Here is a 57,671-nt window from a genome sequence, read left to right on the forward strand (position 1 = left end):
TATAATCACGCTGATACACAGGAAGAGTGGTTCAATAAGATAAGAGAAATTGCAACTACCCTAGGATATGCTGCAAAGCCTAAGGACTATAAAAAGAATCCAGAGGATTTCAAAGGACACGTAGGACACGTAAGCACAGTTATCAGGCTAGCTCTCGTTGGTCGTACACAGTCGCCTGACGTATGGGCAATCCAGCAGATTATGGGTGAAGATATGGTCAGATCCAGAATCAACCGAATGATAGAAGAGGAGAAATAAAATGGAACCAATTCTAGTAATCATGGCTGCCGGAATGGGGAGTCGCTACGGAGGTCCTAAGCAGATCGACCCAATTACGTCTGAGGGTGATATCATCATGGATTTCTCCCTCTACGACGCATATCAGGCAGGCTTTAGAAGAGTTGCTTTTATCATCAAGAAGGATTTCGAAGAAGCTTTTAAGGCTCACATCGAGGGGAGAGCTGGAAAGCTGTTTGAAACTCACTATGCGATTCAGGACATTCATGATCTGCCAGAAAACTATTCTGTTCCAGAAGGCAGAATTAAGCCTTGGGGTACTGGTCACGCTGTCCTTGCATCAAGAGATTATATCGATGCACCTTTCGCTGTTATTAACGCAGATGACTACTATGGTCAGGAAGCATTTGAGAAGATATATAAATTCCTCAGCGAATCCGCTGATGCTACTCATCACTGCATGGTCGGCTTCAAGATTGAGAATACACTCTCTGCAAATGGTTCAGTTGCTCGCGGACTCTGTGAGGTTACAGATGGATATTTATCAGATATCGAAGAGCATTCGGATGTTATGCGTGAGGCAGACGGTGTAATACGAGCTACTAACTCCAAAGGGGTGCGCCATGATGTACCTGATGGTCACTCAGTGTCCATGAATCTATGGGGATTTGGCGCAGAATTCCTTGGAGTTATGAAGGATGGTTTCCCTGCTGCACTCGATAGAATTATGGAGGAAAATCCGCTAAAAGGAGAGTATTTCCTTCCTTACTGCATCGACAGAGAGGTTAAAGCTGACAGGGCCACTGTTAAAGTTCTTCAGTCAAGCGATAAGTGGTTTGGGGTTACCTATAAAGAGGATAAAGATGAGGTTGCTGCAAAGTTTGCTGAGATGAAGACCGACGGAAAGTATCCAAAAATTCTCTGGTAATTATGCACTACTATTATCATCCTATAATGCTATTTCTAATGGATATATGACCCTAATGAACCTTTAAATTCATAGAGTTTCCGATGATTTTACCAAATACTTTTGTCCTATAACCCTTGATTCGCCTCGTTTTCACCCGGTGAATCCACTGCTAAAACCAGGCCCTAAAATTTACCCCTAAAAAACTTTGATGACCCGACCCTTAAAAGAGTTGGTTGTTACATTCAAAATGTGGTGCAATACGCAAGTTTCGCACCACATTTTTTTCTTACCACCGATATTGGCAAAACGTCATTTCCGCTTGAACACCGAAAAAGTTATAGGCCCGTTATAGGCTCAAAAGTTTATAGGCCCAATATAACCGCAAAAGAGGGAATCCGATTAACGAATTCCCTCCTTTTGCTAAAGGATAATCAATCTAAAATTAATCATCTTCATTAGACACTAATGTCTTTTTCTCCTGATAGTAACAGTACCTCCAAGACCTCCAAGAGATGCAAGTAGAAGAATTGCGAATGGAATGATGTTATTATCATCACCAGTTTTAGGCTTACGAGTGCCTGGAACTGTTTTCTTAGGTGTCGGATTCTTGACAACGTTAGTGTCAGAATCGTTAAAACCATCTCTAACGGTGGCTTTATTAATTACCATCACTTCATATGCATCTTTGTTCACTTGTACAGTAAATGTTACCTTATAGGTTTTTCCAGCCGCTACCTTTTTCGTCCATGTTACCTTTCCATCAGCAAATACACCATCATTATCCGCAGATACGAATGTTGTGTATGTCGGTATATTATCTGTAATGGTTACATCACGTTCCGATCCGGTTGTATTCTTATAAGTAATCGAATAGGTCAATTTCTGCCCTGGTTCAACTGTTTTACCATCAATATTGGTCGTTGTACCATACTTGAATACTTCCTTCTTTGGTTCGGTTGGTGTTGGGTTATGAGTTTCATTTGTTTTGTACTCATTTACTCCATCATTAACCTTAGCTACGTTGTCGATAGGTGCTCCGTTAACATCCTTATCAACCTTTACAGTGAATTTAACTTTTACACTCTGATCTTTTGCTACGGCAACATTCCACTTAACAGTTCCGCCGGATTCTGTTCCACCATTTTCTGCTGATACAAACTTGGTGTGTGCAGGAATCTTATCTGTAATTGTAGCGTTTACATCCTCGCCGGTTGTGTTCTTGTAAGTAATCTCATATGTGAGTTCTTCCCCACCTTTTACAGGCTTTCCATCAATATTAGTTGTTGTTCCGCCTTTGAACACTTCCTTCTTTGGTTCAGTTGGTGTTGGATTATGAGTTTCATTAGTTTTGTACTCATTAGTTCCGTCGTTAACTTTAGCTACGTTATCAATAGGTGCTCCGTTAACATCCTTATCTACCTTTACAGTAAATTTTACTGTTACGCTCTTATCCTTTGCTACAGCAACGTTCCACTTAACAGTTCCACCGGATTCTGTTCCGCCGTTTTCTGCTGATACAAACTTGGTGTGTGCAGGTATCTTATCTGTGATTGTAGCATTTACATCTTTACCGGTCGTGTTCTTGTAGGTAATTGCATATGTTAGTTCCTGTTCAGGTTCTACACGTTTGCCATCTATCTTGGTTGTTGTACCACCCTTGAACACTTCCTTCTTTGGCTCGGTTGGTGTTGGATTATGAGTCTCATTAGTTTTGTACTCATTTGTTCCGTCATTAACCTTAGCTACGTTATCGATAGGTGCTCCGTTAACATCCTTATCTACCTTTACAGTAAACTTAACTGTTACACTCTTGCCTTTCTCAACATTAGCTGTCCAAGTTACTACACCGCCAGACTCTGTTCCGCCATTCTCTGCTGATACAAACTTGGTGTGTTCAGGAATCTTATCTGTAATTGTAGCGTTTACATCCTTTCCGGTCGTGTTCTTATAGGTAATTGCATATGTGAGTTCCTGTTCAGGTTCTACACGCTTACCATCAATATTGGTTGTTGTACCACCCTTGAACACTTCCTTCTTTGGCTCGGTGCCGGTAGGGTTGTGAGTTTCATTAGTATCTGACTCGTTTACTCCATCCTTTACATGAGAGATGTTGTCAACAGGGTTACCGTTTACGTCGTCATTTACTTTCACCCTAAAGCTTACTGTCAAAGACTTTCCATTTTCCACTTCCTTGACCCATGTTATGGTGCCATTTGATTCTGCTCCGGAATTATCTGCCGATACAAATGTTGTGTACTTTGGAATCTTGTCCGTGATAGTTACCGTCTGTTTAATTCCAGTAGTATTCTTGTAGGTAATCTCGTAACGCAGTTCTTGTCCTGCCTTTACAAGCTTGCCATTGATACTGGTTGTATCAGAACCCTTAAATACATCTTTCTTTGGCTCGGTTGGTGTTTGGTTATGAGTCTCATTTGTTTTGTACTCATTTGTTCCATCATTAACCTTAGCTACGTTATCAATAGGTGCTCCGTTAACATCCTTATCTACCTTTACGGTAAACTTAACTGTTTTGCTTTCACCCTTTGGTACAGCAACATTCCATGTAACAGTTCCGCCAGATTCTGTTCCGCCATTCTCTGCCGATACAAACTTGGTGTGTTTAGGCAGCTTATCTGTGATTGTAGCGTTTACATCCTTACCGGTCGTGTTCTTGTAAGTGATCTCGTATGTGAGTTCTTCTTCTGGCTGTACTACCTTGCCATCTATCTTGGTTGTTGTACCACCCTTGAACACTTCCTTCTTTGGCTCGGTTGGTGTTTGGTTATGAGTCTCATTAGTTTTGTACTCATTTACTCCATCATTAACCTTAGCTACGTTATCAATTGGCGCTCCGTTAACATCCTTATCTACCTTTACAGTGAATTTTACTGTTTTGCTTTCACCCTTTGGTACAGCAACATTCCATGTAACAGTTCCGCCGGATTCTGTTCCGCCATTCTCTGCCGATACAAACTTGGTGTGAGCAGGGATCTTATCTGTAATTGTAGCATTTACATCCTTACCAGTCGTGTTCTTATAGGTAATTGCATATGTTAGTTCCTGTTCAGGTTCTACACGCTTACCATCTATATTAGTTGTTGTTCCGCCTTTGAACACTTCTTTCTTTGGTTCGGTGCCGGTAGGGTTATGAGTTTCATTTGTTTTGTACTCATTTACTCCGTCATTAACCTTAGCTACGTTATCGATAGGTGCTCCGTTAACATCCTTATCCACCTTTACAGTGAATTTAACTGTTGCGCTCTTATCCTTTGGTACAGCAACATTCCATGTAACAGTTCCGCCAGATTCTGTTCCGCCATTCTCTGCCGATACAAACTTGGTGTGTTTAGGCAGCTTATCTGTGATTGTAGCGTTTACATCCTTACCGGTCGTGTTCTTGTAAGTGATCTCGTATGTGAGTTCTTCTTCAGGCTGTACTAACTTACCATCTATCTTGGTTGTTGTTCCGCCTTTGAACACTTCCTTCTTTGGTTCAGTTGGTGTTGGATTATGAGTTTCATTAGTTTTGTACTCATTTACTCCGTCGTTAACCTTAGCTACGTTATCGATAGGTGCTCCGTTAACATCCTTATCTACCTTTACGGTAAACTTAACTGTTACGCTCTTATCCTTTGCTACAGCAACATTCCACTTAACAGTTCCGCCGGACTCTGTTCCACCATTTTCTGCTGATACAAATGTGGTGTGTGCAGGTATCTTATCTGTGATTGTAGCGTTTACATCCTTGCCAGTTGTGTTCTTGTAAGTAATCTCATATGTGAGTTCTTCTTCTGGCTGTACTACCTTACCGTCTATCTTGGTTGTTGTTCCGCCTTTGAACACTTCTTTCTTCGGTTCGGTGCCGGTAGGGTTATGAGTTTCATTAGTTTTGTACTCATTAGTTCCGTCGTTAACCTTAGCTACGTTATCGATAGGTGCTCCGTTAACATTCTTATCTACCTTTACAGTAAACTTAACTGTTACGCTCTGATCTTTTGCTACAGTAACATTCCACTTAACAGTTCCACCGGACTCTGTTCCACCATTCTCTGCTGATACAAATGTGGTGTGTTCAGGTATCTTATCTGTGATTGTAGCGTTTACGTCCTTACCTGTTGTGTTCTTGTAAGTGATCTCGTATGTGAGTTCTTCTTCTGGCTGTACTACCTTACCATCTATCTTAGTTGTTGTACCGCCCTTGAATACTTCTTTCTTTGGCTCGGTTGGGGTATGTACCTTTACCGGTTTTGACTTAACCGAATACTCATTATTGATAGTTAATTTGAAATCGTTTTTATAAGTTGTTCCTTCCTTTGTAACCGTTCCAGTTATTACAGGTGCAGAGATATTCACTTCAGCATTCAAATCTGCATTTATCGTGTTTAGATAATCTGATTTTGCACTAAATTTGATCTCATTAGCATCTTTATCATAAGCAACATCATAATTAGGACTCGCTTGCTTTGTTCCCGCTAGATCCAGCTTATATCCTTCCGGTAGCTTATCGGTAAACACAAGTGAATCAATTTTCTCATGACCTGCAGGCAAATCAGCCACACTCAAAATAAATTTCACAACAGAGTCTTTAAGAACTGTATTGTTATTTATATCAGAATTATTATCATCAGTTACTTTTTTCTCAACAGCAGGCTGGTAATATAATATATCATAATGATAATTCGCCTGTATGTTAGGGCACTGTGGTTCTTCAGGTGGTGTAGGCTTTACAGGTTCCACCGGCTTATTTGGAACACCAATTGCCCTAATATCCGAGTTAAGCGCAAACCAAACAACACCTCTTTTGCTTGCACCTATATTTAGCTCTACATTTGCACTTTTTGCTTTTCCAACTATAGCACCATACCATGTAGGTTTGCCGCCTTCACTTTTAGTATCGTCCCATTCACTAACTGAAAATCTTGAACCGTTAGCTTTGTGTTCATTGTCAGTACTTGAATAAGCTCCGCCATCACGTTGAACTTTTATAGATGAGCCGGAAATATAGATATATTCGCCATTAAAGCTTAAAACTTTTTCCACCATAAGCTTTCCAACAGCCGAAGGTGCATTATAGATTGTACCTTTACCGTTATTCAAGGATGAAAAACTTAGTAAGGCACCTGTCATATCTATTTTCTGACCTTTTTCATCATAGAAGTTTGCCTTCAAATTGATACTTGATTCTCCATAGAAATTAATATACCAGATTGTGACAGTTGGATCTTTTTGAATCAATACCGGCATATAATCAACTCCATATATCCCAGTATATTTTAGTGTATATGTATATTCTACTTTAGAAATCTTCTTTCCGTTGAAATAAGAGTTTTTCAAATTTGTATATTCTACTTTAAGAGGTTCTCCTTTAAAAAGAACAGTTCTTACTTCATTAGAATTTGCACTTCTATTAATATAGCTAAAATCATTAGTACCTTGCGTTTCGTCAGTACCTAGTCTCCTTCTAATATTCGAATTGTAGAAGCTTTGCCACTCATATTGTGAATAAACTTTCCCTCCACTAACAAAACGCATACTTGCATTAGGTTCACTTTTAAATTGAAGGAGTTGAGCTGCCGGCTCACTTAAATATCCATCCGTTTGTTTCTTTTTTTCAAGTTCTTCCATTGCCTTGTTGTATTTGATCATATCATCATCATACTTTTTCTTAGCAATGTTGTATTCTTCTATTTTTTTATCATACTCTTTCTTAGCAATCTCATAAGCCTTCTTTTGCTCATTACATTTAGCGATTGCTTCCTTAGCTTTTTCCAACTCCCTTATCTGCTGCTGATAATCCGCCTTGATTTCATCTATCTTAGCGTCAACTTCAGCCTTGGATTTGGCTACGCCTTTATCAACGTCCTGTGTTTTCTTCACAGGTACTCCGGCGTCCTTTGCTGATTGTACGGCATTATCCAATTCCGTCCTATCCACTTTAGTTTCAATCCCCTTTGTGGAATCTGCAGCAAAAGCCTGCAGCGTAGGTGCCATCGTGTTAAACATCAGTAAACCCGACAACCCAACTGTAAACAGTTTTCGGATTACCGCTTTCAGTTTCGCTTTCATAATTGTTCTCCCTTCTGTGTTTTATTTCGTTCATCATTATAGTTTGAAGTTTTATATTTGATTAAAAACGCAAACTATAGATAAATGCCTTTTTATAGACTTGAAAGCAAAGCATGTAATAAAACTATATCATTGTGACCATATCATAAACAGCAACATAATACTACCTTAATTTTATAAACAACTACATAATAAAACTATATACTGATTGATGCATTTAATATGTCACCGATTTTTTGTATATCTGCTAAATGCCAAGTTCTTGTGTGCGACTCTTTCGTTATAAAGCTTTATTAATATTTTTCACAGATAACTTCCTTGCGTATGATAAAGTCTGCTTGAGAGCACTATCCTTTGGAATCCCTGCAAGCCTTAGTTTATGTGCATAGTCGAGAATTTCTTTGAAATTTTCTCCTGGCTCTATTCCATTATCAATCAAATCTTTTCCGGTGACATATGGTTTAGACATTGTCTCCTTATATACCTGAAGCCTGTCAAAAAGGAAGTTTACACGTTTCTGTTCTTTCTCCTTTTCCATCTCTTTGTATGATTCTGATAGTTCCTTGTCTGTTTCATCAAGAGTCATATTATATAATAGTTTCGGTTTATCACATATGGCAAAGTAGATAAGATCGACTGGAGCTAAAACATCATCAAACATGTGATTTGTTTTCTTTATAGACGACCTTGCTTCAGCTACTATATTAGGTCTCATATGATTCGGAATCATGTTCCTAATGTACCTTTTCATATAACTATCATGACTAATGCGGTCCAGAAATCGCTCCGCGATTTCTGCTCCTTGTATCTCGTGACCGTACGCGTGAATTGCACCATTTACGAATTCAGTCGTCGTAATCTTACCGAAATCATGAGTGAGAGCCAGCAGCATAAACGCGTATGGGTCACTCACGCAAGATCGGAAATGGGCAGCTCTATCCAGCACCATCATAGAGTGAGTCCAGACATCACCTTCGGGATGGAATTTCGGATTCTGCTCCAGTCCAATCAGCTGCTCGAGTTCCTGGAACCAGTATCTGAGCTGTCCCATTTCCCTCAGGCATTCAAAAAATTCGGATGGACGGTGGGATTCCAGGAGCGCCTTCTTCATCTCCATCTCGACGCGCTCGGCCGACAGCTCTCTGAGGTCGAGCGCCCTGCAGATTGAAATCGTGGAAGGCGCAATCTGGAATCCGAATCTGGATCTGAATTGGGCAGCACGGAGGGCGCGGAGTGGATCCTCACCGAATGTCTTATCATCGATATGGCGGATAATTCGGTTTCTGATATCCTCCACGCCACCATAAGGATCAGTGATTTCACCGCTCAGAATATCCTTCAGTAACGCATTCATTGTAAAATCACGCCTCCGTGCTGCCTCTTTGATTCCGATAAACGGATTGATTTCAATCTCAAAGTCACGATGACCAGCTCCAGATTTTCGTTCTGAGCGTGGAAGAGCAACATCTATCTGATGACCAGCAAGCGAGTATACACCAAAAGCTGAACCAAATCGTAACGGTTTTCCAAGTTCCTTTAGCACCTCTTCCAAAACTGTCTCATAGATTCCATGCACTTCAACATCTACGTCCTTAATCGGACGCCTCATAACCTCGTCACGAACTGCTCCACCTACTAAGTATGCACGTCCTCCCAGTTCTGCTACCCTGACGGCTAACTTTTCAATTATTTCTTTATCTATCTTATTCATCTGTCAATTTCTTATACGTAGCTCTGACTCTCAACGTCAAACACACCGCGTGTAGTAAGTCTCAACTTTGGAATAACAGGCAGGCTCATGAAGGATAGTGTCATAAAAGGATCTATCAGCTTACTAACCCCAAGTTCAAAAGCCTTCACCTTTGCATCCTCAAGATTCTTATTCACATCAACTAACGGAGCCTCGCTCATAAGACCGGCAATTTCCAGCTTTACGTCTCCGATGCATTTACCGCCGTCAAATACCGTGATTCCTCCGTTATTCTCCGCAATATGATTAACTGCGGCAGCCATATCCTCATCATTGGTTCCGACAACAATTATGTTATGTGAATCGTGCGATATGCTAGTAGCAACTGCACCGCTTCTCAGCCCGTATCCTTTTATATATCCGATTCCGATATGTCCCGTATAGTTATGTCTCTCTACTACAGCGATTTTGAGGATGTCTTCGGCAACATTCACACCAGTTGCATATCCCTCGTCTGTAGTCATTAGTTCACCTACAACGATGCCAAGCACACCCCTTGGTCTGTCTATCTTGAATGCTTCAGGTGTGAGCCTGTCAACCTTAAATGTACTATGTGCCCTCTGCGCAAGGAACTCATCTACAGAAGGAGCTATGAATTCCTTAAGTTTTCCCTCGCTGAACATCAGCTTGCCCTTTTTATAAACTTGCTCAATTGTAAATTCTTCAAAATCATTAATTATTACGAAATCAGCAAGATATCCGAGCGCAATCGCGCCACGATTATTCAATCTGAAATACCTGGCTGCGTTGGTGCTTGCAACCTTAATTGCCAGTATCGGATCTGCTCCCATCGAAATAGCTTTCTTAATTATATAGTCTATGTGTCCTTTCTCCAGTAGGTCAGACGGATGCTTATCATCCGTGCAGAACATACATCTATCTGCGTATTTATCTGTCAAAAGCGGCATCAGAGCCTCCAGGTTATGAGCTGCTGTACCCTCTCTAATCATAATCACCTGTCCAAGTTCGAGCTTATCTATAGCCTCACAAGCCGTAGCACACTCATGGTCGGAATAAACTCCAGCAGCGACATATGCATTTAGCTCCTTCCCCTTCACCCCTGGTGCATGTCCATCTATCTTCTTGTGGTGTGCCTGTGCAGCAACGATCTTCTCCACAGCCTGTTCATCTGCAGAGACTGTACCGACGTAATTCATCATCTCTGCGAGTCCCTGCACTCTAGGATGTTCGTAGAAACTATCAATCGCCCTGTAATCGAGCATTGCACCAGACTCGTCAAGAGGAGTCGCAGGAACGCATGACGGGAGCATAAAACGCACATCAATCGGCAGCCCTTCGGTAGCCTGGAGCATGTATTCGATTCCGTCTGTACCCATTACATTTGCAATCTCATGCGGGTCAGTAACCACAGTAGTCGTGCCATGTGGGAGTACTGCTCTCACAAATTCAGCAGGTGTAACCAGAGAGCTCTCGAGATGGATATGGGCATCGAGAAATCCCGGGCATACTATCTTACCCGTCACATCCACTTCCTTTTCTCCATCATATTCGCCTATTCCAACAATTAATCCATTCGTAACTGCAATGTCAGCATTTCGTAGTTCACCTGAGAATACGCTCACATATGTTGCATTCTTAAGAACCAAATCCGCTTTACATTTTCCTGCAGCAGCTCTTATAACTTTCTGTTTACGCTGCAATTTGCGATTGATTTTACCTGTGTAGCTTTCAGACATTTGAGAACCCCTTTACCTGCACCACTATAAATTAATATATTGTATCATATTTTAATGAATCTCTACTGCAAGAAGAGATATAAATATTATACGAGTTGCAATAGTGCTACTTTTACAACTCGCTTAAATTCATATTTCTATATGATGACTTATTGAAATTAACTTTTCTTATGAGGTTTTATTTACAATCAGTCAACTAAATTTTAAATTTCGTGCATACAAAAAGAGCCCAGTCGGGCTCTTTTCTCTAAGCGTATATGTGCTCTCAAATTTTCTCTTATTAACCTAACAGCTTCTCTTCCCAGTCCTTCTCTCTGAAGCCACCGAGCACGAAGTCATCACCAACGACTAGCGGTCTCTTTACAAGCATCCCATTAGATGCTAGAACCTCGAGCTGCTCATCTTCGCTCATCGCATCTAGCTTATCCTTGAGTTCCATTTCTCTATAGAGCATTCCGCTTGTGTTAAAGAACTTTCTCACCGGCTTGTCACTTCTAGACAGCCAGTCCCTTAGCTCTTCTTTAGTCGGATTATTTTCAACTATATGTCTGTCATCGTAAGCGACACCATTGTCATCAAGCCACTTCTTAGCCTTCTTGCATGTGCTGCATTTTGGATACTCATTAAATAGAACTTTCATAGTCATCCTCCTTCTTACTTTACAAGTTCAATCAGGTCGCCATAACCTGCCTCTAGCATGTCTTCAACTGGTATAAATTTTAGAGCTACTGAATTGATGCAGTATCTCATGCCGCCATCTTCTGTTGGTCCATCCTGAAATACGTGTCCCAGATGAGAATTTGCACCCTTACTTCTAACTTCTACGCGCTCCATACCGAATGTAGTGTCTCGCAGATAGACAACATGTTCCTCACTTATAGGTCTTGTAAATGCAGGCCATCCACAGCCAGAGTTGAATTTATCCGTTGATACGAACAGCGGTTCACCTCTCACGACGTCTACATAGATGCCCTTTTCAAAGAAGTCATCGTATTCACCAGAAAATGCTCTCTCTGTCCCTGACTTTCTAACGACGTTATACGCCTGTGGTCCGATGCGGTAGAATAGTTCCTCCTCAGTCTCATCTGATGGATAGAGATCATCCTTTATTTCCTGACCAGCCTCTCTAGCTTCTGCAGCAAATAGAGCTCTAACTTCTTCGATCTCATAGTTTGTAATGTGACAGTATCCACCTGGGTTCTTATCGAGATAGTCCTGATGGTAATCCTCGGCAGCATAGAATGAACCAAGTGACTCTAGTTCTACGTAGAACTCTTCATTAATATCTCTCTGCTGTCCGAATACCTTCTCTAATATCGGCAAATCCTGCTCATCCTCGTAATATACTCCAGTCTGGTATTGTGTTCCGATATCCGGTCCTTGTCTATTCTGAACAGTTGGATCGATGACCATAAAGAAAGCATGCGTTAACTTCTCGAGCGATAGTCTCTCAGGATTATATGCGACTTTAACAGTCTCCCTATGGCCAGTATCACCTCTGCAAACCTGCTCATACGAAGGGTTCTCAACTCTTCCATTCGCATACCCAACAGTCGTCTCTATAACTCCTGGTATCTCCTTGAAAACCCTCTCTGTGCCCCAGAAGCAACCACCAGCAAAATATATATTCTTACTCATTGTTATTCTCCTTATCGGCGAAAGCACATAATCTATTCCATATAGCTGAATCCATCATACAGCTTGTGTACAATTTAATTATATACATTACAGCCATTTTTTCAATGCTTTATTTAAAGAAAAAAGGCAGCCCTCGGGCTGCCCTCTAATGGGTTATTATCAATCACATGCTTTTAGTCTATCTAACGCAATTTTAGTTCTGTTCCCAAACTTCTTCTGCTACTTCCTTGACGAGTCTTAACTTAGCCCACTGCTCTTCTTCAGTTAGCTTGTTCCCTATCTCACAAGATGCAAATCCGCACTGAGGGCTGAGGCAAAGTCTCTCAAGTGGTACGTATTTACTTGCTTCCTTAATTCTTGCAATAACTGTTTCTTTATCTTCTAACTTCGGTGACTTGGTCGTGATAAGACCGAGAACCACCTTCTTGTCAGGAGAAACCTTTGCAAGTGCCTCAAAACTTCCTGAACGCTCATCATCATACTCGAGTAACAGCGCATCTACGTTCTCCTTTGCAAATACGTAATCTGCAACCGAGTCATATGCTCCACTTGAGAAGTATGTCGAATTATAATTTCCTCTGCAGATGTGCGAAGTGATAACTAGATTTTCAGGCTTTCCTTCAAGCGCGAGGTTGTTCACCTCAAGCAGCTGTGCCTTAACTGTTTCTAAATCAATACCTAATGCTTTATATCTGAGCTTTGCAGCATCCCCCACAACTGCACCCCATGTGCAGTCATCGAACTGCAGGTTTCGGCAACCGGCATCGTAGAACTGTTTAATTACCTCACGATAAGCCTTAGCGATATCATGAATCAGTTCTTCATTTGTCTCATAGAACTTTCTCGTGCTCTCAAGGTTATCTGGAATGATGAACTGCTGGAATGTCTGCGCAGGTGCAGGAATAGTATACTTAGCGACAGTTTGCTCATCTTCGAACTGCTTTAAGAATTTAAAATACTCTACAAATGGGTGAGGCTTAGCTTTTAGCTTACCTACTAGGTATGTATCATCTAGCAATGCGAGCTCGCCATGGAACTGAATTCCGCCACCTGTATTCTCATGTTCAACGCCCTCAAACCCCCACATGAAGTCGAGATGCCAGAAAGTTCTTCTGAACTCTCCATCTGTAATTACATGGCAACCGAGTTCCTTCTGCTTAGCTACAAGCTTTGCAACCTCTTCATCAACAATCTTGTCGTAATCTTCCTTGCTAATCTCATTCTTTCTTAACTGTGCCTTTGCATCCTTAAGTGCCTGTGGTCTAAGAAAGCTTCCTACATAGTCATATCTAAATGGTGTCTTTAATTCATTGCTCATATATACATACCCCCTCTTGTTTTCTAAACATAGATTACCATCAAGTCAAATTTTATGGAAATACTTATTATCCATAGCAAGATATAGGTTAATTTTATATCTTGTACATTGATTGCCTACATTTAAGCATAAAAAACAGGGTCCTTTACGGGAGCCCTGTCATAATCATAATCTTGTGATATTAGTATAGCTTCGCACCTGCTGGAATCGAATCATCTAGCATTAATAGATTTAGAATTTCCTCTCCGTCATAATCGCAGATTGCTGACAGCAGCATTCCGCATGATTCAAGGCCCATCATCTTGCGTGGTGGAAGATTTGTAATTGCAACGAGAGTCTTTCCAACTAACTCCTCTGCAGAGTATGTCTCCTTGATACCGGACAATATTGTTCTAGCCTGGCCCGAACCGTCATTAAGGGTGAACTTAAGAAGCTTCTTGCTCTTAGGTACTTCCTCACAAGCCAGAACCTTAACTACTCTGAAATCAGACTTGCTAAATGTATCGAAGTCTACGAATTCTTCGAACAATGGTTCAACTTTAATCTTTGATAGGTCAAGTTTTCTATCAATCTTTTCTTCGGAGCTGCTGCCTTTTCCAAGCGGTTTCATAACAGGGAATAGCTGTACGTCCCTGATAGTCGAAGAATCTGTAAGCAGCATCACCAGTCTGTCAACACCGATTCCAAGTCCACCAGTTGGCGGCATTCCTACTTCTAGCGCATTTACGAAATCCATATCCATCGGATGAGCTTCATCGTCAATACCAAGATCAAGTTCACGCTGCTGCTCTGCGAATCTCTCGTACTGATCAAGTGGATCGTTGAGCTCTGAGAAAGCATTTGATAGCTCCCATCCGTTGATGTAAGCTTCAAATCTACGAGTGATGCGAGGATCTTTAGGGTCCTTCTTAGCAAGCGGTGATACCTCAACAGGATGTCCGGTGAGGAACACTGGCCCATCTAGCAGTCCTGGGATATCCTCGCAGTACTCATCAAACATCTCTGCGATAATCTTTCCACGAGTCCACTTATTAACCTCTTCGGCATCCATTCCATAGGTGATTGCACGCTCGCGAGCTTCTGCATCATCATCGATCTTATCAAAAGGGATTCCTGTAACCTTAATTACAGATTCTGTCATATCAATCTTATTCCATGGAGGTGTAACATCAAAGGTTTTACCCTCGTAGGATATTATAGGCGAACCATTTACTTCCATAGCGCACTTGTATACGATCTGCTCCATGAGGTCCATCATATCTTCCTGATTTCCATATGCCATGTAGCATTCCATAGAAGTGAACTCAGGACTGTGATTCTTATCCATTCCCTCATTACGGAATACCTTACCTAGCTCATACACTCTATCGAGTCCACCGACAATCAGCCTCTTGAGCGGTAACTCAAGCGAAATCCTGAGGTGAAGATCAAAGTCTAGCGCGTTGTGATGTGTATTGAACGGTCTAGCATTAGCACCGCCAGCTATCGTCTGTAGCACCGGAGTCTCAACCTCAAGGAAACCATAGTCATCCTCGAGCACTCTGCGGATAGTACTAACTACCTTTGCACGCTTTAAAAAAGTATCCCTAACGTCTGAGTTGACGATTAAATCGACATAGCGTTGTCTATATCTTAGGTCTGTATCTACTAAGCCACTCCATTTGTCAGGAAGTACCTGCAGAGACTTTGCCTGAAGTGTAAGTTCCTGCACGTGAATAGATATCTCATCTGTCTTGGTTTTAAATACAATTCCCTTAAGTCCTACAAGATCTCCAATATCATATGTCTTGAAAACTTTGTACTCTTCAGCTCCAATATCATCGCGCTTAACATAGCACTGGATTCTGCCTTGCTTATCCTGAACGTCAAAGAATGCGGCCTTACCCATGATTCTCTTGCTCATGATACGACCTGCAATCGCTACCTCTTGATCTTCAAGTGCATCATAATTGTCCTTTATATCCTTACTGTGAGCAGTTACGTTATATGTCTCCTGCACAAATGGGTCTCTGCCCATCTCACGAAGTTCTTGCAGCTTATCTCTTCTAATCTGTCGCTGCTCGCTTATTTCTTCTGCAGTAAGCCCCAGCTGTTCCTGCTCAGGAGTCTTTACGTTGTCATTACTCATTGTGGTTCATAATCCTTTCTCGCGAATTATATAAATATATTGTCGTACATCGCAGAAAGTATCTTCGATGCACTTCTTGAACGGATTTTTACTTTCTAACGTCAAGAACTTTGTAATTAGCAGTTCCGTCTATTACCGGAAACTCTAGCACATCTCCTGCTCTAGCACCTAACAGGTGCTGTCCCACCGCAGACGCATTTGAAAGTTTTCCGTTAAATGGATCTGCCTCTGTATTTCCTACAATCTTGTAAGTAACTTCTTCATCATATATCAGATCGTAAAGTGTTACTGTACGACCAGTAGCGATTACCCCTTCATCAGGTATCTCATCCTCATCTGCAATCTTAGCTGTACGAAGCATCGCTTCAATAGTGGTAATTCTTTCCTCTGTCTCTGCCTGTGCATCCTTTGCCGCATCGTACTCCGAGTTCTCAGAGATATCTCCGTATGAGATGGCCTCCTTAAGTCTCTCGGCATTTTCCTTTCTAGTTACAGTAACCAGATGATCGAGCTCTTTTTGGAGGGCTTCATATCCTTCTCTCGTCATTTCATTATCATGTGTTGCCATTGGTCTCTTACTCCTTTCAACCTTCTGTTATTAAATCTCGTATTTCTTTACATTTTCGCTTTCTGCTAGGTTAAGCAGTGCGGAATACTTCAGTCTAAATGTCATGATATCTCCGATTTTAACGTTGCCCTTTACATCCTCGACATCGACGATAGTGTGATCGCCTGATGCACCGATTACCGATGTCCCATCCATCTCAGGAATCAAATCGTCTATATCACCATAGTCAGCTCTACCTATTGCTAAAAGCGCTCTCATACGCATGCCTCTATCAACATACTCTCTCTTCTTACCAGCAGCATCTACCCCGAGCTCTCCCTGCGGATAGCTGGCCTTTACCTTAAGCTCTATAACCTCCGCTTTGAGCACGAAAGGGCACTCTAATTTATCCATAGCCTCAAGATTATAACATAATCTGACATCCTCTAGTGGACCAATTAAAGGACCAGCCCCAAGTCTCAGCATATTAATCTTCTTTGGCATGTATCCATGGTATACTCCGAGCAAGCTCGTTGTAGCCCCACCAGATACGTATTCTAGTTTTCTCCCAATCTCAGTTTCAACCCTCTCCGCTAATTTGGCGAGGGCGACCATCTTATCCTCTGTAGGAATTACAGAGCCATAGCACCCAAGATTAGTCCCTATACCAGCAAGTACAAGCCCATGCATCTCGTTCTCCACCTTGACAGCAGTCTCAACTAGTTCATCGAGATCAAAGAATCCTTCTCTAAGGTCACCAAGATCAGCCATCAGAATTACCTTATGAGTAACTCTCTTATCAAGTGCTATCTTATTTATCTCCTCTAATACAACGAGCTCGCTGTTTAGACTGATGTCTGCAATATCCACCATCTCGTCAATTTCTGATAGCATTGGAATTCTGATTAGAAGAAGTGGCACTCTTATACCAGCCTCTTTAGCTCGTTTAAGTTGTTCAAGCCTAGATGATCCTATCAGCTTTGCTCCACCAGCCACGAAGTCTTCGGCAGCCGCAATTGACCCATTTGTAGCCTTAATTATACCCGCTATTTGGATTCCCTGCTCACCGCACTTATCCGATAGTTTCTTTACGTTATTGACCAGCTTAGTCCTATCATGAAGGAGCGCCGGATATTTATATTCTGCCATATCAATCATCTCTCTTTCTATGACCACTTATTGTCTTCAACGAACCTTCTTATCTTCAGTCCCGTCGTCTTGTTGAAGTCTCTATCTCGGATGATCACGTGGTTAATTCTCTTGAAGAGAGGCATTGCTTCATTCTGCTTGTCTACAATGCGCTCTATATACTCCCTAACCTGTTCATCAGTCACATCTCCTCCGAGCTCCTCAAATAGCAGCTCCCTATTAGGCTTGATAGTCGCATATATACCACGCTTCAGCTGATCATCATTATCCTCATCACCCCATACCATGCATTCTTCAATACACTCGTTCTTCATCAGATAAAACTCGAGTTCTTCTGGGAAAACGTTCTTGCCATTAGCCGTGATGATGACATTCTTCTTGCGTCCTGTAATATAGATGTAATTCTTGTCATTCAGATATCCAAGATCACCGGTGTGGAACCATCCGTCCTTAATCACCTCGTCTGTGCCCTCTTGATTCTTATAGTATCCCATCATGATATTAGGTCCGCGGAAGCAAATCTCTCCAACTCCATCATAATCCTTATCTGCAATCATGCATTCCACAAACGGAAGTAGGTGACCTGCAGATGCATTATCTATGAGCTTTGGATCCTCTGGGTTCAGAGAAACCATTGGAGACGTCTCCGTCAGTCCATATCCCTGAACGGCGTTAATGCCAAGATCTCTATAGAAATCCATAATATCTCCATCAATCGCCGCACCGCCGACGATTAGCATCTTCATGCGGCCACCAAAAAGCTCGGTAATCTTTTTTGTCGCAGGTTTGCTCACATCTATTCCAATATGCTTGGTAAATCTATTTATCTTCATCAGAGCTTTAAGCTGTTTCTCTTTGCCGCTCTTCTTAATCTGTCTCGAAATCTTACTGTAGAAGTTTTCGTATATCAAGGGCACCGCTAGCATCAGGTGTGGTTTTACCTCCTGCAAATCCTTAACAATGTATTTGAGACCCTGGCAAAATGCTATCGTAGCTCCGCAGTACATCGACTCGATGAAAGTACACGTGCACTCGTAGGTGTGATGTATCGGAAGCACGGAGAAGAATATATCTCCTACCTCAATATTTAAGTACGTCTGTGCCACCATGACATTAGAGCAGATGTTCTTGTTATTAAGCATTACTCCCTTTGAAGTACCAGTAGTTCCAGATGTGAATAGTATAATCGCCATGTCGGTGTTTATGATTTCGGCATCTATAAAGCTTTTATCACCGGCTTTTACGAGTTCATATCCATGTTCCATCAGCTTGTGCCATGATAGGAGTCCTTTGTCGGCATTCTCGTGGCTATGCATTCCCACATTTATCACGAACTCAAGGGCGTTATCATCTCTTTCCTTTATTCGCTTAAAAATATCGTAATGCTTATCCATGGTGATGACCGCTGAGAGCTCTCCACTCGTAGTTAGCTGAGATAATTCTTCCTCGTTGAGCTCCTTATCGAGTGGTACGACTACACCTGTTCCACCAACTACTGCTAGATAGCTTTCTGCCCACTCATAGCAGTTCTTGCCAATTACACCGATGTGTTCCCCCTTTAGTCCAATCTCGATAAGTGCAGTTCCGAGAGCATTTACATCTGCTAGCACCTTGCTATAAGAAATCTCTTGGAAGGGTTCGTCCTTGTTGAACTTCTGCAGGAATAACGGTTTATCTCCATAAAGCTTCGCACTAGTCTCCAGTATATTCTTAATATCTGTAACCGGGCGTCGCCATGTATATTTAATCGCAGGATCTTTAGATTCTTTAATCGCATCCATAATAGCCTGCATATCTTCCATTTCTTTCGCCTTAATCTGACGGTATTCTTCTCTAATATCGCTATTATCTTCCACTTTAGAATCTACGTCCCTTCTCGAAGTCTCTGTCATCGAATTTGTAATCATAGTTTTCTTCCTCGAATCTCTTAATCTTAAGTGTCGTCGTCTTGATAAAGTCGTCTTCACGAATTTCAATTCTCTTTACACGCTTGAAAGGAGGCATCTTAGAATTCGCTTCATCGACGGCTTCCTTGATCTTTCGATACTTCTCTTCATCAGTCACACAGCCTGCATTTTCAAGAGCCGTGTAGTCAGGATACATGATTGCTGTACAAATCAGGTCACCCTTAACCTCTTCGTGCTTTCCGTAGACTATTACTTCGCTTATAAAGTCACTGAGTAACAGGTAATACTCTACCTCTTCTGGGAAAATATTTTTACCACCCTTAGTTACGATTACGTTTTTCTTGCGTCCCGTTATATAAAGGAATCCATCTTCGTCCAGATATCCATAGTCACCAGTATATAACCACCCATCCTTTATGGTTTTAGCTGTATTCTCAGCATCCTTGTAATATCCCATCATCACAGATGGTCCCTTGCAGATTACTTCCCCAATACCGCTTTCATCGTCATCTACTATTCGTACCTCTGTACCAGGCATCGGCTTGCCAACCGAGGCAGCCTTTCCGTATCTGTCTTGATTTACCGCAATGATAGGCGAGTTTTCGGTCATACCGTATCCTTGCATCATAGGGATTCCCATAGCTTCAAATTCAGAAATTACATTTGGATCAATAGCTGCGCCTCCAGCTATGAGGATATATAAGCTTTCGCCAAATATGTCGTGAACTGCTTTGAAGAGTCTTTTGGTAACCATTTTTTTATTCCTAAGATCAAGTTTCATAGACATGTTAATTGCTCGTCTCAGCTTATCGGCATTTCCACTTTTCTCCGCTTTGGTCCAGATCTTTCTATATATATTTTCGAAAATCAGCGGAACTCCGAGCATAATGTTGCATTCAGCCTCTACAAAATTCTGCTGTATATATTTCAGCCCTTCACAAATCACGACAGTTGCACCCTGATAAAAACTCGTCATGACAGTGCAGGTCATCTCGTACACATGGTGCATCGGAAGCACATCGAGTACTCTGCCTCCATCTGGGATTTGTACGTATTTTGACATATTGAATACATTCTGAGAGAGATTTCGATGCGAAAGCATTACACCTTTCGCTAATCCAGTCGTTCCTGATGTAAACAGGATTGTAGATAGATCTTCTGCGTGAATCTCAGCATCTACATATTTGCGGTTGCCTTGAGCGATAAGCCCCTTTCCTTCTGCAACGAGTTGTTCCATAGTCATGAATCTCTCATCTACGAGAAATTCATCAATGTCATCTCCAGGTGCGGCCATGATGATAACTTTTTTAACTAGAGGTAGGTCTTCTAGTAATGATACTATCACGCCAGCAAGCTTCGTCGAAGCGAATATCGCTTCAACATCGGCACGCTGCAGTAAATTGGTAATTTCACCTTTTTCAAGGTTTCTATCTATAGGTACGATTACTCCTACACCACAAACGACAGCGTAATATGATAGTGCCCATCTATGCGAGTTGTCACCAATTACTGCTACTTTGCTTCCCTTGAATCCTCTCTCAATAAGCGCTGTACCAATTGCATTCTGCTCATTTTTGAACTCAGCATAAGTCATCGCTTTAAACGTTTCCTTGTGGTCATCCTTGTACATATACGCAGCTCTATCCGAAAATTTCAGAACAGAGTTATCTACTAGCTCTTTGAGCGTTTCGACATAGCTAACATCGTATAGTTGATTTTCATATTTCTTTTTATTCATATCTAATGCCCATGACCCTTTATATGTATGTCTCGAAAAGTGCACACACCAAGCAGTTATACTATTATTGTGTATCGTGAAATTTTATCATTTTTTGCGTTATATTGCAATGTTTGCAAGCCTATCATCAACGGTGCTATAATAATTCAATCAGGATTTTCTTCACTAATTACTTTTAGATAGAAGATAGGACAAGGAGAACGACAAATGGATTATTTACTGAATGTTGCAGGACTGGAGAGGCACCTTCCTCTATGCAAAGTTTCAGACGACTTATATATCGCGGCTTTCATCATGTTCAACGATGTTGAAGTTACCGTTGCATGTGCAAGAGAACTTCTTAAAAAAGCTCCTGATTTTGACGTAATCATTACTGCTGAGTCAAAAGGAATCCCACTAGCTTATGAAATGGCAAGACAAGCAGGCAATAAGCCTTATATCGTAGCACGCAAGGGTCCTAAGATTTATATGGAGGATCTTATAACTGTAAATGTTGACTCTATTACTACAGATCACATACAAACTCTGTGTGTTGGACGTACAGAGCGTAAGGTTATGGAGGACAAGAGAATATTAGTAGTTGATGATGTAATCAGTACTGGCGAGTCGTTAACTGCACTCGATAAGCTTGTAAACGCAGTTGGTGGGAATATCGTCGGCCAGATGTCCGTCCTTGCTGAAGGTGAGGCTGCTGATAGGAGAGATATTATTTTCCTTGAGAAACTGCCTCTATTTGATTCTAACGGGCAGGCTATATAATATTGTTTACCAAACATGTTGTAATATATTTTAAAAAACGGGTGTATACAAAAGCTATACACCCGTTTAATATTCATGCATTTTGTAATTTCAATATAGATTATCTAAGTTCTAAATTTTTCGCGTTATACCAATGAAAACCATTTTTCTTACAATAATTGTCAATTTCTTTTGCAAGTGAAGCATCCGCTCCGTATTCTAACAGATATACAGATAACCCGTTTTTCTTAACTCTCGAAAGATATTCTTTAAAATATCGTGTTTCTTTCACAGCTTGCTTTCCATAGCTCTTTCTTTCAAAATCTATGTCTGTGAATACAGTCTCTTGATTAATACCATCAAACAGAGTATTGGCTATTTTTTCATCCATACATCTCGAAACAAAAACATCTCCACCATTTATAAGAATTGAAAGTTTATACGACTTAAGCCCTTTCAGAATTGAACAAAGCCCCTGAAATGTGCTGTCTGTATGATAGTGATGATAAACATCTGCATTATCTATGAAAAACCCATCAAAGCCCATTTCGGAATACTTTTTACCGAGTTCATCGACAACAAATCTCTGCCACTCCGCATCAGATACATCCACCCATCGTTCATTAGGCCATTCCTTATATGTCCCAAGTGTTTTGTCTTTAAATCGGTCAAAATATGGACGATATTTCTCAATAGCACCAATATTTATATAACCATATACCTTTTTACCCGACTTGCGAAGCTCACTTATCTGATCGGTACTAAATTCAGATGGTTCAATTACTACAATCCGATAGTCACGCAGCCGTTCTTTCTGTTCGCTATTGATACCTAGAAAAACCCCGTATTCTCTTGATGGTTTTACTGCACAACCTGAAACAATGATAGACAGACAGATAATTATGTATAAACCAAAATATAATATTAAATTCAAACTTTTCTTTTTCATAAGGATACTTTAATTGTATTATACGTGTTTTACATGATTTTATGATGTATCTGAATTTTAACTATGACTTTATTGTACATGTCTCTTATTAAAGTTTCCAACCAATCGCTTCAGAGCGAGCTGACACAAAGTCTCTATATATTCCTTCATTCTTCATCAACTCTTCATGAGTACCCTGCTGTGCAATTTTGCCTTTATCAATAACGTATATTCTATCCGCATTACGCACAGTTTTGAGTCTATGTGCAATCATCAATATTGTCTTCTCTTTGGTAAGTTCCTTAATCGCAAGCATGAGTTCACGCTCGTTCTCAGGATCAACATTAGCTGTAGCCTCATCAAGTATAATGATTGGTGCATCTTTCATGATAGCACGAGCAATAGATATACGCTGCTTTTGACCACCTGAAAGGCTGGCACCTGCCTCTCCTAGAACTGTATCATATCCGTCCGGAAGTTTGCTTATAAAGTCATGGCAGCAAGCCCTTTTAGCTGCATCTATGACCATATCCATTGAAGCTTCAGGTTGGCCGAATCTGATATTATTGGCAATCGTATCATGGAACAAATATACGGACTGGAACACAAAGCTGAAGTTCTCCATAAGAGAGTTCATATTATATGCTCGAACATCTCTATTATCCAATTTGACCTGCCCTGACTGCACATCCCAAAATCTTGCTATAAGGTGACAAATCGTAGTCTTTCCGCTTCCAGATGGACCGACAAAGGCCGCCGTTGTTTTCTCCGGAATCGAAAGGCTTATATCATCAATAACCTTTCTAGTGTCATACGCAAAATCTACGTTTTCCATCTCAATATTCTGTGTTTCAGTCTCAATATGCTCTCCATCAATATCCATATTCTCGATAGCCAATACAGATTTCGCTTTATCAACAGAGATATCAACTGCACGAAGAAGAGACGAAAAGTTGCCGGCAGAATCAAGTGCAGCATACATCAAGAAGGATGCAATCATCATAACTATGGTGGTCGCAAGATCCATAGTGCCTGCAAAATAGAATCGCAAAGAGAGCATGCACATCATGACTCCCGTCATCTTAATAACCCAGCTCTGCAGTGAAACGAATGGCACAATTTTGAATTCCATGCGGATGTTTGCTTTAGATGCATCATCAATGCAAATATCCAGCTTTTTATTATTCTCTCCGATAAGTTTAAAATTCTTTGCTTCTGTAATACCCTGTATAAATTCCAGTACTTCACTAACCATCGCAGTATCCTTATCAAGCTTTTGCTTCGATACATCAACTGAATGTCGTTGTAGAAAAGAATTGATTACAAAGAATATAAGTAATCCGACAAGAGCTACTGCCCCTATTCTAAGGTCAAATATCAACAGCATAATTGTAATCAAGCAAGACTCAAGCGTACCTCCCAGCGTCAGCATTACAACACGTGTTGCAACGTCAGCCAGCAATTCCATAGTGTTAGTAGTTATACTTGTAATATTGCCAAGCGATGTCTCATTGAAATATCCCATGGGTACATAACGAAGATGTTCGGCTATCTCTATTCTCTTTCCTGCACAGGTTGTATATCCTGCAATTGTCTGCAGCATCTTGCTTCTCCGGGATACAATGCATTGAACCACCATTCCTCCAACCAAAACTGCGAGCGACAGCATAATTGTTCTGTAAGTTACATCACCGCGAACTACACCTGTTACTAGAATATAGATTGCCGGAATCTTCATAGCTTGACCAACAGCCTCAATTACACCAAGAACTATAGCTTCATAATATCTTTTTTTATTTTCAGTTCCTGAGAACTCAAAGAATTTCATCAGAATTTTAAACATCAGACTCACCTCCGTCTACAGTATCTCTTGCCGATACGTGAGCAACCCACATTTTATTATAAAGCCCGTTTTTCTTGAGGAGTTGCTCGTGAGTACCGATATCATCAATATATCCATCATTCACTACGATTATTTGATCTGCATCAACTATGGTGGATAGTCTATGTGCTATGACGATAAGAGTTTTCCCTTTAATCATACTGGCAATTGAACGCTGTATAACCGCTTCGCTCTCCGGATCAGTGTAAGCTGTAGCTTCATCAAGAATAACAATTGGTGCGCCCTTGAGCATCGCTCTTGCTATAGAGATACGCTGCCTCTCACCACCGGAAAGGTGTCCTCCGGCATCGCCGACTATAGTGTCATATCCCTTTTCCAACCCCATGATAAAATCATGGCAGCCACAGCGTTTCGCCGCTTCGATGACATCTTCATCACTTGCACCTTTTCGTCCCATACGAATATTATCCATGACCGAACGATTGAACAGATAGTTATCCTGAGATACGTAAGCAATCTTTGTATTATAATCATCCCAGCTCATATCCTTGATATTAACTCCGCCAAAGGTAATCTCACCGCTATCTACGTCCCATAATGCTGAAATAAGCCTGGCAATCGTGGATTTACCTGACCCTGACGGACCTACAAGCGCATTTACGCTACCTTCTTTGATAGATAAATTTATCCCATGTAGTATTTCCGCACCTTCTTCATATGAGAATCTGACGTTTTTAATGACAATATCATTTCCCTCGGGTTGCCTGATTGTTTCTTTAGGTCGCTCCATCTCCTTACGATCAAGGATTTTCTGAACTTCGCCGAATACGATTTCTATCTTTGCCATATCATCTGTATATGACATAACAGTTATTAGTGGTGCCAGCATGCCCACAGAGAGGATGAGTACCGTGATAAGCTCTCCTGCCGTGATTGAACCATGCATGAAGAGAATCCCTCCAACTGGTATTATGGTTAGAATAGTTGTAGGTGTTATAGCCATACCAATTGTAAAAAATAGAATAGCAGCCTTCATCCAATCGATAAAGCAGTATGCACCGTCATGTGCAGCCTTCTCAAATTTTTCATAGGAGCTATCCGTCTTCCCAAACGCCTTGATTACCTCAATTCCGTTGATATATTCGACTGCAGTGTCATTGAGAATTTTTGTCTTTTCCACACAATCTGCCCAGCGACTTCCGGCGTTTCTGGTCATCATTCCCATACAGAAAGCTGCCACAGGCAGTGTCATAATACTTGCAATACCCAGTTTCCAATTAATAGTAAAGATATAAACAAGAACTGCTACCGGCGCAATGAGATTTGCGGTAAATTCCGGCACAATGTGCGCAAGTGTAGTTTCAAGGCTATCTACTCTCTCAACTATAATACTCTTTAGAGAACCCGACGGAATTCGTTTAACATCTCCCAACGGCATTCGAGTAAGTTTGAAACAGAGTGCTTTTCTTATGTCTCCTAGAACTGCAAAGGTTGCAGCGTGTGAAAAACCTGTAGATACAGAATGCAGCAACGCCCTTAAGGTCCACATAATAATCATCAATATAAAATAGTTCATATAGGCATTCCAATCCCTAACCCCATCTAGTAGTTTAACAACTATGCAGCTCATCAGGTAATATGGAAAGAGGGAACAAATTACTCCCAGCAAAGCGAATATCACGGATAAAATGTATTTACTTTTTCGTGTACTCGCAAATCGTTTGATTATAGCAAGCGCATTGCTGCCCTGACGTCCTGAAGAATCATTCATGTGTTTTCCTCCTTATCGTTAGATAGTTAAAATTGTTTGAAAATTGATAGTATATATTGATAAATGGGTGTTCGTAATCAATAGCCGCTCGTTAGTTAGTTTAGACTAACTTGAGTTTTCAAAAAAAGCGGTATCTTCGCATAGAAATATCCGCTTAAAAAATACCACCAAATAACTCCTGCCATCCCGCAGTATAAAATCTACGGATGAGCTCAAGCTGTACCTTAGCCTCTGAATAAGTCATATCGTGAACTATAAGCTCACGAAAAGCATTAAACATACTTGTCGCCATAATATGCTCGAATCTGTAATCGATATCCAGAAGTTCTTGAGTCTGTTCATTAACATCACTTCGGAGATCCACTTTGAATCTCTCAGTAGATTCAATTTCAATCTCAACTAATCGGTCTACAAAATCCGAAAACCTTGTTCCTTCTGATTTCAGGAGCATAAGTCTTACTTCTCTTAGATGATCATATGCATAATTTAACATCCAATGCATACAATCACGGGACACTTCGGTCATATCCGCTTTCTGTTCATCAAATTCTTTGCCGGCAAACGATTCTTGAACGTCTATATAGTGCTGCATCATGGCGTTATAATGCTCTCCAACTATATCCTCAAATAATTCCACCTTACTGGAATAATATCCATAAAATGCTCCTGTGGTCACCCCTGCATTTCTAACAATCTGACGCAAAGATGCTCCCTGATACCCGTTCTGCTCGAATTCATAAAGCGCAGCTTCTATAATCTTGTGCTTGGTTTGCAATTCATCTGTGGTGAAAGGCTTAGTATTCATATTGCTCCTGTAGTTAAACTACGTCATCATGTAACACTGTTATATAACACCGTTATATTATCAATTAATATGTATAATGTCAAGAAAAGATTGATGCTAAAATTGAAATTTAAAGTTCTGACTTCTTTCCATATCAGGTGTAAGTGTAGTAGAATTGAGTTAATCCATGATGTTGATTCCTTTCGTGAATTTTTTTGCTAACTTAATTCTATCAAATAATCTATCATGGATTACTTTTTTATTCAGGTGTTCAAGTTGATTTTACAATTTACCTTGAAAAGAAATGCCTATAATCCGTATATACACTTAATGCCGATTGAAAGGAATATAAAAGTATGAGAAGAAAAGATAGAGAAATCGTAGATCTTCATAAAATTGAACAAATACTGGCAAGAGCAAGATATTTGCATCTCGGAATGTTTGATGATGAATACCCTTATATTGTTTCGCTTCATTACGGATACAAACTAGACGGAAAGAAATTGACTTTTTATGTTCATTGTGCAAAAGAAGGGCATAAGCTGGATTGTCTTCAGAAAAACAACAGCGTTTTTGTTGAAATTGATTGTGGGGAAAAACTCATCATAGCAGACACTCCTTGCAAATATAGTGCGGAATATGCGAGTGTTATGTGCCGTGGCAGAGCGACGATTCTTCAGAATACTGAAGATAAATGTGAGGCGCTTCGCATTCTTATGAAATTACAATCCGGTGAGGAGCATGAAATCAATGAAAAAATGGCAGATGCGGTTACGGTAATTGAAATAAATATAGATTCCTATACTGCAAAATCCCATGTAGGAAAGCTGTAAAGGGACGGGCTTCAGCAATAGTTCAGTGTCTTGCATATCGAGTGTAAAACCGCTCGGGCTATTCCCACTTGCAGTAGCTCAGTGACTCGAACTTCGAGCTTCTGCACTTGTTCTCGTCTACTGACCCTTGCAGAGGGGCTACCAACAGTTAAGCCATCGTGCAAGCACTCGACTTAACTGGGTAGACGTAGCAATCGGTCTCAAGCCCGATTGCTACTCCCACTCAACTATCACATCATCCAGCTTTCGTTTAGGGACATAGTGCACCCTGTTTTCATCACGATAATAATCAGTTGATTCATCTTCTTCAATCTCAACTATCCTGATATCTTCGATTGATTTGCCTAATGCTATCACAAGTAGCGGTCTAAGATTTTCAGTCAGTCTTAGAACTTTAGCCATTTCCTTTGACGAAAAGTATCCTAATATGCAGGCTCCAAGACCCATCTCTGCAGCTGCTAAAGTTATGGATTGAGCGGCGATTCCCGCATCCGTGAGATACCCTGTTTCACTTTTACTGATATTTTTATCCTGACAGATAACTATGTATGCCATCGGTTCGGTGCCCGAGAAGGGGAGATGAAGTTCTGACAATTTTGCCGCGAATGATATCTGCCCGATTATTTTGTCTCTTCCTTCTGGAGTGTTTACAGTCACATATTTAAGTGGCTGCATATTAACACTTGATGCAGATAGTCTGGCACAGTCAACCATCCCACGGAGCTCTTCATTAGTTACTTCTCTTGAAATGTCGTAACCTCTTACACTTCTGTTTTTCTTAATTAAGTCCTTAATCATTATTTTCGCCCCTCTCCATGCACATAATTATATTTATTTCTTAATCATCGCTCACAGTACGCATTTCACGCACTAACTATATTCCTAATTGCTTTGATTAGCCTACCTGCATCTTTTAACGTTGGAACACGCAACCTGACACAGTTCTTACCGAGCGGTTCAAACTCGCTACCACTACAGGTCAAGATGTTCTCCTTCATTAGAAGCTTCTGTAGATCCACCTCTTCATTTATATGTCTTAATAGACAAATAGGCACTCTATCATCTGTTTCAGCCATGATTATTTTACTTCCGCACGCATCACGAAGTGCACCCTTGATAATGGTAAAGTCCGTTCCATGCTCTACAGGTTGGACGTCGTAATTGAGAATTGCAGCTGTTATCGCACGACTCATCTCATTCATCATATATGGATTACTTACCTTCTTGATGTATTTGACAAGCTCTTTGTTGGTGATAATATAGCCAGCTCTCGCCCCTGCAAGTCCGAACCCTTTGGAAAAAGTACGAACACTAATCATGTGATTATATTTTGGTCCGAGCATTACCGCTGATTCTTCTCGCGGGATAAAGTCTGCATAAGCTTCATCTATTATCGCATAAACTTTCAGCTCCTCGCACTTGCTAACTATGCGCTCAAGTTCAGCATTGGATAGAAACTGCCCTGTCGGATTGTTGGGATTATCAATGTATACGAACGAAGTATTGCTATCTATCGCAGCAATTAATCTATCCACGTCCTCTTTAAAATTATTCTTATCGCTCATAGCTATCCCCTGCACTTTCACGCCCATTATCCGCGAGTACTCGACCATGTCGGTAAATGTCGGCATAAACATGACTGCTTCAGCATCAGGTTTTGCAAAAACATTTACTAGAAGATTTAATGCCGAAACACTTCCGTCGGTCATAACAACATTTTCCGGCTCAATGAAAGCATAGTCTTGCCAGTACTTGACTACAGCTTCCTGTGCTTCTTCGCTATGCGGGTATTGATAAAGTCTGTTTACATCAAAACTATGGACAATATCCACAACTACATCAGGAAATCCGTAGGGATTTATGCCTAGACTACAATCTAAGGTATTCTCATCTGCAAGTGGTGTGTTATCTGCGTAACTCCTTATATCGGGCAGCAGTTCATCGCGAATCTTTGTTTTATCGATACTCATATTGGCGCCTCTCGTATTTTTGCTGTTAGTTATTATAAAGTGATAGTAGACACAAAGATCATTTATACTTATATTATATTGAATAAGATGTAAATTCAAAATAATTACTGCATATATAGATGCAGACTAGTCTTAATTGAAATTTCAACATAGTCACCAGTATATAAATAAAAGAGACGCCTAACCGTGAATCATGTCATTGGCAAACTCAAAGGCCATTGATTTCAGTTATGTTAAGCGTCTTTTAATTTATAATTATTGTAAATAGATATTTATTCACTTATTCCACGATGGAGTTAAATATCATTTCTGCTTATCAAGCTTCACCTGCAGTTTCTTACCCGCCTTGATTTCTTCCTTAGTCCAAGGTATCGCCTTGCACACTACAACATACCTGGCTTCATCAAAGTCATATGCACAAGTGCTGAGTGTAATAATCTTGTCATTCGTTGTCGCAGTAATGCCTGTGCTAATTTTAGATTTCTTTATTGAATAGTTAATAAATGCTTGTTTATCTGCTTGATTATTAAACGAATACTTGTACGCATCACTCGTAGCCGGAGTAATATATGACGAAATTATTTGCAGATGATACTTTTTATCAGGTGTAATAAGTTCAAAAGTCTTATGATCCTTGTAGTAGTCCGTCTCTTTTGTGTAACCTCTTAGCGATTTGAACATGCTGCCATCATGCATATGATGCCCGTAAATAATCGTATTGAAATCAGAGAAATCAGCACTGTTCCTATAATCCATAAAAATCGAACCGGAAACGCTATACTTCTTGTTAATGTCAGAGTGTAAGTACTGGTCATTATCTTTTCCGCGCATTATTGGATAGTTGATTATGGTATCTTTCTGGTAAATCCATCCAACTACATCAGGATTCAATTTCTTAAGTGCATCAAAATCTACAACACCCGTGAATTGATTAGGATCCACTTTTGCTTCCTTTGCAACCTGCTTAAATCCACTTCTTGAATGGTAGTATTTATAAAGTGCCGTTCCGACTTTGTATCCACTTACCACAATCACACAAACCAAGCAGAATATGATTACCCTAAATGCCCAGTCCATCGCACTATTTCTCTTGCTACTCTTGTTGGTCTTTTTGCTCATATTTTCCTTCTTATCCATTTTACTTTTCTTAGCCACCGTTATCTTATAAGTTTCTTTTGCTTCTAACTCACGAGTTTAAGGCACGTGGTCGCTTGCTTCAATGCCTTTATTTCAATGCCTTTATATTTATCACTTATCATAGTCATATCCCCTTCTGTATTAAATCTTATGAACACACCTCATGAAACTAGATTATATCATTGCAAAATATTGAACTCAATATCATGAAACGAACTGTATTATTAATAAGTATCATAACATTTTCATCACATTATTCTGTATAATGATATCAGCGCAAGTTTATTATAGCAATTTGCAAGCGATGATTTTGACGGTTCTGTGATTTACGTCATAGCGTACTTAATACATTTATATATGGAGAGTAGAAAATGGGCAAAGAAATTTTAAAACTTCAAAACGGTAGCGACATTCGAGGAATCGCTATGAACGGAGTTGAAGGTGAGGACGTAAACCTGACAAGGTACAATGCACTTGCAATTGGTGCGGCATTTGCACACTGGTTAGGCTTCAAGGTAGGGAAGAACTCATTCGACCTCAAGATATGCGTAGGAAGAGATCCTCGCATCACTGGTCCAGACCTAGCTGATGCACTCATGTCTGGCATGGCATATCTAGGTGTTCAAGTAAGCGATGCAGGTCTAGCTTCCACCCCGGCTATGTACATGTCGACAGTTATGCCGTTCTACGAATTTGATGGAGCAATAATGGTTACGGCGAGTCATCTGCCATTTAACAGAAACGGTTTCAAATTCTTTACCGCTGAAGGCGGACTCAACAAAGCAGATATAAAGGAAGTGCTCGAATACGCGGCAAGCGCACACATACTTCCCTTCGAATACAACGCTGAGAGCGTGAACCTAATGCAGATGTATGCTGCTCACCTCCGTTCGATGATCAGCACGGGAGTTGGTGGTGATTTAAGCAACATGAAAATTGTTGTAGATGCAGGAAATGGTGCTGGCGGTTTCTTTGCTAATAACGTCCTCGCCCCTCTTGGTGCGGATATCAGTGGCAGTCAGTTCCTTGATCCTGATGGTACTTTCCCTAACCACCAGCCAAACCCTGAGAACAAGGATGCTATGGAGTCGATTTGCAAACAGGTGCGCGAGACAGGCGCTGACCTCGGAATCATATTTGATACTGACGTTGACAGAAGTGCTGCTGTAACATCCGAGGGTAAGCCTATCAGCAGAAATGCCATCGTTGCTCTCGCAGCAGCAATCGGTGCAGATGATTATCCAGGTGGTACAGTCGTTACGGACAGCATCACTTCAAATGAACTGCACACATTTCTCGAAGATAAGCTCGGTTTAAAGCACCTCAGATACAAGAGAGGCTACAAAAACGTTATAAATAAGGCTATTGAACTATCAAAGGAAGGCGAAAATGCATTCCTCGCTATCGAGACTTCGGGCCACGCAGCTTACTCTGATAACTACTATCTAGATGACGGTGCTTTCCTTGCTGTTCAAACTATTATCAATGCGGCTAACCTCAAAAAGGAAGGCAAAGGCATTGAGCACATGATTGCAACCCTCGCCGAACCTGCTGAATCAGTAGAGATTAGATTTAATCTGACTACAGATAACTTTGGTGAAGTTGGAGATAAAATCCTCGAGGACATGAAAGCTTGGGTTGAGCAGAATGAAGGTCTATCGCTCGAGCTTCCTAACTACGAAGGAGTACGGATTAACTATAGCCTTGATGGTCATGATGGTTGGTTCCTGCTTAGGAAGTCACTTCACGACCCTGTGATGCCGCTTAATATTGAGTCTGTCAGCGAGGGCGGAGTAAAAATAGCACTTTCACTCATCAAGAAATTTCTCGAAGGTAGAGAAGGAATAGATATTTCCGTACTCAGCTAAATTTACATTTTTATAAAACTAAGTTCAAGCAATCTTCACAACATGCAAAAGCAAGAGCTCCGAAGTTAACTTCAGAGCTCTTTTATTGTTATTCTTTTATAAGTCTCTCTACTACGATATTATACCCATCAATGTCTACAGCTTTAACTTCTGTATCTTTAGGAATAACCTCTCTACCGAGAGCATGTAGCACCTCGCCGCCAAAATCCACTTTACCTTTAAGCTTCAAATCGTCTACTGTTCTTCCAATATGACCTACATACCTTTGTTTTATTTCTTCTCTATGCTTAGTCGTAATATTGCTTACTATTGTAAATATAATAATGAATATCATCGCAATGACTGCAGTTACAGCTGGCGAAAGACGTAAGAGCGATGTTCCAATGGCTGCTTCAAAAACTGCATTGGCATTAGATCCCGCGCTCTGACATCTCCCATACCAAAATGGCAGATGACTTCGCCTCTCAACGATATAGACAACTATCGCGTATAAACACATGAATATACCAAATCCCGTGAGGACTATGTCTAAGCCCGATACATATGCATTTTTACTCTCATTGCCATAAGTATCCATATAAGATTCAACAAAAAGTTCATATAATCCTCCTATAGCTAATCTGAACATTATCGTTAGCAAAATTAATGGAATAATCTGCCTCAGAGGGATATGATTTTTTATATAAGTTATAACCTTTTTCATTTCATCCTCCTTTCATGGGTATGGTATCTGGCACTTTTATGTAATCACACACAGGTTCCTTCGCCGCATTTATCGCTCTTACCATAAGAACGATTGTGGGCTGATACTCTGTCATCGTCATAATTGCTGTGCTATTTATATGGTTATGATATCACTTTAATATCATATGTCAACGTATTCTCTTGTATAAATAATGTACATTCTTAGCACGTGGTTCTCCGTACCTTGATAGCTAAAATAATTAATTACCACTAAAAAAGCGAGATGCAGATAGTCTACATCTCGCTAGTTTCTTATTAGATTGTTATGCCCAAGCTCTTACTCTGCCATCTGGGCGAGCATCTCAGCATCCTTGGCACGTTGCTGTTCGATATTCTCTTTCAGCATCATGTCCTTAACCTTCATGAGTCTTGTCTGATTACCTCTCTCGTTCTCATCAAGTTTCATCTTGATATACTTGATGGTCTCCTGGTAGTTTGGTATCTTGACATACTCAAGAGCATTAACACGTCTTCTGGTCTTCTCAATCTCGTCAGCTATGAGCATAGCTTCCTTCTCCATTCCTGCAAGTTGAAGCAGTTTAGGAAATAGAATCGACAACTTTTCAATAGACTTATCGAGTTCTCCTGATGTGGTCGCGAATCCGTAAGGATACACGCTTCCAGTCTGCGTATTCTCCTGCTCAAAGTCGAAAGACGGAACATCGATACTCATTACGTTTTTCTCTGTCGCAACGAGTTTAACGCTCTGCTTAGGGTACATTAAAGCTTCTTCCAGCATCTCTGGTGTCATTACAGCACGCGCTACAGAGAAACTTCCATATACCTCTTCAAGCATTGGCTCCACCTCTTCACGAAGTGCCTTAATCTCTCTAGCGAGATCGAGAAAGATTCGCATAAGCTCATCTCTCTTATCCTTCATGAGCTTGTGACCTTTGATAGCTACCTTGAGTTGCCCTTTAAGCTTAGACATGACCATTCTAGTTGGATTAACATTTAGTCTTGCCATAAGATCATCCCTTTCTTACTGAGCTACTTCTGCTCATAAAATTCATCGAGGTACTCTTTCTTTACACGTTTGAGCTCTGATCTAGGCATAGTTCTGAGAAGCTCCCAGCCAACGTCTAGTGTTTCCTCAATGGATCTATCCTTCTCGTATCCCTGAGATACGTACTTGTTCTCAAATTCATCGGCAAACTTTGCATAAAGCTTATCAACATCGCTGAGCGCAGCTTCACCGAGAATAGCCATGAGCTCCTTACACTCCTTACCTCTTGCATAGATAGCAAAGAGCTGATTCAGTACGTCTGCATGATCCTTACGAGTCTTGCCTTCACCGATACCCTTATCCTTCAGACGTGATAGCGACGGTAGTACATCGATTGGTGGTGTAACACCCTTTCTATATAGGTCTCTAGATAGGATAATCTGTCCCTCTGTGATATATCCTGTAAGGTCAGGAATTGGGTGAGTGATATCATCCTCAGGCATCGATACGATTGGAATCATAGTGATTGAACCATCGATTCCCTTCTTTTTACCAGCTCTCTCATACATTGTAGCAAGGTCAGTATACAGATATCCTGGATAACCACGACGTCCTGGAACTTCTTTACGAGCAGCGGAAACCTCACGAAGAGATTCAGCGTAGTTCGTAATATCTGTGATGATAACGAGAACATGCATGTTCTGCTCAAATGCTAGGTACTCAGCTGCAGTGAGCGCCATACGAGGCGTCGCAATACGTTCTACAGCAGGGTCATTAGCGAGATTGAGGAACATTACTGAACGGTCGATAGCTCCACTCTTGCGGAAGTCTGTCATGAAGAACTCAGCTTCCTCGTAAGTGATACCTACGGCGGCGAACACTACAGCGAACTTACTGTCGGTACCACGAACCTTAGCCTGTCTTGCAATCTGAGCTGCGAGATTTGCATGAGGAAGCCCTGATCCTGAGAATATAGGAAGCTTCTGTCCTCTTACTAGGGTGTTAAGTCCGTCTATAGCGGATACACCTGTCTGAATGAACTCAGATGGATACTCTCTCGCAGCCGGATTCATAGCGAGTCCGTTAATGTCAAGGTACTCTTCAGGAATAATTTCAGCACCACCATCTATAGGTCTGCCCATTCCGTCAAATACTCTTCCGAGCATATCTAGAGATACACCCAGCTGATTTCCGTGACCTAGGAATCTCACCTTACTTTCTTTGAGGTTCATTCCTGCGGAGTTTTCAAATAACTGTACAACAGCATCTGTTCCGTTAAGCTCGAGAACCTTGCAGTGTCTTAGCTCGCCATTTGCAAGCTCGATCTCACCTAGTTCATCGTAGCCTACATCTTCTACACCTTTAACAACCATCAAAGGGCCGGCTACTTCAGAAATAGTCTTATATTCTCTAATCATTCATTTCACCTGCCTTCTTAATAAGCTCTTCTATAGAAGCCTCTAGCTTGCCTACAAGTGCAGCATACTCTCTATCTACCTCATCCTCTTCGAGGTATTTAAATCTTCCTATATCCTCTCTTAGAGGAAGTGAAGTGATTGCCTTAAAGTCGGCATGCTCATGAAGTCCCATTAGTCCTTCATCATAGTAACGCAGAATCAGGTCTAGAAGCTTAAACTGCTTATTCGTAGATGTAAATGTATCAACTTCGTGGAACGCATTCTGGTGCAAATAATCCTCACGAATCATCTTGCAGACTTCAAGCTTTAGCTGATCTTCCTTAGAGAGACCGTCTACTCCGACTAACTGTACAATTTCGTTCAGTTCATCTTCTTCCTGAAGCAGCTTGAGAGCTCTTGCTCTATGATTTGGGAATTCCTTGTTAACATGCTCTGCAAACCATACGTTAAGTCTATCTGCGTATAGCGAATAACTGTTTAGCCAGTTGATTGCTGGGAAGTGTCTAGCGTGTGCTAAGTTAGCATCTAGTCCCCAGAATACCTTTACGATACGAAGTGTAGCCTGTGATACTGGCTCGGAAATATCTCCTCCTGGAGGCGATACAGCTCCGATTGCGGATAGCGCTCCAACTCTTCCCTCGCTTCCAAGGCATACAACCTTACCAGCTCTCTCGTAGAACTGTGCAAGTCTGGATGCTAGGTAAGCTGGGTATCCTTCTTCACCAGGCATTTCCTCAAGACGACCGGACATCTCTCTTAGAGCCTCAGCCCATCTCGATGTTGAGTCAGCCATGAGAGCTACTGAATAACCCATATCTCTGAAGTACTCAGCAATTGTGATTCCTGTATATACGGATGCTTCTCTTGCAGCTACCGGCATGTCGGAAGTGTTAGCGATGAGGACAGTTCTTCTCATCAGAGATTCACCCGTCTTAGGGTCAACGAGCTCTGGGAACTCATTGAGTACGTCAGTCATCTCGTTTCCGCGCTCTCCGCATCCGATATAAACTACAATGTCTGCATCTGCCCACTTAGCTAACTGATGCTGTACTACTGTCTTTCCTGAACCGAAAGGTCCCGGAACGGCAGCTACACCACCCTTTGCGATTGGGAACATTGTGTCGATTACTCTCTGTCCTGTAATCAGTGGCTCTTCAGGAGAAAGCTTTTCCTTGTAAGGGCGCTCAACTCTTACTGGCCATCTCTGCATCATCTTAACTTCGATGTCTTTTCCAGATGTATCCTCGATAACTGCTACAGTCTCATCTACTGTAAAGCTACCGCTTTCGATGCTCTTAACCTTACCGCTAACCTTGTAAGGAACCATAATTCTCTGTGTTACAGCGATAGTCTCCTTAACTGTACCGAGAACTTCTCCTGCTGAAACCTCGTCTCCAACCTTTGCAACTGGAATGAAATCCCATTTCTTGTCACGATCAAGCGCTGGCTCCGATACGCCTCTAGCGATATTGGTACCTGTCTTCTCGAGAAGCACAGATAGCGGTCTCTGAATTCCATCGTAAATAGTCTCAATAAGTCCCGGTCCGAGTTCTACAGACAGCGGTGCTCCAGTCGAATAAACTGGCTCACCTGGCTGTAGACCAGCGGTTTCCTCATATACCTGAATCGAAGCATTTCCACCGCGCATCTCGATAATTTCTCCAGTAAGGCCCTGATTTCCGACCTTAACTACGTCATACATATCTGCGTCGCTCATGCCCGAAGCAACTACTAGAGGTCCGGATATCTTAACGATTTTACCTTGTTCCATGATTACCTCCATTATTTATCGCCAAATAGTATGTCTGCACCAACAGCCTTCTCAACAGCTCTCTTGACGTTGTTAAGACCTGCGCCATAGCTCCCGTCGCTTCCAGGAATTGGAACTATTGCTGGAATACGAAGGGTTTCATATTTTGCGATTTCATTACCTATTTCTTTATAATACTTTTCAGTGATGTAGATGATTCCATAATCATCCTTTACGATACTATGCAATTTATCTGCAGCTTCTTCCTTGTTTCTACAAGTGAATGCATCAAGCCCAAAGACCTTGAAGCCTATCACACTATCGGCATCACCGATAATACCAATCTTACTCATAAGTCTCCCTCAGTCTTTCTCTAATTAATTCTGGGCTCATCTTGGCTAGCTTACCAGCAAGCACTATGCGGATAGCCTTAATCTCATTTTGCCTAGCTACGAGATAAGCAACAAGTGGCTCAAGGCCAAATGTCAATGTCTTAGCTTCCCTGCTATATTCCACAAGAAGGTTATCGCAAATCTTCTCAAGCAGTGTAAAATCACCGCTATTATCGATTTGTTCCCCTCCTTCGCTTACCGCTTTTGCAATATCATAAGCCTGAAATTTCTCAGCTGCTTGCTTGAAGTCATCTTCATAGCTGCCTAGGAATATCTGCACATCTACCGTTCCGCCAGGGATAAATACATTTTCAAAGTATTTCCAAGGCTGACCCATCTTCTTGACTCTCGCAAAGGTCTTTAAATTAATGGTATCAATCCAAAGGGCTACATATCCCTTAACATAGCTGTTCTTCGAATGCTCGGCCGCTTCGATTATATCAGCAAAGCAGTACTTGTCACAGACAAAGTCAATCATTTGCGGATCATTAGTACGAGCATGAACATCTACCGCTTCAGCAAGTGCGCTCGCCATATTCTCTGTGAGATTCATAGTTGCACGCTCCTTGACACTCTTAGCCATATCGCTCGCACTGATAGTTCCGCTATCCATGAGCAGTTCAGCCCTATCAACGCCCAGAGATTCCGACTTGAGTAGTACCTTTAAATTGTGGTAGTCGGCAGGGTAGCAGAATATGCTTAGTGCCGCGTTGTTCTTGCTTAGTTCTTTCACCTCAGCGAAGAACGAGGCTTCTGCTTCCTTAAGCACTTCCTGATAATTTGTCGCAGTTAAAGCGTTACCTTCTGAACCATAACCAGCATCTTGCAGAACTTTGCATATATCGTCGATATTTTTAGACTCTGTCATATTGCGTAATTGCTCACTTGAAAGCAACTTGCCTTCTTGGCTTCTCACATATGAGCTCGCATATACGAAATCAGTTCCCAAAATATGCCTCCTTTCTGGTTAAAACGGTTACTTGAATAGAATTCCAGCAACCTCTGCGGTCAACTCTTCTCTTGCATTTGATAATAGCTTCTCTAGAGAAGCATTGTAGGATATTTTACCTCTTCTAAGTATACATCCACCTTCAATATCAACGGTCTCGTCACTTAGTGTAAGCGCTGTTCCTTTGAACAGGTTCACGAGATCCGCACCTATTCTATCTCTATCTGATTTGTTGAGCAGAACCTCTCCACCTTCTTGCTGATATGCGCCGAGCTGTCTGCAGATAAACTTAACATACTCTTCGGTTTCTAGGTTAAGAATCATATCAACTGCTTCTTTGTAGCACTCATCAATAACTGACTGCTTAGCAGCGAGCTTCATCTTGCGCGCATCGAGGTCTGCAACCGACTGTCTTCTGCTAACTAAAACTTCAGCATCATTTTTAGCTCTATCCTCGTAGCTTTGTAGGAGCTCATCTGCCTCTATCTGTGCTTTTTTGAGGATTTCTGTCTTAACTGCTTCTGCTTCGCTTCTCTGACTGTCGGAATAAGCCTGAGCCTCTCTTAGGATTCGCTCAGTTATAGACTCTATACTCATTCTTACCGTCCCTTTCTATAAGCTAGTTACAACGATTTGTGTGCGATTAACCAATCTGAACGCCGTTGTACATGAGGAACGAGATGATGAATGCTAGGATAGCGTATGTCTCTACCATTACTGCATAGATGATAGCGTTACCTAGAGCTCCATCTTTCTTGGAGATAAGCTGCATACCAGCAGCTGCTGCTCTACCCTGTGTATATCCAGATACGATACCTACAACTCCGATTGGAACTCCTGCGAATAGGAACGCAAGTCCCTGTGTAGTCGAAACACTTACTAGGTTGCCACCGAGAATTCCAATCTTGGTAAGAATCAGGATAGCGATAACCATTCCGTAAATACCCTGTGTTCCAGGAAGAGCCTGAAGTACAAGTGTTGAACCAAAGCTCACCTTGTCACCAGACATTACACCGTCAGCTGCCTCACCAGCAATACCAACACCAATAGCACTACCTACACCCGCGATTGTAGCGATTGCTGCACCTAGTACAGCTAAAGTTAGACCTAAACTCATTATTTTGCCTCCTTAATTACATTAATATACTTCGTATCCCTGCTTAGCGGTTCAAATGCTTTACCTTCACCTTCGTAGAATCTACCGAAGAACTCTACGTACTGAAGTCTGCAGGAGTGAACAAATGCTCCAAGAGCGTTGATTCCAAAGTTTAGCGTGTGTCCAAGAATTCCTATTACTAGGAACATAACCACTCCAACTACACTTTTGCCTCCCATCGAAGCCAAGAAGTTAAATACCTGTGCAATCGATGTTGAAGCTAGACCTAGTCCGAGAAGTCTCGAATACGAGAGTATATCGGATAAATTTCCTGTCAACCCACTATAGATATCCCAAATACCAAGTCCTTTCGTAATCCCCTTATTGGTTATGAACGGTAGAATTATTGCTGCTACAAGACCAACAATTGCCATAATCTTTCCAATACCTGGCGCTCCAGAGGCAATCTTGTTTCCAAACAGCATCAATATGATTCCCGCAACTATGAGATACCATGCAAATACATCTTTACATGCATCCAGGAATTTCCCATCCCTTATCTCTTCATAAGCCTTGATTCCCATGCCGACGAATAGATGTACAACACCTAGTCCGCACGAGAACACCAGGAATATCATCGGTGATTTCGCTGGATCTAGCCATAACGGATTGATGACAACTGTCTTTCCGAAGAATGTCTTTGCGACTACAGGGATGAGGTCTCCGAAGAAGCTTCCGAACATTATCCCCCAAAATATACTGGAGATTCCGCTGTAGAAGAGTACTTTCAGAAGCTTATATGCGCCTCCCTCGTACAGCTTATTCTTCTTAAGTGCATATACCGACATAACGCATAATATGATTCCATATCCCACATCTCCAAACATGATTCCGAAGAAGATGATATAGAAAATCGAGAATATCGATGTCGGATCAATCTCTTTCCAGTTAGGTAACGAATACATCTCCGTGATAAATTCAATAGGTGCAAAGAACTTTTTGTTCTGTAGGCGTACCGGCACCTCATCCTCTTCATCAGGATCTGTCAGTTCGTACCAACATGTGTATTTTTCTAGCAATTTCTCAACCTTGCTAGAAGCGAATTTTGGTGTCCATCCATCAAAGGTGAACGTCTCATCTGTAGTGAGAAGTCTGCTGCGCACGAATGCTTTATCACGACCAACTACCATGATGTCATGGTAACATTCGACGTCGGTCCTGGAACACTCCATCTCTTTGACATTGAGCTCAAGAGTCTCTCTCTCGCTATTAGCATCTACAACGGCCTGCTCGGCTCTGGTGATATTCTCTTCTACAGTACCCTTGAGTTCAGCAATTGGAGCGAGTGTAAAGCCAAAGTGCTTGATTATCTCAAGAGCTGCATCTTCATCGTCTCTAAAATACCACACGCTGACATACATCTGTTCTTTGTCCTTGTTAACACACTGTACTACCGAAGGTAATCCAGCAGCTTCCAGTTCATTTTCGACTTCTTGAACATCCGTATTCAGTGGCATAAGCCCGATGCGTATGCTTAGACATTCTGTTTCTGTGAGCTCAATTGGAAGCTTGTATGCTCTCCAAGGTTCAAGCGATAGCTTGAGCACCTCTGCCGAGTTCGCTTTATTGTAAGCATCGGCAATTGCACTGCCATACCCATTTAAGCGATGTACTTCCTCCTCGAACTCCTTCTCTTTGCCTAAAATCTCACTATACTCTGCTTCTGTCACAACCCTGCGGGCTGGGAACATTGGCTTCTTGCTATCGTCATACCTATCTAACAAAGATAGTGCTGAGTTAGCATCGGAGATTTTCTTGTCGAATTCTGCCAAAGTGGCTTCATCGCCATCCTTTACCACAAGGTTCTTCCACTCTTCGCTTTGAAGCTTGTCTTCAGGCTTAGCGACTTCGACAACGCCGAGATCCATGAGCTCCTTAATCACTGCTTGCTTCTCATCATTCATACCTATGACGGACAACTTTTTCATTTTAATCGTTGCCATAAGTACCCACTACCTTTCCGACGATTGCTGAAGCTGCTTGTGAGAGATTCTCTCTAGCTGATGCTTTAAGTCGCTCGCACAAAACAGTTTCTGAATCTATCTTCTTCTGATATGACTCCTCTGCTTTAGTTTCGGCGAATGCAATTGCAGCCTTGTAAGTTTCGGTGCCTTTTTTTTCGGCATCTTCAAGTAGAACCTTAGATTCTTTCTTACCGTCAGCTATGATCTGAGCTGCAGCTTCTTCAGATGATTTTTTAATCTGTGCTGCTTTAGCCTCAGCTTCTCTAACCTTTTCAATATCTGCTATCGACATAAGCATTATCCTTTCTGTCCTGTAAAATCAACCAAAAGGCCTAAAATCATATAGGACGTGATTTAGTTTGAATTATATCACTCATTAAAATTCTTTACAAACCAGCAAATCGCAAAAAAACAAGGCTTCGACTTGTCAAAGCCTTGTCATGGAATATAATGCAACCTGTTTTTACACAAATTTTTATCTATTTAATTATTTTCTAATCTAAAAGAAATATACCAGCGGTTATAAACGAAAACCCTACCATAAGTACGATCATCACTATAGCCATAATTCTCGCCATTTTTTCCTTACGATTTCTGTGTGGTCTATCTGCCTTAAATGCATGCTCTAAATTATGCTCATCTACTGTATTACCAGCTTTATTATGTTTCTTATTCATCCGAACACCTCCATATTTTATCATTATGCCATATATAGCATTTAGTTATATATATTGTATGCATATAAATTAAACTATTTTTTATCATTATCATTAATATTTTCCATCATCTGCTGTTTATGTTCTTCAAAAAAAACAAGTGCAAAATCCCTAAATTTTTTAGCAGCAGGTGAAATTCTTTCAGCTTCAGGCACTGCAATACCTATCTGTACATTGTAACTCGGCGAAATTGGTAGTGCCGTGACTTTTCCATGCCACTGATTTATTGAAACACCATTAACAGTAGTGACCCCTAATCCTGCTTCAACCATTGAATATGCGGCGAAAGCATCTGAGGTTTTGTACCTAATAGTGGGATTGATATCATACGACTTGAACATCAAAGAGCCGTCACTCTCTCTGCCAGGATATAAATCTATATAACTATCATCGTATATCCTATGTAGATCATAAACACCCTCGGCAACTGCAGGATGGTTATCTGGTACCCAAATATAAAATGGGTCGTCTATGAGATGTATCCATTCGCAAGTTCCCTCGCGGTAGCTTATAAGACAAAAGTCTAGTTCATCACGTTCAAGTTCAGCCATAAGAGCAGAGCTCCTTCCTGCTGTAACGTCAACCGCAATACCGGGATACTCTGCACAAAACTCCTTGATCAGATCTGTAAGGAATTTGTAATATGTAGAGTATGCTGTAGCGACACGAACCTCACCTGTTATAACACCACTAATTTCTGCAATTTTTTGCTCCAAATGATTGGCAGAGTTAGCTAGAGATACGAAGCTAGGCAGAATCTGCTTGCACTCTTGCGTTGGAGAGATGCCATTTCTATTTCTATTTATAAGGCGCATCCCTGTCTCTTCCTCCAATGATGCCATCATACGGCTGATGCCTGAAGGAGTGTATCCGAGCTCCATAGCCGCCGAGGACATGTTCCCTAGCTCAATGGCACGAAGAAGTGCTTTAACTTTCTCTACTTCCATTTTATCTCCTCATTTCAATCTTAAAGTCATAACTTCTTTAAAGACTCAGTCACGCTATGATATTTTATCACAATAAACTTGATTATTTAGCGATATTATCAAAATAGATTTTTTATTATAATTTAATCACATCAGTTTACATAAAGAAAGTGGGGATCCGAAGTGGATACAAAGAGAAAAAACCGTGCGATGATACTGCTGTTTACAGTAATTTCACTGCGTGCAACCTCGCTCTTATTTGCAACAACGGGTTTATCATATATGGGGCCGCTCACATTGAACGGCTACCGCTTCCCACTTGCTGCTATTATCTTACTCATTATATTCCGTAAAGATATTAAGAAAGTAGACAAACAACTTATTATCCACGGTTCGATAATTGGTTTTTTCTTCTTGCTGACGATGACTACTGAATTGATCGGACTCAAGTTAACAAATTCTTCGACTACATCATTTCTAGAGAATACAGCGATTATATTCGTTCCATTAGCGGATGCACTGTTAGTTAGAAGAGTTCCTAGTCCATCCTCAATTCTAAGTGCTTTGGTTGCACTGTCTGGCGTTGGATTTCTAACGCTTAAGGATGGTCATATAGGACTCACTTTCGGAGAATTCATGTGCATACTCAGCGCACTAGTGTACACATGTGCAGTGGTCGCTACCGATAGATTCTCTAAGCGCGATGATCCGTTCATGCTTGGAATAGTCCAGGTTGCATTTATAGGCGCTTCATCATTTATTCTGGCTATGATTGTCGAAGGGCCAAGCTTTCCTGTTGTACCTAAAGCATGGGGAGTGATAATATTTCTAGCAATAGTGTGCACCTGCTTTGGTTTCACACTTCAACCGGTTGCACAGAGCAAATTATCTGCATCTATATCAGGGCTATTTTGCGCATTCAATCCGCTTGTCACTGCGATACTCGGATATACATTTCTAGGCGAGAGACTAGGTACCACTGGTATGATTGGTGGAATTCTTATTCTCACCAGCATAGTCATCCCGGCAGTAGCCCCTTTGATAAAGAAGCCACAGCTGGCTAGATAAATTAGTTTACGACATTATGAGACATCCCTATCCATCATAATGTTCGCAAAGTATAAAGTAAAAAGTACAAGAAGACCTCCGCTTAAACGGAGGTCTTCTTGTATGGTAATTTATTTCTGCGTTAATTACATTATTACATATTACATTGATTTTGTTATTAGATACAATCTCTCGACCAGAAAACTCACTTGTGGTAAGTCTCACCACTATTAATCTTAAAAGCTCGATATATCTGTTCAAGAAGCATGATTCTTGCCATCTGATGAGGGAATGTAAGCTTTGAAAATGATAATCCGTAGTTCGCTCTTTTTTTTACTTTATCTGAGAGCCCAAGGCTACCACCGATGATGAAGTCAACAGTAGAAGACTTGGTGTCAAACGTACACTGAATTTTTTTAGCTAGCTCCACAGAATCAAGCTGTTCACCTTCCACCTCCATAGCAATCACATAGTCATCTTCCTTTATCCTGCCAAGGATGTTCTGTCCCTCGCGAATGAGCACTGCATCCTCATCAGTTGGAGATGGGTTTGCAGGAAGCTTACTCTCCTTGAGTTCTACAATCTCAATATTCGCATATCCTGATATTCGCTTGCTATACTCTGCTGCAGCTGCAGTCCAGTACTTTTCTTTTAGCTTTCCTATACAAATTATTCTTACTTTCATATAACTTCCTATGATCAGAATATCAAATAGCTACATTGTCGTTAACTTGTCCTTGTCCGCTACCTTGAGCGTAAAATCATTTCCTTGGCGCAGATTATTTTCATGCAAAATGTTCTTAACAGTTAGCAATGCCGTATCCGGGGTGTTGTTGTGGGTGCTCAAATGCGCGAGCATTATTCGCTGCTCTGAACTTACGAGTCCTGATTCTTTTCTCGCAAGCAACCCCCTAGTGAGTGCAATTCCGCTTGTCACATTTGAAAGATGTCCATATTCTCCGAGTATACGTTGCTTTAATGAATACGGATAATCCCCCATCTGCAGGATACTCTCCTCATGATTTGCTTCGAACACTATAGCATCTGCGCGAGTAAGTTCTTCAGTAATCTCATCTGTAACTATACCTGTATCAGTTGCAACTGAAAGCTGCTCTCCATCTTCGATAAAGCTAAAGCCTACTGGTTCGCTGGCATCATGAGAAAGCGAAAAAGCCTTAATGCATATATCTCCAATTCTTACCATATCCTGTGCAGCTATGCGTGTTAGCTGCTCTGGTTTTACATATTCAAACTTATCACAGTTATATATCGTTCCTCGAGATGTGTAGACTTTCGCATAAATACAAGCTTTTGCGATGGCTCTTATGCTTTTGACATGATCAGTGTGTTCATGCGTAACGAACACCCCCTGGATATCTTCCGCGCTCAGCATGCACTCAGCAAGCCCTTCCTTGATTCGCTTTGCTGTGAGACCAACATCAAGTAGCAACCTCGTTTTTCCATCTGAAACGATATACGCATTACCAGAGCTGCTGCTTCCGATAGATGCTATCTTTAATTTACCCATTTACTTCCCTATACTTGTTTCCTCTATATGTTACATCAAATCTGCAGATTGAACTGTATCTACAGTATGTGCATTCTCCTTTGGTGTCACTTGCAGTGCGTTTTTTTGTCGGAGATATGCTCACATCTCCAGCTACAATCTGCTCACTGATATCGTGAATCGACTGGCATACATCCTGTTCTATGCTCTCGAATAAATCTCTCGCTATAATCATCTTCTTATTGCCGAGCAGTGAACTTGGCATCTCGTCAATGACATCCTTTTCATCGACACATAACCCATTTAAAATCAAGCCTTTCTTGAGCTCGTTATCCACCACCTCCGAAGCATCCTTCGAGCCTTCTACATTCACCGAAACGTCCTTGATATTGTAGTAGAACACCCCGGCAGGCTTCCTTTCCTCAGACTTAGCGCCCTGCATGTACACCATGAGCTGCATCTTGTATCCACACCTCATCTGTTCTATATCAACCTTATCGGAGCCAGTCTTGTAGTCGATTATTCTTATATCGCCGCCTTCAAACACATCGACCCTATCGATTTTTCCCTCTATAAAAATTTTCTTACCATCAATCTCGAGTTCAATAGGAGCAAAAAGCTTACCTCTCTTAAATTCCTCTTCAAAATAGGACAACTTGACCTTACCCATTCTCATCTGTTCTGCGAGATTCCCCGCTACGCGCGCGCACACTTTTGCGACTCTCTCAAGTCTATACTGTTCACGACCATCGGAGGTAAAGAGGCCATCGCGATAGTCTCCGGCGATTTCTGTCAGGGTGTCGCTTACAAGATTCTCCAATTCATCATCGGTAATTTTACCCCATAGTCCCTCAGTTTCAAGTTTCTTGGAAACCTTCATAATGCATTCGTGGTATATGTCTCCTATCTCACGAGAAGAGCCGATAAATTCACGATCTTCTCTAGGTCTTAAACCATATGACACAAAATGCTTGAATGGGCAGTGATTAAAGCTCTCGATTCTAGTCGGCGAGAATGAAAACTCACCATTTCCTCTTGAGAACAGCTTCTCCGCCATAGCACTAGAAATAGACTCCGCGGAGTTATCGTCCCTAGCTGCCTTCATAGCGGTATCAAATATCTCCGGTTCATTATTTCTATACCAAGCAATTATCGAATTGGTAATCAACTTAGCTTTATTCTCATCCGCCACGTGTTCTTGAGACCTCCTACCCTTAAGATGGTTAAGAAGGTGGCGCATAGCTGTCTTTGGATTATTTATGACATTCATATCTAATCCGCTTGATATTACATCTTTATGTATCTTGATTGTTGGCAAAGCCGTTCTGAACGCATCAACCAGTGAAGAAGGTTTGGAGTCCTGCCCTTCTGAGTCAGAAAGCGACCAGCTCATATATAATCTTTCATACGGCTTTGAAATTAGTCTATACATAGCCACATTTTCTTCAGCCATCTTCAGTTCATCAAGATGCCCAATAGGAAAATCATGCTCCTTAAAAAACTCCTTTTCATCTACAGAGAATATCCCGTCTGAAGCAGGTTCCATAGGAAGCACGCCTTCATTCGCTGCAAGTACAACCATCGCCTTAAGTGGTCCTGGTCTTGTTCTGATCATAGATCCCATAATTATTCCGTCTAGCGCCGGTGGAATAATCCCGATATCAACGGATTCAAGTCCCTTTTTGTACAGCTGTATTATCTCTCCAGACTTCGTTTTATCAAATATCTCATCTCCCAAAATAGAAGCGATTTGCTCCAGAATATTGACACACGCCTCATAGCTCTGGGCAGTATTCTGCGCCTCTTCGTTATATCCCTCTTCAGCTTGAGCTTGAGATACATTCTGAAGTCTGCCTGGTAGATCCCATTCCTCTTCCAAAATTTTTATCAAATTAAACACTAATTCAGAAACTGTTCCAGAGCTTTCCGCTATATCGCGCAGCTTCGCAACTTGTTCTATTATGTATCTTCTCGTGCTCTCAAGCCTCTCAAATTCCTCGTCAGTATAGTCAAAATGCCCATATTTAAACTCTCTAGTCCACATGGTACCACGTATCTTATAATTACGTGCATAATTCTCCAGCATCTCGATGTCGTCTCTACTTATGCTCGTCAGTTCAGTCTTGAGCATTACGAACAGAGCTGAAGTCCTATACCCTTGCAGAACAAACTCTAGAAGACTCACGATAAATCTAGCAGCCATAGAATCAGTAATCGTCCTTCTGGAATCGACAAAAAGAGGAATTCCATACTCTTCAAAAGTTCTGCGTATTATAGGTTGCCTAGATGAATCGTCATTACAGATTACTGCGATGTCATTCATCCGATATCCTTTATCGCGAATCAGCTCATAAATATATGAAGCTGCACTCTCCGCCTCGTAGAAAGGATTTGCGCACTGAGTAAGCCTAACTTCATCATTTATCGTGTCTTCATCCGGCATATTCAGTGCAGATTCTCCCGAGCTCAAGATAGTCCTAAACAGATTCTCTTCCAGATAATCGAGTGTCTCTCTGCCGTATACTCTATATTCGTCAGACACATATTCTTTCGATACGGCAACACCTGCGGCAGTTGCCCTAGTGGTCAGCGCTGATATCAAGATTGTGCCAAGGTCAAAGTCACTGATATTGACCATAATGTTTACATCTACACGCTTTGCCATCTCAATGAGTGCATCCATAGACTTAGGAGCAAGCGTATCAAATCCGTAAACCCACACCGAATGATTATCAAATAGAGTCGATTCCCTAATCAACGAGACGTACATCGAAATGTAATCTTCAGAATCTATGTATCGCCCCTCTAGTTCCGACTCATATTCATCAATTATCAGCATCAACTCGCGCATCTTATGTGCAAGCAGCTCGCTGTGATTATCTTTATCGATTATAGATCCGAGTTCATCTAGAGAGAAGTCTTGCTGCTTGAAGTCGGCGATGAAGTCGTTGACCATATCTATGAATCCGCTCTGATCAGCCGCCGATTTAAATACTTCAAGATCATCTTTGTGCGACTTTATAATCTTGTACAGGAGCATATGTCTACCATACTTATCGAGAATCTCGATATTCTCCTTGCCGTGCTCTGCCATTATCCTCTGACCTAATCTATTCAAGGAGAGAATTTCAATATCAAGAAGACAGGCGCTACCCGTATATTTTAGAGCCTGCTCTTCCGCAACAAGAGTGTACTGGTTCGGAACCAATACATACGTCCTGCCTTTAATATTCTCGTATATAAACTTTTCCTTGTTCATGCACTCCCGTGCCATAAATAGGTTCAGCATCTTATCCCTCGATTATGTCAAACAGCTCCTCAGGTTTGTTTATTCTGTACATAGGCTCTATCCCGCCTAGAGGAACATTTCCGCCCCTGCGACCCCAGCATACCAGTATGCTGTCTACACCAGCATTGATGCAACAACCAATATCAAATCGCGTATCGCCTAACATTATAGTTTCTTCTCGCTTTGCGCCTAGCTGTCTCAGTGCTTCAAGAAGTGGTCCCGGCTCCGGCTTATGTTCGATTACGTCATCTGCTGTGATGATAACATCGAATTTATCCTTGATGCCCATCTCCCCTATATACTGTATTGCTGTATGCCTAAGCCTTGAGGTAACTATGGATAGCGAGTAGCCACGTCTTTTAAGCCCACCTAGAAGCTCCGCTATACCAGAGTATAATTTATAGGCACCCTTACTGTGCTCCGTCTGATATCTTCGGTATACCGCTAAAACTTCTTCTGGATCTTCATCTGCAAAAAGCTCTTTAGTCGTATTAGATACAGTCTCCCCAAAGGTGGAAAGTATAAGGTTTTCATCCGCTTCCTCGCCTTTAAATCTTCTAAAAGCAGCCTGCCATGAATCGATAATCAGCTGATCCGTATCTAGGAGTGTTCCATCGAAATCAAACACTATGTATTTCTTCATTATATGCTTCTCTCCTTCGCTTCCTGGGTGAGCTTTGCCTTGATAAATTCGTCAAGTGCCCCGTCCATTACGGCATTTATATTGCCAACCTCTGCATTAGTTCTATGATCCTTGACCATCGTATACGGTTGAAATACATATGACCTAATCTGCGCACCCCAAGTCACCTGACTCATATCTCCTTTTAGTTCATTGAGATTCTCCTTGTGCTCTGCCTCGGCGAGCTGCTGAAGCCTCGAGGCCAATATCTTCATCGCCATCTCCCTGTTATATAGCTGAGAGCGTTCATTCTGGCACGTTACAACTATATTTGTAGGAATGTGCGTTATGCGAATGGCGGAATCCGTAGTGTTGACATGTTGACCACCAGCGCCTGAGCTCCTATACTTATCTATCTTGAGATCCTTGGGGTCAATATTGACTTCAACGCTATCCCCAAGGTCTGGAACGACTTCAACCGCTGCAAATGAAGTCTGCCTCTTGCCAGCAGAGTTAAACGGTGATATGCGCACTAGTCTATGCACGCCCGCCTCACTGCGGAGGTATCCATATGCATTAATTCCGCTGATGACAATTGTGCAGCTCTTTATACCAGCTAGCGTATCGTTTTGAATATCAACTACATCTGTTTTAAATCCATGCTGATCAGCATATCTGAGATACATTCTCATCAGCATCTCCGCCCAGTCCATAGCATCAACACCACCGGTACCAGCGTGAATGCTTAGAATTGTATCCTTATCATCATATTTACCAGTCAGAAGTCTGCTTAGCTCGAGATCTTCCATCTCCTTGACTAATCGATTGTATTCCTTGATTATATTCTTGGCCTCAGAGTAATCTTCGTACTCTTCTGCTAGGTCAATCATCTCAGATATATCACTAAACCCCTTGAGCAATCCCTCATAATGCTCAAGCTCACTTTCGAGATGCTTTTTCTTCTTCATCAGCTTCTGCGCATCATCAGGTGTATCCCAAAATCCGGGCTTAAGCATCTCCTGCTCCATATTCGCTATATTACCTCTCAGACCATCTGGGTCAAAGATAGTCTCCAATCTCCTTAAGCTTCGCTAGTTCTCCTGGTAATGTCTGCCTTATCTCATCCAATTCAATCATAGTAAATCCTCTCATCTATGACAGATGCGCGTAGCCGCAATAAGCAGCATCGCGCATCCATTGAGCTAAACTCCATAGCCCTGCTTACTGCAGAACCCACATAATATCTTGCCAAATATAACGGATTCCCTTATTGGAACTTTCCGCAGCAATTCTTGTATTTCTTGCCGGATCCACAAGGGCACGGATCGTTTCTACCTATCTTAGGGCTGTTACGGTGAACTGGCTCCTGAACATGCTCCCCGTTATCACGGTACTGCTGTTCACCCCCATGAGCAGCTGCTATATCCTCATCATAATACTCTTCCTTGCGTTCAACCTCATCCCTTGAAACTGTACGGCGTTCAGTTCGGGTCTCAACGGTTACATTGAAGCAGTATTTTACAGTCTCCTCACGGATATCCGCAATCATCTCCTCGAACATGCCGAAACCTTCTTTTGCATAAGCAACTGCAGGGTCCTGTTGTCCGTATCCACGAAGCCCAATTCCGTTCTTGAGCTGTTCCATCGCATCGATGTGATCCATCCAGCGATTATCAACAACTCTGAGCATAATCATGCGCTCAACTTCACGCATATGCTCGATACCAACTTCCTCTTCCTTCTCACGGTATATTTCCTCAAAGACATTCATGATGTCATCGCGAAGCTTATCTTCATCGAGATTCCTCAGTTCCTCATCTGTGTAGCTGAGTCTGCCCTTAAAGGCAGGGGTAATCTGCTCGCAGCCGTAGAAAATCTCATCCATATCCCAGTCCTCAGAGAAGCGAGTCTCCATGGTAATAGGTGCAACTATGCCATTTACAAGCTCTTCCACCATTCCCATTATATAGTCGCGTAGGTTCTCACCGTCGAGCACCATCTTGCGCTGCTCATATATCTGAGTCCTCTGTCTGTTCATAACGTCATCATACTGAAGTACGTATTTACGGATACCGAAGTTCTTGCCCTCGATTTTCTTCTGAGCGTTTTCTATTCTTCTCGAAAGCACCTTTGCTTCTAACGCATCATCCTCGGTAAGACCAACTGTCTCGACAATTCTCTGCATCTTCTCTCCACCGAAGAGTCTCATCAGGTCATCTTCAAGTGAAATGAAAAACTGTGTAACACCAGGATCTCCCTGTCGTCCAGAACGTCCACGCAACTGGTTATCGATACGTCTTGATTCGTGTCTCTCTGTACCGATGATGCAGAGTCCACCGAGCGCTCTTACTTCCTCCTGCTCGTCCTTTCTCTCAGCAGTAAACTGCTTCAAGAGTTCCTGATACTTCTCCCTAGCGCCATTGAGTTCTTTGTCATCAGATTTTTCAAAACCTGTTGCAAATGCAATCTGCTCAGGACTGTATTCCAGCTTCTTCATCTCACGCCTAGCCTCAAAGTCAGGATTTCCACCAAGTATGATATCTGTACCACGACCAGCCATATTGGTAGCGATTGTAACGGCACCCTTGCGGCCTGCTTCAGCTACGATTTCAGCTTCCTTCTCATGGTGTTTAGCATTGAGCACGTTATGCTTTATGCCTTTCTTCTTGAGCATCTCACTGATTAGCTCAGATATCTCAATAGAAATAGTACCTACGAGAACGGGCTGACCTGTCTCATGCGCTTCTGCAACTCTATCGACGATAGCTTTGTACTTGCCAGTCTGACGAGCATACACGGAATCATCTAAGTCTGTTCTCGCAATAGGCTTATTGGTAGGAATGACAACTACATCCATGTTGTAGATATCTCTAAATTCATCTTCCTCTGTCTTGGCAGTACCCGTCATACCAGATAGCTTCTTGTACATACGGAAGTAGTTTTGGAGCGTAATAGTAGCGAGAGTCTTGGACTCTGACCTTACAGATACGCCTTCCTTGGCTTCGATTGCTTGATGCAATCCGTTTGAGAAACGTCTACCGTACATCAGACGTCCAGTAAACTCATCAACGATGAGAATCTCACCATCCTTGACGATATAGTCAACGTCTCGTTTCATGAGGTAATTGGCGTGAAGCGCCTGATTTACATAGTGATTGAGCTCCATGTTGTCTGGATCTGAGAAGTTCTCGATACCAAAATATTCCTCAGCAGCCTTTATACCGGTCTCATTGAGAGCAACCTGCTTATCCTTCTCATCCACAGTATAGTCGCCATGCACTCCGTTCTCACCCTCTTCCTCGTCACTTGTGGTGTCGCGGATGAGCGTCTTAACGAATACATTTGCCGTGCGATACATATCGCTTGAATCAACACCTTTGCCGGAGATGATGAGTGGCGTACGCGCCTCATCGACGAGAATCGAGTCGACCTCATCGACTATGGCGAAATTAAGTTCTCGCTGAGTGAGTTCCTCTTGATAAGTAACCATGTTATCACGGAGGTAGTCAAAACCGAACTCGTTGTTAGTACCATATGTGATATCCGCCATATATGCAGCCTTGCGGTCATCACCTTCTAATGAATTGATAACGCAACCAACTGTAAGTCCTAGGAAGGTATATAGCTTTCCCATCCAGTCAGCATCTCGCTTTGCGAGGTAATCATTTACGGTGACTACATGAACACCCTTACCAGTAAGCGCATTCAGATATGCTGCGAGCGTAGCCACAAGCGTCTTACCTTCACCAGTTTTCATCTCAGCGATTCTTCCTTGATGCAGCACCACACCACCAATGAGCTGCACGCGGAAATGCTTCATACCTAGACTTCTAACCGCACCTTCACGGCACACGGCAAATGCCTCTGGCAAAATGTCATCCACAGTCTCAAAAGGACCTTCATCACCTTCTTCTCTGATAGTACCTAGACGCTTCTTAAACTCCTCTGTTTTAGCGCGAAGCTCTTCATCAGTAAGCTTCTGCATCTGCTCATCGTAGGATTCAATCACATCTACAATTTTTTCTATCTTCTTGACCTCTCTCTTGTTGAGGTCTCCAAATATCTTTTCTACTAAACCCATTTACGTGGCTCCCTTCCTTCTCGATAATACATTGTATATGAATTTTAATAAGAATTGTCTTAAATAAACATCCCTAGTTGTCATCCTCGTCTTCATGAGGCTTGTCCTCGACGCGAATATGGAGTCTAAGCGCCCTCTTGGCATCCGCCCTTGTAACCCTAACCTTGAACAGTTTGTGTTTAGATTCATACTCGAATGTATCTCCAACCTTTGGTATGCGGTCGAGTTCAATCATCGCCCATCCATTTACCGTCGTCGCATCGATATCTATGTCTTCACCCTGAAGTTCAAAGAATTTTTCGACATTAGTTCCTCCGGCCACCGAATATGAACCATCTATTAAGTCTGTGACCTCTCTCATCTCAACTGTATCGTGCTCATCATAGATCTTGCCGACAAGCTCTTCGATGATATCCTCCATCGTTACGAGCCCTGTGGTACCACCGTATTCATCGACGATGATTGCCATGTGGGTTGCCTTTGCCTGCATCTTCTTGAGAAGTACCGATGCCTTAATCGATTCAGCTACATATGCAACTGGCTTTACATATAGGTTTACGCTCTTACCTTCTCCCACGACATAGTTGTGGAAATCCTTCTGATTGAGAATTCCGATTATGTTGTCAAGGTCATCTTCGAACACCGGAAGTCTCGAAAGGCCCGTGTCTTTGAAAAGCTTAGCTATCTCATCATTAGGTGTACCGAGCTCGATAGCGATGATATCTATTCGAGGTGTGATTATGTCTATCGCTTCTAAATCGGCAAACTCGATTGCGTTAGTAATCAGCTCACTCTGAGATTCTTCGATGCTACCACCTGTCTTGGCTTCCTCGACAATCGTCTTGAGTTCGTCCTCTGTGTATACCTGCTCAGATGAGATTTTGAAAACTTTATCGACTAGCTTCTTCCATACACCAAACACCCAGTTAAGCGGTGTAAATAGAAACATCATGACCTTTACGGCCGGTGCCATAAATAGCGATAGGCCTTCTGCTTTATCCTTAGCGATATTCTTCGGTGATATCTCCCCGAACACCAAGACCAGGACAGTCACAACAACGGTGGAAATAGTCGCACCATAGTGACCATATAGCTTGATGAACATAACCGTAGCTATAGAAGTCGTCGCGATGTTGGCAATATTGTTGCCTATCAAAATCGTGGTGAGAAACTTGTCGAAGTTCTCCGTTATCTCTAGCACGAGCTTCGCACTCTCATTGTCATCGCTCGCTAGATTCTTCATCTTTATCTTGCTCACCGAAGTGAACGCCGTCTCAGTTGCGGAAAAAATGCCCGATAGCACGAGCAAAATCACAATACTTATAACGTATGGTGTCATTTAACTTGATTCACTCTCCTATATCTGTGTGTATCCGATTAATTATACTACATTAAACTGCAGATAAGTGATGAAACAACGAAAAAAGCTCTCTCATACCACGAGAGAACCATCTTTCCATCCTATTTCTCTATATCTAGCCGGCTTGCCATCCTCAAAATCGACCGCGTATCCGCTCGCAGGATTAGGAGTCCAGTGCCATGCCTTCTCCTTTACCGACGGAAACATCATCTCCATACATGTAAAAATCACAGCACCATGGAACACTCCTATAACATCGGAATACTTTACATCATCCTTTAATGCTTCAAGACCGCGAGCTACACGTTCAATAAATCCATCATTAGTCTCTCCTTCAGGAAAGTCCATGTATTTCTTCTTTCCCTCAAGCCAAGCCCTGGCCTCGTCATGCTGGAGAACCTCTTCCATGGTCTTCATCTCAAATATGCCAACTCCAACCTCTCTGAGATCGGAAATGATTTCGTGATCTCTGTCCCCGAATATGTGCTCAAATGTCTGCTCAGTTCTCAGCATTCCAGATGTATAGAGTTTAGCACCATCCGCTTCAGGATATGCACCCTTATCACACAGTGTCTTAATCTGCTGTACACCTTGCTCAGCAAGAGGCAGATCGGTGCTTCCATAGAATAAATCCTTAAGTGTCCCCTCTGTATCACCATGTCTTATCAGGTATAATGTATTTCCCATCTTAGTCCCCTATTTTCGTATCGTCTAGCCAAGTATTTGGACAGCGCCAATGCGCCTCGCAGTCATCATCCAACATACTTAAATTTCAGCGTTTTTATAGAATTAATATGTGTGTTTTTATACACTACAATGTCGCATATTATATCATTTTCTGTTATAATATTCTACATATTTGCTAACGTAAAAGCCGTATAACGCAGAGGATTATGTATGGCTATATCACACCTTGGTGAGTATATTTTATTTTTTAGGGATTTTGGATTGGAGGGATATTATGTCAGATAATTTCAATAGAGACTCCGCTTGGGAGCTGGTAAAAAAATATAACGAAGAGCCGTTTCATCTCCACCATGCTGTTACAGTAGAGGGAGTGATGCGTTATTATGCTGAAAAGCAGGGCTATGATCCGGATTTCTGGGGCCTAGCAGGTCTGCTTCACGATGTTGATTTTGAGAAATGGCCGGAAGAGCACTGCAAGAAAGCACCTGAGTTACTCGCTGAGATCGACACACCGGATGAGCTCGTTCATGCAGTATGTAGTCACGGCTACGGCATCTGCGTAGATGTCGAGCCGACACACGAGATGGAAAAATTTCTATTTGCTTCAGATGAGCTCACAGGTCTCATCGGCGCAGCGACTTTACTCAGACCGTCTCGCAGCTGCAAGGATATGGATGTTAAGTCAGTTAAGAAGAAATTCAAGGACAAGAAGTTTGCAGCAGGCTGCGATAGAGATGTAATAAAGCGTGGAGCCGATATGATGGGCATCGAGCTCAATGAATTGTTCGAGATTGTCCTAGAAGCGATGCAGTCGATGCCTGATGCTGAGGAGCTCGATGCACAGAACGGCATAAGCTAGATATATCGATTCGTACGATATAATCCGCAACACTGCGGATTATGCGCGCCCGTAGCTCAGGGGATAGAGTAGTTCACTCCGAATGAAATGGTCAGCGGTTCGAATCCGCTCGGGCGCACCACTTTATATAATGTGAAAAGCACTGCAGCCTACGGGCTGCAGTGCTTTTGCTTTGTGGTTATAATATAACCAACTAGATATTAATTATTCTATGTATTTTCATCAGACTCTATATTAGCACCCTATAACTCACGAGCTATAAGGCTCTAATATCATTCTAATCCGCACTTGATTTTAATTG

At 41.7% G+C, this 57,671-nt stretch carries 45 protein-coding genes and 1 tRNA gene (1 of these 46 running past the window's edge); 8 read left to right on the forward strand and 38 right to left on the reverse strand.

The features are described 5' to 3' along the window. Both QU661_RS06190 and QU661_RS06195 read left to right on the forward strand, forming a co-directional pair. A protein-coding gene (locus QU661_RS06190) for a glutamate--tRNA ligase (protein WP_304989383.1) crosses the window boundary here: on the forward strand, positions 1 to 258 show its 3' end. 1,419 nt of this gene lie to the left of the window's left edge; the window shows 258 of its 1,677 coding nt (coding positions 1,420-1,677); its start codon lies beyond the left edge, outside the window; the stop codon is at positions 256 to 258. 1 nt (position 259) lies between these two features. Next, positions 260 to 1,165 carry a nucleotidyltransferase family protein gene (locus tag QU661_RS06195; RefSeq protein WP_304989384.1) on the forward strand — a complete coding sequence of 302 codons (906 nt, stop codon included), beginning with the start codon at positions 260 to 262 and terminating at the stop codon, positions 1,163 to 1,165. Positions 1,166 to 1,609: 444 nt separating this feature from the next. On the opposite strand, the gene QU661_RS06200 is transcribed toward QU661_RS06195, so the two are convergent. The 11 genes from QU661_RS06200 to QU661_RS06250 all read right to left on the reverse strand — a co-directional run bounded on the left by QU661_RS06200 (position 1,610) and on the right by QU661_RS06250 (position 21,085). Beyond that, positions 1,610 to 7,213 (reverse strand): GbpC/Spa domain-containing protein, encoded by a 5,604-nt coding sequence (locus QU661_RS06200; protein WP_304989385.1) that lies wholly within the window; start codon positions 7,211 to 7,213, stop codon positions 1,610 to 1,612. A gap of 280 nt (positions 7,214 to 7,493) precedes the next feature. Further along, positions 7,494 to 8,924 (reverse strand): CCA tRNA nucleotidyltransferase, encoded by a 1,431-nt coding sequence (locus tag QU661_RS06205; protein WP_304989386.1) that lies wholly within the window; start codon positions 8,922 to 8,924, stop codon positions 7,494 to 7,496. A gap of 11 nt (positions 8,925 to 8,935) precedes the next feature. Further along, positions 8,936 to 10,660: an adenine deaminase gene (gene ade / locus QU661_RS06210; RefSeq protein WP_304989387.1), complete on the reverse strand. Its 1,725-nt coding sequence runs from the start codon at positions 10,658 to 10,660 to the stop codon at positions 8,936 to 8,938. A gap of 280 nt (positions 10,661 to 10,940) precedes the next feature. Then, complete coding sequence (locus QU661_RS06215; protein ID WP_106057281.1) at positions 10,941 to 11,300, reverse strand: arsenate reductase family protein; 360 nt, start codon at positions 11,298 to 11,300, stop codon at positions 10,941 to 10,943. 14 nt (positions 11,301 to 11,314) lie between these two features. After that, positions 11,315 to 12,298 carry a peptide-methionine (S)-S-oxide reductase MsrA gene (gene msrA, locus QU661_RS06220; protein WP_304989388.1) on the reverse strand — a complete coding sequence of 328 codons (984 nt, stop codon included), beginning with the start codon at positions 12,296 to 12,298 and terminating at the stop codon, positions 11,315 to 11,317. A 193-nt stretch (positions 12,299 to 12,491) separates the two neighbouring features. Beyond that, positions 12,492 to 13,616: a 5-methyltetrahydropteroyltriglutamate--homocysteine S-methyltransferase gene (locus QU661_RS06225; RefSeq protein WP_304989389.1), complete on the reverse strand. Its 1,125-nt coding sequence runs from the start codon at positions 13,614 to 13,616 to the stop codon at positions 12,492 to 12,494. 181 nt (positions 13,617 to 13,797) lie between these two features. Continuing rightward, on the reverse strand, positions 13,798 to 15,744 hold the full coding sequence (gene lysS / locus QU661_RS06230; protein ID WP_304989390.1) for a lysine--tRNA ligase: 1,947 nt from the start codon (positions 15,742 to 15,744) through the stop codon (positions 13,798 to 13,800). Positions 15,745 to 15,832: 88 nt separating this feature from the next. Further along, a complete protein-coding gene (gene greA / locus QU661_RS06235) occupies positions 15,833 to 16,312 on the reverse strand; it encodes a transcription elongation factor GreA (RefSeq protein WP_304989391.1) in 480 nt (159 codons plus the stop codon). 30 nt (positions 16,313 to 16,342) lie between these two features. Then, positions 16,343 to 17,440, reverse strand: coding sequence for an alanine racemase (locus QU661_RS06240; RefSeq protein ID WP_304989392.1), 1,098 nt, complete (start codon positions 17,438 to 17,440; stop codon positions 16,343 to 16,345). A gap of 17 nt (positions 17,441 to 17,457) precedes the next feature. Next, positions 17,458 to 19,347, reverse strand: coding sequence for an AMP-dependent synthetase/ligase (locus QU661_RS06245; RefSeq protein WP_304989393.1), 1,890 nt, complete (start codon positions 19,345 to 19,347; stop codon positions 17,458 to 17,460). After that, positions 19,298 to 21,085: an AMP-dependent synthetase/ligase gene (locus tag QU661_RS06250; RefSeq protein WP_304989394.1), complete on the reverse strand. Its 1,788-nt coding sequence runs from the start codon at positions 21,083 to 21,085 to the stop codon at positions 19,298 to 19,300. Before QU661_RS06250 ends, QU661_RS06245 begins: the two co-directional genes overlap by 50 nt. A 207-nt stretch (positions 21,086 to 21,292) precedes the next feature. Between QU661_RS06250 and QU661_RS06255 the strand changes: the two genes are divergently transcribed. Then, complete coding sequence (locus QU661_RS06255; RefSeq protein ID WP_297968695.1) at positions 21,293 to 21,844, forward strand: phosphoribosyltransferase family protein; 552 nt, start codon at positions 21,293 to 21,295, stop codon at positions 21,842 to 21,844. A gap of 100 nt (positions 21,845 to 21,944) precedes the next feature. Here the strand turns inward: QU661_RS06255 and QU661_RS06260 are convergent, their stop codons facing one another. The 4 genes from QU661_RS06260 to QU661_RS06275 form a co-directional block, all read right to left on the reverse strand. Then, the gene (locus tag QU661_RS06260) at positions 21,945 to 22,757 is read right to left on the reverse strand and encodes an endo alpha-1,4 polygalactosaminidase (protein WP_304989395.1); all 813 of its coding nucleotides are present in this window, start codon (positions 22,755 to 22,757) and stop codon (positions 21,945 to 21,947) included. Positions 22,758 to 22,860: 103 nt separating this feature from the next. Next, entirely contained in the window at positions 22,861 to 24,594 is a 1,734-nt protein-coding gene (locus QU661_RS06265; RefSeq protein ID WP_304989396.1) for an ABC transporter ATP-binding protein, read from the reverse strand. Further along, complete coding sequence (locus QU661_RS06270) at positions 24,587 to 26,365, reverse strand: ABC transporter ATP-binding protein (protein WP_304989397.1); 1,779 nt, start codon at positions 26,363 to 26,365, stop codon at positions 24,587 to 24,589. The genes QU661_RS06265 and QU661_RS06270 overlap by 8 nt, the downstream gene beginning before the upstream one ends. Positions 26,366 to 26,519: 154 nt before the next feature. After that, positions 26,520 to 27,170, reverse strand: a complete 651-nt coding sequence (locus QU661_RS06275) for a TetR/AcrR family transcriptional regulator (RefSeq protein WP_297968684.1) — start codon at positions 27,168 to 27,170, stop codon at positions 26,520 to 26,522. Positions 27,171 to 27,505: 335 nt separating this feature from the next. Here QU661_RS06275 and QU661_RS06280 point away from each other — a divergent pair, with 335 nt between their 5' ends. Then, positions 27,506 to 27,982: a pyridoxamine 5'-phosphate oxidase family protein gene (locus QU661_RS06280; protein WP_304989398.1), complete on the forward strand. Its 477-nt coding sequence runs from the start codon at positions 27,506 to 27,508 to the stop codon at positions 27,980 to 27,982. A 213-nt stretch (positions 27,983 to 28,195) separates the two neighbouring features. Here QU661_RS06280 and QU661_RS06285 read toward each other — a convergent pair whose 3' ends face one another. The 3 genes from QU661_RS06285 to srtB all read right to left on the reverse strand — a co-directional run bounded on the left by QU661_RS06285 (position 28,196) and on the right by srtB (position 31,089). Next, positions 28,196 to 28,780 (reverse strand): nitroreductase family protein, encoded by a 585-nt coding sequence (locus QU661_RS06285; protein WP_304989399.1) that lies wholly within the window; start codon positions 28,778 to 28,780, stop codon positions 28,196 to 28,198. A 65-nt stretch (positions 28,781 to 28,845) separates the two neighbouring features. Further along, a complete protein-coding gene (locus QU661_RS06290; protein ID WP_304989400.1) occupies positions 28,846 to 29,952 on the reverse strand; it encodes a pyridoxal phosphate-dependent aminotransferase in 1,107 nt (368 codons plus the stop codon). Between the two features lie 303 nt (positions 29,953 to 30,255). Next, positions 30,256 to 31,089, reverse strand: coding sequence for a class B sortase (srtB, locus tag QU661_RS06295; protein WP_304989401.1), 834 nt, complete (start codon positions 31,087 to 31,089; stop codon positions 30,256 to 30,258). 371 nt (positions 31,090 to 31,460) lie between these two features. Here srtB and QU661_RS06300 point away from each other — a divergent pair, with 371 nt between their 5' ends. Beyond that, positions 31,461 to 32,957: a phosphohexomutase domain-containing protein gene (locus QU661_RS06300; RefSeq protein ID WP_304989402.1), complete on the forward strand. Its 1,497-nt coding sequence runs from the start codon at positions 31,461 to 31,463 to the stop codon at positions 32,955 to 32,957. An 88-nt stretch (positions 32,958 to 33,045) separates the two neighbouring features. Here the strand turns inward: QU661_RS06300 and QU661_RS06305 are convergent, their stop codons facing one another. The 12 genes from QU661_RS06305 to QU661_RS06360 form a co-directional block, all read right to left on the reverse strand. Further along, positions 33,046 to 33,660 (reverse strand): NfeD family protein, encoded by a 615-nt coding sequence (locus QU661_RS06305; protein WP_304989403.1) that lies wholly within the window; start codon positions 33,658 to 33,660, stop codon positions 33,046 to 33,048. 318 nt (positions 33,661 to 33,978) lie between these two features. Further along, complete coding sequence (locus tag QU661_RS06310; protein ID WP_304989404.1) at positions 33,979 to 34,668, reverse strand: V-type ATP synthase subunit D; 690 nt, start codon at positions 34,666 to 34,668, stop codon at positions 33,979 to 33,981. A 23-nt stretch (positions 34,669 to 34,691) separates the two neighbouring features. Next, positions 34,692 to 36,065: a V-type ATP synthase subunit B gene (locus QU661_RS06315; RefSeq protein ID WP_304989405.1), complete on the reverse strand. Its 1,374-nt coding sequence runs from the start codon at positions 36,063 to 36,065 to the stop codon at positions 34,692 to 34,694. Next, positions 36,058 to 37,836 carry a V-type ATP synthase subunit A gene (locus QU661_RS06320; protein ID WP_304989406.1) on the reverse strand — a complete coding sequence of 593 codons (1,779 nt, stop codon included), beginning with the start codon at positions 37,834 to 37,836 and terminating at the stop codon, positions 36,058 to 36,060. Before QU661_RS06320 ends, QU661_RS06315 begins: the two co-directional genes overlap by 8 nt. A gap of 11 nt (positions 37,837 to 37,847) precedes the next feature. After that, positions 37,848 to 38,168: a V-type ATP synthase subunit F gene (locus QU661_RS06325; protein ID WP_304989407.1), complete on the reverse strand. Its 321-nt coding sequence runs from the start codon at positions 38,166 to 38,168 to the stop codon at positions 37,848 to 37,850. Continuing rightward, positions 38,161 to 39,156 (reverse strand): V-type ATP synthase subunit C, encoded by a 996-nt coding sequence (locus tag QU661_RS06330; RefSeq protein WP_304989408.1) that lies wholly within the window; start codon positions 39,154 to 39,156, stop codon positions 38,161 to 38,163. The genes QU661_RS06325 and QU661_RS06330 overlap by 8 nt, the downstream gene beginning before the upstream one ends. Positions 39,157 to 39,183: 27 nt before the next feature. Further along, a complete protein-coding gene (locus QU661_RS06335) occupies positions 39,184 to 39,753 on the reverse strand; it encodes a V-type ATP synthase subunit E (RefSeq protein WP_304989409.1) in 570 nt (189 codons plus the stop codon). A 46-nt stretch (positions 39,754 to 39,799) separates the two neighbouring features. Next, positions 39,800 to 40,273, reverse strand: coding sequence for a V-type ATP synthase subunit K (locus QU661_RS06340; protein ID WP_304989410.1), 474 nt, complete (start codon positions 40,271 to 40,273; stop codon positions 39,800 to 39,802). After that, positions 40,273 to 42,255, reverse strand: coding sequence for a V-type ATP synthase subunit I (locus tag QU661_RS06345; protein WP_304989411.1), 1,983 nt, complete (start codon positions 42,253 to 42,255; stop codon positions 40,273 to 40,275). Before QU661_RS06345 ends, QU661_RS06340 begins: the two co-directional genes overlap by 1 nt. Further along, complete coding sequence (locus QU661_RS06350) at positions 42,242 to 42,568, reverse strand: hypothetical protein (RefSeq protein ID WP_304989412.1); 327 nt, start codon at positions 42,566 to 42,568, stop codon at positions 42,242 to 42,244. The genes QU661_RS06345 and QU661_RS06350 overlap by 14 nt, the downstream gene beginning before the upstream one ends. A gap of 202 nt (positions 42,569 to 42,770) precedes the next feature. Beyond that, the gene (locus QU661_RS06355) at positions 42,771 to 42,953 is read right to left on the reverse strand and encodes a hypothetical protein (RefSeq protein WP_304989413.1); all 183 of its coding nucleotides are present in this window, start codon (positions 42,951 to 42,953) and stop codon (positions 42,771 to 42,773) included. Positions 42,954 to 43,027: 74 nt separating this feature from the next. After that, positions 43,028 to 43,939: a LysR family transcriptional regulator gene (locus QU661_RS06360; protein WP_304989414.1), complete on the reverse strand. Its 912-nt coding sequence runs from the start codon at positions 43,937 to 43,939 to the stop codon at positions 43,028 to 43,030. A 162-nt stretch (positions 43,940 to 44,101) separates the two neighbouring features. Between QU661_RS06360 and QU661_RS06365 the strand changes: the two genes are divergently transcribed. Beyond that, positions 44,102 to 44,986: a DMT family transporter gene (locus QU661_RS06365; RefSeq protein ID WP_304989415.1), complete on the forward strand. Its 885-nt coding sequence runs from the start codon at positions 44,102 to 44,104 to the stop codon at positions 44,984 to 44,986. A 184-nt stretch (positions 44,987 to 45,170) separates the two neighbouring features. Here QU661_RS06365 and rlmH read toward each other — a convergent pair whose 3' ends face one another. The 8 genes from rlmH to QU661_RS06405 form a co-directional block, all read right to left on the reverse strand. Continuing rightward, the gene (gene rlmH, locus QU661_RS06370) at positions 45,171 to 45,650 is read right to left on the reverse strand and encodes a 23S rRNA (pseudouridine(1915)-N(3))-methyltransferase RlmH (protein WP_304989416.1); all 480 of its coding nucleotides are present in this window, start codon (positions 45,648 to 45,650) and stop codon (positions 45,171 to 45,173) included. A gap of 30 nt (positions 45,651 to 45,680) precedes the next feature. Further along, the gene (locus QU661_RS06375; protein ID WP_304989417.1) at positions 45,681 to 46,493 is read right to left on the reverse strand and encodes an MBL fold metallo-hydrolase; all 813 of its coding nucleotides are present in this window, start codon (positions 46,491 to 46,493) and stop codon (positions 45,681 to 45,683) included. Continuing rightward, positions 46,486 to 49,761, reverse strand: a complete 3,276-nt coding sequence (locus QU661_RS06380; protein WP_304989418.1) for a PD-(D/E)XK nuclease family protein — start codon at positions 49,759 to 49,761, stop codon at positions 46,486 to 46,488. Before QU661_RS06380 ends, QU661_RS06375 begins: the two co-directional genes overlap by 8 nt. A gap of 1 nt (position 49,762) precedes the next feature. Then, positions 49,763 to 50,404 carry an HAD family hydrolase gene (locus QU661_RS06385; protein ID WP_304989419.1) on the reverse strand — a complete coding sequence of 214 codons (642 nt, stop codon included), beginning with the start codon at positions 50,402 to 50,404 and terminating at the stop codon, positions 49,763 to 49,765. Then, a protein-coding gene (gene prfB / locus QU661_RS06390; protein ID WP_304989420.1) for a peptide chain release factor 2 occupies positions 50,404 to 51,520 on the reverse strand; the annotation gives its coding sequence in 2 pieces (ribosomal slippage) (positions 50,404 to 51,453 and positions 51,455 to 51,520; 1,116 coding nt in all). Before prfB ends, QU661_RS06385 begins: the two co-directional genes overlap by 1 nt. Positions 51,521 to 51,650: 130 nt before the next feature. Continuing rightward, entirely contained in the window at positions 51,651 to 54,464 is a 2,814-nt protein-coding gene (gene secA, locus QU661_RS06395) for a preprotein translocase subunit SecA (protein WP_304989421.1), read from the reverse strand. A 73-nt stretch (positions 54,465 to 54,537) separates the two neighbouring features. Continuing rightward, the gene (locus QU661_RS06400) at positions 54,538 to 55,803 is read right to left on the reverse strand and encodes a hemolysin family protein (RefSeq protein WP_304989422.1); all 1,266 of its coding nucleotides are present in this window, start codon (positions 55,801 to 55,803) and stop codon (positions 54,538 to 54,540) included. Between the two features lie 93 nt (positions 55,804 to 55,896). Next, positions 55,897 to 56,511: a histidine phosphatase family protein gene (locus tag QU661_RS06405; protein ID WP_304989423.1), complete on the reverse strand. Its 615-nt coding sequence runs from the start codon at positions 56,509 to 56,511 to the stop codon at positions 55,897 to 55,899. Between the two features lie 274 nt (positions 56,512 to 56,785). Between QU661_RS06405 and QU661_RS06410 the strand changes: the two genes are divergently transcribed. Both QU661_RS06410 and QU661_RS06415 read left to right on the forward strand, forming a co-directional pair. Beyond that, positions 56,786 to 57,370 carry a hydrolase gene (locus tag QU661_RS06410; protein ID WP_304989424.1) on the forward strand — a complete coding sequence of 195 codons (585 nt, stop codon included), beginning with the start codon at positions 56,786 to 56,788 and terminating at the stop codon, positions 57,368 to 57,370. 45 nt (positions 57,371 to 57,415) lie between these two features. Then, positions 57,416 to 57,491 (forward strand) — tRNA-Arg (locus tag QU661_RS06415). Positions 57,492 to 57,671 lie beyond the last annotated feature (180 nt).

The organism is Mogibacterium neglectum, assembly GCF_030644205.1.
Lineage (GTDB): Bacteria > Bacillota > Clostridia > Peptostreptococcales > Anaerovoracaceae > Mogibacterium > Mogibacterium neglectum.

What these genes read in the sequence shown, in the direction of transcription:
- QU661_RS06195 (WP_304989384.1), top strand. Translation starts at nt 260, where the DNA reads ATGGAACCAATTCTAGTAATCATGGCTGCCGGAATGGGGAGTCGCTAC.
- QU661_RS06200 (WP_304989385.1), bottom strand. Translation starts at nt 7,213, where the DNA reads ATGAAAGCGAAACTGAAAGCGGTAATCCGAAAACTGTTTACAGTTGGG.
- QU661_RS06205 (WP_304989386.1), bottom strand. Translation starts at nt 8,924, where the DNA reads ATGAATAAGATAGATAAAGAAATAATTGAAAAGTTAGCCGTCAGGGTA.
- ade (WP_304989387.1), bottom strand. Translation starts at nt 10,660, where the DNA reads ATGTCTGAAAGCTACACAGGTAAAATCAATCGCAAATTGCAGCGTAAA.
- QU661_RS06215 (WP_106057281.1), bottom strand. Translation starts at nt 11,300, where the DNA reads ATGAAAGTTCTATTTAATGAGTATCCAAAATGCAGCACATGCAAGAAG.
- msrA (WP_304989388.1), bottom strand. Translation starts at nt 12,298, where the DNA reads ATGAGTAAGAATATATATTTTGCTGGTGGTTGCTTCTGGGGCACAGAG.
- QU661_RS06225 (WP_304989389.1), bottom strand. Translation starts at nt 13,616, where the DNA reads ATGAGCAATGAATTAAAGACACCATTTAGATATGACTATGTAGGAAGC.
- lysS (WP_304989390.1), bottom strand. Translation starts at nt 15,744, where the DNA reads ATGAGTAATGACAACGTAAAGACTCCTGAGCAGGAACAGCTGGGGCTT.
- greA (WP_304989391.1), bottom strand. Translation starts at nt 16,312, where the DNA reads ATGGCAACACATGATAATGAAATGACGAGAGAAGGATATGAAGCCCTC.
- QU661_RS06240 (WP_304989392.1), bottom strand. Translation starts at nt 17,440, where the DNA reads ATGGCAGAATATAAATATCCGGCGCTCCTTCATGATAGGACTAAGCTG.
- QU661_RS06245 (WP_304989393.1), bottom strand. Translation starts at nt 19,347, where the DNA reads ATGATTACAAATTCGATGACAGAGACTTCGAGAAGGGACGTAGATTCT.
- QU661_RS06250 (WP_304989394.1), bottom strand. Translation starts at nt 21,085, where the DNA reads ATGAATAAAAAGAAATATGAAAATCAACTATACGATGTTAGCTATGTC.
- QU661_RS06255 (WP_297968695.1), top strand. Translation starts at nt 21,293, where the DNA reads ATGGATTATTTACTGAATGTTGCAGGACTGGAGAGGCACCTTCCTCTA.
- QU661_RS06265 (WP_304989396.1), bottom strand. Translation starts at nt 24,594, where the DNA reads ATGTTTAAAATTCTGATGAAATTCTTTGAGTTCTCAGGAACTGAAAAT.
- QU661_RS06270 (WP_304989397.1), bottom strand. Translation starts at nt 26,365, where the DNA reads ATGAATGATTCTTCAGGACGTCAGGGCAGCAATGCGCTTGCTATAATC.
- QU661_RS06275 (WP_297968684.1), bottom strand. Translation starts at nt 27,170, where the DNA reads ATGAATACTAAGCCTTTCACCACAGATGAATTGCAAACCAAGCACAAG.
- QU661_RS06280 (WP_304989398.1), top strand. Translation starts at nt 27,506, where the DNA reads ATGAGAAGAAAAGATAGAGAAATCGTAGATCTTCATAAAATTGAACAA.
- QU661_RS06285 (WP_304989399.1), bottom strand. Translation starts at nt 28,780, where the DNA reads ATGATTAAGGACTTAATTAAGAAAAACAGAAGTGTAAGAGGTTACGAC.
- QU661_RS06290 (WP_304989400.1), bottom strand. Translation starts at nt 29,952, where the DNA reads ATGAGTATCGATAAAACAAAGATTCGCGATGAACTGCTGCCCGATATA.
- srtB (WP_304989401.1), bottom strand. Translation starts at nt 31,089, where the DNA reads ATGGATAAGAAGGAAAATATGAGCAAAAAGACCAACAAGAGTAGCAAG.
- QU661_RS06300 (WP_304989402.1), top strand. Translation starts at nt 31,461, where the DNA reads ATGGGCAAAGAAATTTTAAAACTTCAAAACGGTAGCGACATTCGAGGA.
- QU661_RS06305 (WP_304989403.1), bottom strand. Translation starts at nt 33,660, where the DNA reads ATGAAAAAGGTTATAACTTATATAAAAAATCATATCCCTCTGAGGCAG.
- QU661_RS06310 (WP_304989404.1), bottom strand. Translation starts at nt 34,668, where the DNA reads ATGGCAAGACTAAATGTTAATCCAACTAGAATGGTCATGTCTAAGCTT.
- QU661_RS06315 (WP_304989405.1), bottom strand. Translation starts at nt 36,065, where the DNA reads ATGATTAGAGAATATAAGACTATTTCTGAAGTAGCCGGCCCTTTGATG.
- QU661_RS06320 (WP_304989406.1), bottom strand. Translation starts at nt 37,836, where the DNA reads ATGGAACAAGGTAAAATCGTTAAGATATCCGGACCTCTAGTAGTTGCT.
- QU661_RS06325 (WP_304989407.1), bottom strand. Translation starts at nt 38,168, where the DNA reads ATGAGTAAGATTGGTATTATCGGTGATGCCGATAGTGTGATAGGCTTC.
- QU661_RS06335 (WP_304989409.1), bottom strand. Translation starts at nt 39,753, where the DNA reads ATGAGTATAGAGTCTATAACTGAGCGAATCCTAAGAGAGGCTCAGGCT.
- QU661_RS06340 (WP_304989410.1), bottom strand. Translation starts at nt 40,273, where the DNA reads ATGAGTTTAGGTCTAACTTTAGCTGTACTAGGTGCAGCAATCGCTACA.
- QU661_RS06345 (WP_304989411.1), bottom strand. Translation starts at nt 42,255, where the DNA reads ATGGCAACGATTAAAATGAAAAAGTTGTCCGTCATAGGTATGAATGAT.
- QU661_RS06350 (WP_304989412.1), bottom strand. Translation starts at nt 42,568, where the DNA reads ATGTCGATAGCAGATATTGAAAAGGTTAGAGAAGCTGAGGCTAAAGCA.
- QU661_RS06355 (WP_304989413.1), bottom strand. Translation starts at nt 42,953, where the DNA reads ATGAATAAGAAACATAATAAAGCTGGTAATACAGTAGATGAGCATAAT.
- QU661_RS06360 (WP_304989414.1), bottom strand. Translation starts at nt 43,939, where the DNA reads ATGGAAGTAGAGAAAGTTAAAGCACTTCTTCGTGCCATTGAGCTAGGG.
- rlmH (WP_304989416.1), bottom strand. Translation starts at nt 45,650, where the DNA reads ATGAAAGTAAGAATAATTTGTATAGGAAAGCTAAAAGAAAAGTACTGG.
- QU661_RS06375 (WP_304989417.1), bottom strand. Translation starts at nt 46,493, where the DNA reads ATGGGTAAATTAAAGATAGCATCTATCGGAAGCAGCAGCTCTGGTAAT.
- QU661_RS06380 (WP_304989418.1), bottom strand. Translation starts at nt 49,761, where the DNA reads ATGCTGAACCTATTTATGGCACGGGAGTGCATGAACAAGGAAAAGTTT.
- QU661_RS06385 (WP_304989419.1), bottom strand. Translation starts at nt 50,404, where the DNA reads ATGAAGAAATACATAGTGTTTGATTTCGATGGAACACTCCTAGATACG.
- secA (WP_304989421.1), bottom strand. Translation starts at nt 54,464, where the DNA reads ATGGGTTTAGTAGAAAAGATATTTGGAGACCTCAACAAGAGAGAGGTC.
- QU661_RS06400 (WP_304989422.1), bottom strand. Translation starts at nt 55,803, where the DNA reads ATGACACCATACGTTATAAGTATTGTGATTTTGCTCGTGCTATCGGGC.
- QU661_RS06405 (WP_304989423.1), bottom strand. Translation starts at nt 56,511, where the DNA reads ATGGGAAATACATTATACCTGATAAGACATGGTGATACAGAGGGGACA.
- QU661_RS06410 (WP_304989424.1), top strand. Translation starts at nt 56,786, where the DNA reads ATGTCAGATAATTTCAATAGAGACTCCGCTTGGGAGCTGGTAAAAAAA.